The following is a 56,116-nucleotide window of genomic DNA, read 5'->3' as shown; positions in this document are numbered from 1 at the left end:
TATGCCGTTGAGTCGGGCGGGCAGGTCCCCTCGCCATTGAGGGAACCTGTCGACGACCATAGTTGGCTACTGATGAGTAATGCGTCACAGGTGGGTCACGGTTCACCCTCGTGTCCCGGGGGAGCGGCGACCTCTCGGGCGGCGACGCCTGCGTCTCGCGTCGGCCTCCCTTCTGCCGCGCACCGGCGCTCCATCCCGTCGGCCTCCGGGGCGCCGGATCCTGCGCCCGACGGATCGGAACCGGCGCGTCGTGGACAGAACGTTTCCCTCGTGGGAATACGCCCCTACGATGGACGGACCGCGCTGACGGGGTAGCCCTCGGCGCACCTTCCACATCACAGAGGATTGCAATGACACTGCGCATCGCCGTGTTCGGCGAGAACCGGCACGAGAAGGTCGACCCGAAGGTCCAGGAGATCTATCCCGAGGGCATGCACACCGTCATCGCCGGCGGCCTGCGCGACGTGCTCGCGGCCGACGGCGTCGACGCCGAGGTGCGGATCGCCCTGCTGGACGACATCGAGGAGACCCTCTCCGAGGAAGCCCTCGCCGAGACCGACGTGCTCACCTGGTGGGGCCACATGGCCCATGAGGACGTTCCCGACGAGGTCGTCGCCCGCGTGGTGCGCCGCGTCCACGAGGGCATGGGCCTGATCCCGCTGCACTCGGCCCACTACTCCAAGGTGTTCAAGGCCCTCATGGGCACCACCTGCTCGCTGCTGTGGCGCAACGAGGGCGAGGAGGAGCGGGTGTGGACCGTCAACGGCTCCCACCCCATCGCCCGCGGCGTCCCGCACCCGATCGTCATCCCCGCCCAGGAGATGTACGGCGAGATGTTCGACATCCCCGCGCCCGATGAGCTCGTGTTCGTCTCCTCCTTCGCCGGCGGCGAGGTGTTCCGCTCCGGCGCCGCCTTCCGTCGCGGCAAGGGCAAGGTCTTCTACTTCAGCCCCGGTGACCAGGAGTACCCCGTCTACCGCCAGAGCGAGATCCAGCGGGTGCTGGCCAACGCCGTGGTGTGGGCCCGCCCCGAGGATCGCCCGGCCGAGCCGGTGAAGATCGCCAACGCGCCGCGCGACTGGTTCCGCGAGGACGGACCGGAGGCGACCACGCGTGTCATCTGATCTCGACATCACCGCCGGGCTCGGCACCGACACCTCCGCCGCGCCGACCCTCGCGCCCCACCTGACCGGTTTCCCGCGGCTCCCCTCGGACCGCCCGGCCCGGGTGGTCGTGGTCGGCGCCGGCGGCATGGGCAGCTGGTGGGCCCGGGAGGTCGTCGCGAGCGGCGTCGCCGAGCTGGTGGGCGTCGCCGACCTCGTCGAGGGCGCCCCGCAGAAGGTCATCGAGCAGTCCGGCGCGACCGATCCGTCGGCCATCGCCGCGGGCACCGACGGCGTGGATCTCGCCCTGGAACTCGGCGCGGACCTGCTCATCGACCCCACCGTGCCGGTCGCCCATCACCCCGTCACTGTGAAGGCGCTGCACGCCGGGATCCCGGTGCTCGGCGAGAAGCCGGTCACCGAGAACCTGCACGAGGCGATCAGCCTGCTCGCGCACACCCAGCTGACCGGGGTGCCGTTCATGGTCTCCCAGTCCCGGCGGTTCTTCCGCCAGGTGCGCCAGCTGCGCAGCTTCGTCGCCGCGCACGGGCCGACGGTGCTCACCAGTGCGTTCTTCTCGCTGTTCACGGAGATGGAGGGATACCGGCGCACGCAGCAGCATCCGCTGCTGCGGGACATGGGCATCCACGCCTTCGACACCGCGCGGTACATCATGGACGCCGACCCGGTCGCGGTCACCGCACGCGGTGCCCAGCCCGAGTGGAGCGTCTACGAGCACGACGCCACCGTCACGGCGACCTTCGAGATGTCCGACGGCTCGCTGTTCGTCTACAACGGCACCTGGAACGCCCGCGGGCTGCCGACCTACTGGAACAGCGAGTGGCGGATCGGGGCCCAGCAGGGCTCGGCCACCTGGGACGGCAAGGGGGTGCCCGTGCTCGGCACCGAGGACGAGGCGGCCACCGAGCGTCTGCAGGCCGCCGTGGACGCCGAGACGGGGGAGGAGCCCGATCAGATCGCCGCTTCGCTCATCGAGTTCGTCAGCGCTCTGCGCGAAGGTCGGACGCCGATGTGCGAGGTGCACGAGAACCTGCTCAGCTTCGCCATGGTCGAGGCGGCCGTCGCCTCCGTGGAGCGCGGACAGCGCGTCGAGATCGACGAGCTGCTCGAGCAGGCCCGGCTCGAGGCGATCGCTGCGGAGACCCATCAGGGTGCCCGTGAGCTCATGCAGTCCTGGAGCTCGGTGCGTGAGGTGCTCGCCGCCGCGCAGTGACCATCCCGGCCTGCAGTGACCAGTCCTGTCCGCGGTGACTGACCCTGCACGACGACACCGGACCCGGTAGACCGATGATCGGCCTGCCGGGTCCGGTGTCGTCGGCGGGTCTGCTGTCGCCGGGAGGACGACAGGCGACATGGGTGGAGCATGGAGCATACGAAGAAGCCCCTCACTGCACTCTCGGTGCTGTGAGGGGCTTCGTTCTGCGGTGCGCCCGAAGGGATTCGAACCCCCAACCTTCTGATCCGTAGTCAGATGCTCTATCCGTTGAGCTACGGGCGCTTGTCAGTTGAACTGACCTGGTCAACAATAGTTGACCGCTCCGGTCCGCGCCAATCCTGGAGTCATGACGCTCCTCACACGACTCCAGGATCGGCGATCGGACCTGGGATCACCAGCCCGGATGCTGCGGGGGCTGGTTCCCGTCCTGCGGGTTCTGCGGGTCCGGGCGCTGCTGGTTCCACGGCTGGTCCTGGTCGCTCGGCGGAGCGGCCGGGGGAGACGCCTGGCCCCACTGTTGGCCGTCCTGGGGTGCGGCGGGGGGCGGTGATGCCTGGCCCCACTGCTGGCCGTCCTGGGGTGCGGCGGGGGGCGGTGATGCCTGGCCCCACTGCGGGCCGCTCTGGGGCGCTGCGGGAGGGTTGTTGCCCGAGGGCATCGACGCCGCGCCGGCAGCGGCGCTGCCGAAGGCTGCCGGGGCCACTGCACCTGCGGCGCCGTTCGAGGTCTTCTTGCGACGGGCACGGATCACGAAGAAGATGATCGCCGCGAGCACGAGCAGCAGCAGGAAGTCGAGCACCACCACGATGATGATCACGACGAGCCACGGGAAACCGCCGGATTCCGCAGTGATGTCCACGCCGCTGTAGAAGTCGACGATGTCCGTGTACGTGACGGTCTTGCCGTCGATCGTGCCGCCCTGGGACTCGAGGACCTTGCCCGGGAAGGTGAAGGTCATCTTGAAATCGAAATCTGAGACGTCCGCACCGTAGAGGGACGCGAACATGTCGAGGTCTTCCTGCGTGAGCGCCTCGGAACCCATGTCCATGGTCAGGTGGTATTCGCCGTCGGACTCCGCGAGCTCCAGGCCGTCACCGAAATCGGAGCGCTCCATCGGGCCGGAGAAGCGGCAGCCCCAGAGGCCGTCCTCCTCATAGGCCTCGATCGACACCGAGCCGATCGGCTCATCGGATTCCATGTCGTCGCACAACGCCTGCGCGTTGTCGTACTCGCTCTCGACGAAGGAGGGCTTGAACCCCATGTCGAAGGAGACCTGCATGTTGTCGACGTCTTTGACCTCGAAATCCGCGTGCAGCTTTCCGCAGCCCGCGAGGAGCAGCACGAACGGTAGGACGAGCAGGGCGTAGAGCCGTCGCCTGGCTGAGATGGTTTTCATGGTTCCCCCGTCGCGTCATGCCGGAATCGTCAGCACTGCGCACTGATAGCACGCTGTTTCAGATTCAGGATACCTGGACGGAATCCTCCGCGTGGTGGGGAGAACTCCCCACCACCCATCAGTTCGGACCCATCAGCCCGGAGAACGGCGGTTTCGGAGAACTACTTCCAGAACATGAGCATGCCGCCGCCGACCAGCATCACGCCGAAGCCGGCCGCGAGGTTCCAGTCGCCGATGGGCAGCGGCAGGGCGCCGCCCGAGAGGTAGAAGGTGACGAGGTACGCCAGCCCCAGGAGGAGGAACACGACCGCTGTCGGGGCCAGCCATGCAGGGTTCGGGGCCTCGGCGGCGACCCGGCGGCGGCCCGTGCGCGCGGTCTCCGCGGCGGCGGCCTTCTTCGGCGAGGTGGACCGGCTGGCGTCCTTCGCCTTCTCGCTGACCTCGCTGCCGCTGGTCCGTCCGGCGTCGGCGTCGGAGCCCTTCTCGGCGTTCTTGCCCGCGGACTTGCCGGACGCCTTGCGCGAGCCGTTCGCCGGAACCGGGTCCTTCGCGCCGCCATCCTTCGTGCGCGAGCGCTTCACGGGGTCCTTGCCGGCTGCGCTGTCCTTACCCGCTGCGTCATCCTGGCCGGCTGCGTCGTCCTTGCCGGGTGCGGGGGTGGGATCTGCGGCAGTCGTGAGCTCGTCGAGATCGTCCGTCGCGGGCTCGGCGGCTCGGGCCTTCGCTGCCGATGCCGCCCGTGCGGACGACTTCTTCTTGCTCCTGGCCATCACAACGTGCTCCCTCGGGACTGCCTGTCGCGCGGGCGTGCCGCACGGGTCCGCGGATGCAGACCTTGGCCTAGGGTAATGGGCGTGGACTGAGCGTGCGAAGCGAGGAGTGGCCATGAGCGCAGATACCGCTGCACCGTCGGGCCCTGAGCGTTCCTCGTCAGGCTCCCAGCGCTCGTCGTCGGGCCCCGAACACACGTCGTCGGGCCCTGAGCGTTCCCCGTCAGGACCGGAGCGCTCCTCCTCAGCCCCGGATCCACGGCGGGCACCCGGCCCGCGCCAGCGCGTCGGTCTGGCCCTGGTGATGATCCTGTGCGGCGTGCTGTTCGCGACCACGGCCCGGATCTCCGGCGGGAGCTCGATCCGTGACGAGAGCGGCGATGTCGTCGGGGTGCTGCGCGAACGGGGGCGCACCATCGAGCAGCTCACCGACGAGGCGGCGGACAAGCGCGCCGAGATCGAGGAGCTCTCCGCAGGGAGCGGGGACACGCTCACCCAGGAGCGCACCACCGTGGTCGCCGACGCCGTCGGGCTCAGCGAGGTCAGCGGTCCGGCCCTGCAGATCACCCTGACCGACGCCCCCACCAGCACGCTCGGCTCGATCCCCGATGTCGAGCCGGATGATCTGGTTGTCCACCAGCAGGACATGGAGTCCTACATCAACGCGCTCTGGGCCGGGGGCGCCGAGGCGATGATGCTCCAGGACCAGCGGGTCGTCAACGGCAGCGCCTTCCGCTGCGCGGGCAACACCCTCCTGCTCGAAGGGCGCGTCTACTCGCCGCCGTTCACGATCACCGTGATCGGGCCGACAGATCAGATGCTGGCCGAGCTCGAGTCGACGCCCGGAGTGCAGATATATCGTGAATGGGTGGACTACGTGGGCCTCGGGGAACGGATCGAGACCATGGATGACGCCACCCTCCCCGCCTTCGAAGGGTCCCTGACCCTCGACATCGCGAAAGCTGGATGATGGCCAGACGCTCCACCCCGACGCACCGGCATGGGCCGGGCCCCCTCGCCGGCGCCATCGGGATCCTCGGCGAGCTGCTGCTCACCCTCGGTGCTCTGCTCCTCCTCTTCCTGGTCTGGCAGCTGTGGTGGACCGACGTCGTCGCCGACAGGGAGCAGTCCGGCATCATCGCCGGCCTCCAGGACGACTGGGGGAGCGTCGACGAGGAGAAGATCGCCCCCGCCCAGGACGGCCCGCCGCCGGTCCCCGACACCCTCGGGGCGAACCGGGTCTGGGGCACCATGTACGTCCCCGCCTTCGACCGTGAGACCTTTCCGCTCGCCGAGGGCGTGGGCCTCGAGGAGGTCCTCAACGTCAAGGGCGCCGGCCATTACCCGCAGACGGCCCTGCCCGGCGAGGTCGGGAACTTCTCGGTCGCCGGGCACCGCAACACCTATGGCCGGGTCTTCGAGGACATCGCGGGCCTGCAGCCCGGCGACCCGATCGTCGTCGAGACGGCCGACGCCTTCTACGTGTATGAGGTGACCGAGTCGCTGATCGTGGATCCCTCCGCCGTGGAGGTCATCGCCCCGACCCCGGGGGACCTCGACGCCGAACCGACCCAGCAGATGATGACGCTGACCGCCTGCCACCCGATGTACTCGGCCCGGGAGCGGTACATCGTCCACGCGGAATTCGCCTACTGGACCGATCGAGCCGACGGCATCCCCGAGGCCCTCGCCACCACGGAGGAGACCTGATGTACGCCTGGATGTTCCGTCATCTGCCCGGCCCGCTGTGGGCGAGGATCCTGCTCGTAGTGGTGCTGCTGGCGCTGGTCGTCGTCGCGCTGTTCGGCTGGGTCTTCCCCGTGATCGCGCCCTATATGCCGTTCAACGACGGGCTGGTGGGAGCCGATCCGGCCGGTCCGGCCGGCTAGACGGGCGGCCGACGGCGCCTGCCAGCCTGCGCCTGCCGGCTTGCGCCTGCCAGTCGGCGCGCGTCGTCCGGTCAGCCGGCCGTCATGAGGGGCTGCAGCCCCGCGGAGCGCTCGACGGCATCGATCCCGTCGCACAGCTGCAGGAACCGCGCGAGCAGCAGATGGCCGTTCTCGGTGAGCACGGATTCGGGATGGAACTGCACGCCGTGCAATGGCAGCTCGCGGTGGACGAGCCCCATGATCATGCCGTCGGCGGTGCGGGCGGTGACCTCGAGCGAGTCGGGGATCGTCGCCGGATCGACCGTGAGCGAGTGGTAGCGGGTCGCGGTCATCGGGGACGGCGCACCCTCGAACACGCTGCGGCCCTCATGCGTGACGGGGCTCGTGCGACCGTGCATGAGCTGCGGTGCGTGGCCCACTGTGGCTCCGAAGTACTGCCCGAGGGCCTGGTGGCCCAGGCAGACGCCGAGCATCGGCACGGCGCCGTGCGCGCAGGCACCGATGACGTCGAGCGTCCGGCCGGCGGTGCTGGGGTTCCCGGGCCCGGGGGAGACCATCACCCCGTCGAAGCCGGTGAGGTCCACCGCGCCGGAATCGTCGGCGGGCACCTCGTCGTTGCGGACCACCTGGGTGCGGGCGCCCATCTGCTGCAGGTAGCCCACGATCGTGTAGACGAAGCTGTCGTAGTTGTCGATCACGAGGATGCGGGCGCCCTCGTTGCTCGACCCGTTCGCTGCGGGGGCCGCGGAATCACTCACCGTCGCCGGCCTCCTCGTCGTTCTTGTCAGCGTTCGCGTTCCTGTTCACGCTGCTGTTCCCGTTGCCCTTGCCGTTCCCCGCTGCCTCATCGGCCGGCGTCTTGCTGGGATCGTCCGTGGGCTCCGTCGTCGGGTCCGTGGTCGGCTTGTCGGTCGGCTCCGTCGTCGGATCCTTGGTCGGCTCGGTGGTGGGGTCCTTGGTCGGCTCCGTCGTCGGCTTCTCGGTCGGGGTCGGAGTCTCCTTGGGGCCGCTCGAGACGATGATGTTCACGGTGGAGCCGCGCTCGACAGGTTCATTGGCCGCGGGATCCGTGCGGATGACCTGTCCCTCCGGCACGCTGTCGGAGTTCTCGCTCTCCTGAGTGGACCCGAAGCCGGCTTCCTTGAGGGTCGCCTGGGCGTCCTCGAGGGTCTGGCCGGTCACGTTGGGGACCTTCACCGGCCCGGGGGCGGCGGCGATCACCAGGTCCACGCTGGAGCCGTACGGCTGGGTCCCGGCGTCCGCCTTGGGGGTCTGGGAGGTCACGGAGCCGGGCTTGGCCTCCGAGTCCTCCTTCTCCGAGGGCTCGGGCACCTCGAAGCCGCGGGCCTCGAGGACCTCGGTCGCCTTCTCGATCTGCGTGCCCATGACGTCCGGGACCTCGACCATTCCCGAGGCGAGGCGCACCGTGACCTCGGAACCGGCATCCACCGTGTTGCCGCTCTGCGGGCTGACGTGGGTGACGGTGCCCTGCTTCTGCGGGGCATCCTCCTCGTCCCCCTCGACCATCACCAGGCCAGCGTCCTCGATGGCCTTCTGGGCCTGGTCGCGTGTCATGCCCTCGAGATCGGCGGGGACCTTCACCGCCTCGGGTCCGGCGGAGACGCTCACGGCGACGGTGGACCCGACAGGGGCGTCCTCGCCCTCGCCCGGGTTCGTCTCGATGACCAGTCCCTTGTCGACGTCCTGGGACTGCACCTGGTCGAACTCCGGCGTGAGGTCGACCTCGGCGAGCTTCGCGCTCGCCTGGTCCTCGCTGAGCCCGGCCACGGCAGGGACGGACACCATCTCGGGGCCCTTGTCCTTCCAGGGCTGGATGACGGCGAGGGCCGCACCGACCACCGCCAGCACGGCGAGGATCACCAGGATGATCAGCCACCAGGGCCGCTTGTGCTCCGGCTCCTCCTCGACCTCCTGGGCCTGGTGAGCGGCGAGCCCGCCGGTCACGGCAGGCGTCCGGTCGGTGCTCCAGTTCGCCGCGGCTCCCGCCCCGGCGCCGACCGCTCCCACGCCGGCCATCGCCGGCAGAGCTTCGGTGGCGTCGTCGACGGGGCCCAGCACGGTCGTGGCGTCGGCATCGGTCCCGGAGGGGACGGCGCCGGCGACCAGCGCCGGGGCGCGCCCGCCGACCACGGTCGCGATGTCGCGCGAGAAGGCCACCGCGCTCGGGTAGCGCTCCTCGCGGTCCTTGGCCAGCCCGGTGAGGATCACGGCGTCCAGCGCCGGGGTGATCGCCGGGTTGTAGGCCGACGGCGGCTGCGGCTCCTCGCGCACGTGCTGGTAGGCGATCGAGACCGGGGTGTCGCCGGTGAACGGCGGGCGGCCCGTCATCATCTCGTACATGACGCAGGCGGCGGAGTAGATGTCGGAGCGGGCGTCGACCAGCTGGCCGCGGGCCTGCTCGGGGGAGAGGTACTGGGCGGTGCCCATCACGGCCTGGGTGGCGGTCATCGCACTGGTCGCGTCGGCGATGGCGCGCGCGATGCCGAAGTCCATGACCTTCACGGCGCCGGCGTCGTTGATCATGACGTTGCCCGGCTTGATGTCGCGGTGCACGATCCCGGCGCGGTGCGAGTACTCCAGGGCGCTCAGCAGCGCCGCCATGATCTCGCCGGCCTGATGGGCGTCCATCGGGTCCTGGGGGTCGATGTAGGCGCGCAGGGTGTCGCCGTGCACGTACTCCATGACGATGTACGGGATGGTGACGTCGGCACCGGTGATGGTGCGCTGGTGCTCCTCGCCGGTGTCGTACACGGCGACGATCGAGGGGTGGTTCAGGGAGGCCGCACTGTGCGCCTCACGGCGGAACCGCTCCTGGAAGTTGGCATCCCGGGCGAGGTCGGAGCGCAGCACCTTCACAGCGACGGTGCGATGCAGGCGGGAGTCCTCCGCGAGGAACACCTCGGCCATGCCGCCGGTCCCGAGGATCTTGCCCAGGGTGTACCGGCCCCCCAGGATCACCTTCTCTTCGCTCACTCCACACCCGTCCTCGTGCCGTGGCCGACACCGACCGATCCGATCATCGTACGTGCTGACGCCGTGTCCCCCGAGCCGACGTGATCAATGCCCATCGCCCCTGTCGGCAGCCATCCCAACCCGCCCGCGACCGCGACGGCGATCACCGCGACCAGCACGATCACCAGGATCAGGCCGGGCATCGAGAACGGTCCGATGCGGCGACCGGTCGAGGTCCCGCGCACCGTCCGCGACGAGGCCGCGGTGTCCACATCGCCCAGGGGCCGCGCCCCGAAGGAGCCCGGGGACGCTCCGGTGGCAGCGCCGTTCCCACCGGCCCTGCCAGTGTCGCCCGAGGTGGCGGCCCGGGTCTTCGGCGCGGGGCGCTTCGTCCGCGGCGCCGGGGCGGGGGAGGCGGCCGATCTGGCCGATGCCGCGGAGTACGCGGAGCTGGCCGATGCGGCGGAGGGACCGGACGTCGCGGATGCCGCGGATACCGCCGAGCCCGCGGACCCTCCTGAGCGGTGGCGGATGCCCCGCCGTCCCGAGAGCGGACGAGGCATCGCCGCCGTGCGGGTGCCCGTCGGCGAGGCGCTCGGGCCCCGCCGAGGGTGCTCCCCGGTCGAGCTCGGACGCACGGCGTTCTCACCCGTCCAGTCATGGTCCTCGACGCGGGTCACGGGGATCGCGCCGGTGGTGAAGTGCGGCTCCACCCCGCGCTGGATCGCCTCGAGGATCCGGGAGACGGCCGCCGCGGAGCGGGGACGGTTCGCCGGGGCCTTCGCGAGGGTCATCATGACCAGGTGCCGCAGATCGGCGTTGATCGCCTCCGGCAGCGCTGGTGGCTGCTGCTTGACCTGGGCCATCGCGATCTCGACCTGGCTGGATCCCGTGAAGGGGCGGTGCCCCGCGAGCATCTCGTAGGCCACGATCCCCAGGGCGTAGATGTCGGAGAGGGAGGTGGCCTGCTTGCCCATCGCCTGCTCGGGCGAGAGGTACTGGGCGGTGCCCATCACCAGGCCCGTCTTCGTCAGCCGTGCCTGGTCCTTGCTGCGGGCGATCCCGAAGTCGGTGATCTTCATGGACCAGTCGGCCTGCTCGTCGACCAGCACGTTCTCCGGCTTCACGTCGCGGTGCACGACGCCCTTGGAGTGGGCGGCGTCCAGGGCGCGCGCGAGCTCGATGAGCACCGAGACGACCCGCTTCTCCGGCAGGCCACCGGGGTTCTCCTCGATGATGTCCGACAGCGGACGCCCGGGGCAGAGCTCCATGACGATGTAGGCGCGCCCGTCGAGCTCGCCGTAGTCGTACAGCGCGGCGATCGCGTCGTGCGAGAGCGCAGCGGTGTGCCGTGCCTCGGCGCGGAACCGCTTGAGGAAGCCGTCGTCCCCCGCGTACTCCTCACGCAGCACCTTGATCGCCACATCGCGGTCCAGTTCCTGGTCCAGGCCCTTCCAGACCTGTCCCATGCCACCGGTGGCGATGAGCGACGTCAGTTCGTAACGTCCCTCGAGCACGAGCCCTGGCTCAGTCCTCATGGATTGATCACCGCCTCCATCACATCCCGAGCGATCGGTGCCGCCGTGCGCGACCCGTATCCGCCTTCCTCGACCACGACCGCGACCGCGATCTTCTGGTCGTCGACCTGTCCGTACCCGACGTACCAGGAGTGCGCGGCGCGATCCTCGCCCCACTCCGCGGTGCCGGTCTTGCCGCCGACCTCGACGCCGTCGATGGCGGCCGCCGTGCCGGTGCCGTTCTCGACCACGCCCACCATCATCTGGCGCATCTGCGCGGCGTTCGAGGCGCTCAGTGGCTGGCCGAGCTCCTTCGGGGTCAGCTCCGCCACCGTCGAGAGGTCGCTCGTGCGCACCGCCTTCACCAGCTGCGGCTCCATGACCACCCCGTCGTTGGCGAAGGTGCCCGCCACCATCGCCATCTGCAGCGGAGTCACCCGGTCCTCGAACTGGCCGATCGACGTCGTGGCCAGCTGGGCGTCGTCCAGATCGGTGCCGATGCTCGACGGGGTCACCGACAGCGGGATCTCCAGGCTCTGGCCGAAGCCGAACTCCTTCGCGGTGGAGGTCAGCTGGTCCTCGCCGACCGCGACCCCGAGCTTCGCGAAGGAGGTGTTGCACGACTGGCGCAGCGCCTCGGCGAGCGTCGACTCGTCGTCCGGACCGCAGGGCTCCTGGCGACCGCCGGAGAAGTTGTTCATGACCGACGAGGAGTTCGGCAGCGTGAACGAGCCCGGGCCCGGGATCACCGAGTCGGCGGTGTAATCACCGGACTCGAGGGCGGCCGAGGCCACGACCAGCTTGAACGCCGATCCGGGCGGGTAGAGGTCGCCGCCGATCGCGCGGTTGGTCAGCGGCCGCTCGGGATCGTCGTTCAGCTGCGACCAGGCCTCCTGGACGGCGGCCGTGTCGTGCGAGGCGAGCTTGTTGGGGTCGTAGCTGGGCGAGGAGACCATGGCCAGCACCGCGCCGGTCTCCGGATCCAGGGCGACCACCGAGCCGCGACGGCCGTCGAGCGCGTCCCAGGCGGCTTCCTGCGCCTTCGCGTCGAGCGTGAGCTCCACGGACGCGCCGCGGCCCTGCTTGCCCGAGAGGATGTCGGAGATGCGGTGGTAGAACAGCGCGTCGGCCTCGCCGGAGAGGGTGTCGTTGAGCGAGCGCTCGATCCCGGAGAACCCGTAGACCACCGAGTAGTAGCCGGTGACCGGGGCGTACATGGCGCCGGGGTCGTAGCTGCGCAGGTACCCGTAGGTGTCCCCGGAGGCGGACGAGTTCGCGATCGCCTCGCCGTCCACCACGATCGGGCCGCGATGGCGCCCGTATTCGTTGTAGGTGGTGCGGAGGTTCTGCCCGTTGGCGTTCAGCCTGCTCTGGGCGACGACCTGGAAATAGGTGGTCGAGGTGAACAGGAGCACGAAGAGCACGCCCACCACGAGCCAGATATGACGGAGGGGCTTGTTCATGAGACCACCTCCGGGGCCGGCCGCGCAGCGGCCGGTGCGTCGAGACCCTCGACCTGGCGGGCCGCGGGCCGACGGGCGGCATCGGAGAGCCGCACCAGGAGGCCGACGATGATCCAATTGCACACCAGGGAGCTGCCTCCCGCGGCGAGGAACGGCAGGGTGAGACCGGTCAGCGGGATCACGCGGGTGACCCCGCCGACGACCACGAACACCTGCAGGGCGAGCGAGAAGCCCAGCCCGCCGGCCAGCAGGGTGCCGAAGCCGTCGGAGATGCCGACGGCGGCGCGGATGGCCCGCTGGACGAGGAGCAGGTAGAGCAGCAGCAGGGCGAACGCGCCGACCATGCCGAGCTCCTCGGCGAAGGAGGTGAAGATGAAGTCGGACTCGGCGTGGGGGACCACGTCGGGGCGTCCCTCTCCGAGGCCCGCCCCGGTGACGCCGCCGTTGGCGAGCCCGAACAGCCCCTGGTTGATCTGCTCGCAGCTGCCGTAGTTGGCGCTCGAGAGCGGATCCAGCCAGCAGGTCAGGCGCGTGCGCACGTGGCTCATCTGGGTCGCGGCGAACACCGCCGGCGGCAGGAACATGACCGCTCCGATCACGAGCCAGCTCAGCCGGTCGGTGGCGACGTACAGCATCGCCACGAACAATCCGAAGAACATCAGCGAGGTGCCCAGGTCGGTCTCGAACACGAGCACCGCCATGGCGAAGCCCCAGGCCACCAGGATCGGCCCGAAGTCGGACCAGCGGGGCAGATGGATGCCGAGCACCTTGGGCCCGGCCAGGGCCAGGGTGTCGCGACGCGAGACCAGGTACCCGGCGAAGAAGATCGCGAAGGCGATCTTGGCGAGCTCGGCAGGCTGGAAGCTGTTCCCCGCGATGGAGATCCAGATCCGCGACCCGTTGCGGGAGGAGCCGATCACCGGCAGCAGCGGCAGCAGGAGCAGCACGCCGCCGACGACGGCACTGATCCAGGTGAAGCGACGCAGCCGCCGGTGGTCGCGCAGGAACACCAGCACGGCGAGGCACAGGACGACGCCGAGGATGCCCCACAGCATCTGCCGATCGGCGCTCGCGGAGGTGCGCAGACCGTAGATCTCGTTCGCGGCGTGCACGCTCTCGATCATGGCGATGCCCAGGAGGTTCAGCAGCATGACCAGCGGCAGGATCACCGGGTCCGCGTACGGGGTGCGCCACATGACGACGATCTGCAGCACGATCGCCAGCACGGCCGATCCGATGCCGACCTGCATCAGGTCCGCGGGGACCTCGTCGAAGCGCCCCAGCCCGACCAGGGCGTAGGCGCCGACCCCGGTCACCACCGCGAACGCCAGCAGCAGGGCCTGGGTCAGGCGGCGCGGGCGAGCGGTGTAGGACACGATCGTGGCCACTAGGACTCCTCGCCGTCATCCGGCGGGGAGGGGGTGCCCGCGGGACGGTCGGACGTGAGCCCGGTGCTCTGCTCGAGCGGCGTGCCGCCCCCGTCGGAGGCGTCGCCGCCTCCGTCCGACACCTCGCCGCCGCCGTCCGAGGGGGCCGGATCGGTGACCACGGGCGGGGGCCGGTTGGCCAGCGCGGACTGCTCGAGCCGGGCCATGATCTGCTCGGCGGACTCGCGGTCGCCGGCGGTGATCGTGTTCGTGACCTGCTGCTGGGTCACCTCGGGGAGCTCGTCCAGGGCGATGTCGGAGACCTCGACGGGCTCGGACAGCGAGATCGGTCCGAGATCCTGGGAGAGTCCCTGGTAGAGCACGACGTTGGTGCCGTCGGTGCCCACATAGAACTGGCGCTGCGACCAGGCGTATCCCGCCCAGAGCGCGCCGCCCAGGACGGCCACCAGCAGGAGCACAGCGACCAGCGCGGGCCACGGGCTGCGGCGGGGCGGCTCGTCCTCGGAGAAGTCGGAGTCCTCGTACGGCGCCGAGGGCTCCTCACGGGTGAGTGCGGCGGCCTTCGCGGCAGGGCCGGACGCGGTCGTCGGCCGATGCCGGTTGCGAGCCGCCGAGCCCACGATCTGCGGCGCCGTGGACGGGGCCTCTTCGCCGCGCGGCAGCTGGTCGAGGTCCACGACGTCGGCGATGATGCAGGTGATGTTGTCCGGCCCGCCGCCCTTGAGTGCCAGCTGGATGAGCTCCTCGGCGCACTGGCCGGGGTCTTCGAAGCTGCGCAGGGTCGCATCGATGGTGTCGAGCGAGACCAGACCCGAGAGGCCGTCCGAGCACAGCATCCAGCGATCGCCGGGGTGGGCGGGGCGCAGCGAGAGATCGAGCTCGGGATCGGCGTCGACGTCGCCGAGCACCCGCATCAGGACCGAGCGCTGGGGGTGCCGCTCGGCCTCCTCCTCGGTCAGGCGACCTTCGTCCAGCAGCCGCTGCACGAAGGTATGGTCCTTGGTGATCTGCGTGGTCTCGTCGTTGCGCAGCAGGTAGGCGCGGGAATCCCCGATGTGGGCGAGGGCGAACTTGCCCTCGGCGCGCAGCATCGCGGTGATCGTGGTGCCCAGGCCGCGCAGCTGCGGCTCGTCCCGCGCACGGCGCAGGATCTCCTGGTTGGCGTCGAGCACCGTCTCCTCGAGGGTGGCGACGATGTCGGAGGCAGGGGTCTCGGAGTCCAGCCGCGCCAGGCGCCCGATGGCCACCGAGGAGGCGACGTCGCCTCCGGCGTGACCGCCCATGCCGTCGGCGACCACCAGCAGGTGGCTGCCGGCATACCCGGAGTCCTGGTTGTTGGAGCGCACCAGGCCGACGTCGGACCGGGCGGCGTATCGCAGGGCGATGCTCATCGCGGACCTCGTCTCAGCTCGATCTCGGTGCGGCCGATCCGCACCTGGGCGCCGGGCCGGAACGGCACGGCGCCTTCGATGCGCCGCCCCGACAGCAGGGTGCCGTTGGTGGATCCCAGGTCCTCCACCATCCATTCGCCCTCACGCTCGAACACGCGTGCGTGGCGGTTGGAGGCGTAGTCGTCGTCCAGCACCAGGGTGCACTCCGGTGCCCGGCCGATGAGGATGGGCGTGGAGCCCAGGGTCAGCGAGGTGCCGCGCAACGGGCCGGCGGTGACGACCATCGCTGTCGCGGTGACCTCGGGGTCCGTGCGCAGGGAACCCGAATCGGCCCCGGCCTGGGCGGCCGCGCCGCTCGGGGGACCGGAGGCGGGGCGCTGGTCACGGCGCGGGTCGCGGCTGGAGCGGGTGACCACGGTGGTCCCGAAGAGGTCGTTGCGCAGCACCAGGACCACGACGATCACGAAGATCCACAGCGCCAGGACGAAGCCCAGGCGGAGGGCGACCAGGGTCAGTTCGCTCATGCGGCGCTCACCAGCTGACCGGACCGGCGGCAGGGAGCCGCACGGTCAGCCGGGTGCGGCCGATCTTGACCAGCGAGCGGTCCTGGAGGGCGACGGGCGTGCGGATGCGCTCGCCGTCGACGAAGGTGCCGTTGGTGGAGCCGAGGTCGGTGGCCACGAGCTCGCCGGAGCCGTCGGGCCCTCCCGTCGGGTCGGCCCGCAGCTCGAGGTGATGGCGGGAGACGCCCGTGTCCTCGAGGATGATGTCCGAGTCGCCGCCGCGACCGATCACGGTCACCGGGCCGGTCAGGAGGTACTGCTGGCCGTCGATCTCGACGATCGGGCTGCCGCCGGTCTCGGCCTGGGCGGCGCCGGTGGCGGGGGCCACGCTGCCGCGCTCGGTGCGCGACTCCGTCTCGAAGCGGCCCGCACGCACCTCCTCGTCCTCGGCCAGGTCCACGGTGACGCCGCCGACGAACATATAGCGCTGCTTCTCGGCATGCTCCATGAGCACGCGCTGGAGCTCGTCGATCAGGGTGTCCTGCCAGGAGCCGAAGCGCTCGAAGTCCTGCGGGTGCAGGTAGATCGTGTAGACGTTCGGGGCCAGGGTCCGGGTGCGGTCGAGCACCTGGATCTGGTCGTCGCACTCGCGCTTGAGCCCCTGCGCGAGGTCGAGTGGTTTCAGCTGGCCGCGGCCGGGCGAGAACATGCTCGTCACGCCGCGGTCGAGCCCGCGCTCGATCCGATCCAAGATCCCCACGGTGGTCCTTCGCTGTCGCTGTCCCTGCGCCCCGACGGAAGACGGGGCAGTACTCCTCGTCGATCGTAGCGCGTGGTCAGGCGCGTGACGGGCTGACGGGGCGGGGGGACGGCAAGGGATTCGTGCAGGTCTCGTAAAGGGCGGGGCGGCCCGGCCGGACCAGGAGGTCCCTGCCGAGCCGCCCCGCAGGGTGCTGGGTCGCCCGGAGGCGGGGTCAGTAGACGATCACTCGTCGCCCCTTTGTGAACCAGCTGCGGGTCCACAGCATGTCGGTCGCCGCGGTGGAGATGCGGGCGCAGCCATGGGAAGCCGGATAGCTCGGGATCGAGTTGGATCCGTGGATCGCCCAGCCGCGGTCGTAATAGCCGGGGCGGTACAGGGATCCCAGCGGGCCGTTCTGCCAGCCGCGGCTGTAGAGGCTGTACATCGTGAAGCTGCCCTTGGGTGTGGTCGCCGTCTTCCAGCGGCCGCCGGAGTAGTAGCGCTTCCCGCTGCCGGTGGACGTGTTGAGGATGTAGGAGAGCTTCCCGCCGGTGGTGGCGATGATGATCTGACGGCTCAGGTTCACCTCGAAGCCGACTCCGGAGGTGATCTTGCGCGAGGGCCGGGCCCCGTTGCGGATCGCCGCGTACGTCTTCGGGCCGACGACGCCGTCACGGCTGAGGCCGGCGACCTTCTGCAGGGCGTAGACGGCCTGCTGGGTGAGGTGCCCGAAGCTGCCGTCGGCCGTGCCGCTCCAGTACTTGAGTCGCCACAGATCCTTCTGGAGCTTCGTCACGGCGGAGCCGCGGGAGCCCTTGCGCAGCGTGGGCGCCGCGCTCGCAGGGCCGATGCCGACGGCCAGTCCGGTGCCCAGGGTCCCCACCCCGAGCAGCAGGGTGCGGCGCGAGGGCATCGCGATCGGCAGGAGCCGGTTCTCGGGCGGGGTCGGTCTCTCGGTGGTGCGGACTGAGGTCGGTGCGGACATGGTTCCCCCTTGTCGTTCGGCCCGGAGCAGTCGCTGCGGGCCCGTCCCCGACGCCACGACGACGTGACGCCACTAGCATCATGCCCCGGGCGCAATTGAGTAAACAAGAGGTTAAATGTGCAGGTTGTGGGGTGACTGATGCGTAGGTTGTCTTTCCGCTGGTCGGCGGGGCGTAGCGGGCTAATCGGACACCGGATCGGATGCGGACACCGGATCGGAATCGGACACGGAAGCGGAATCGGGCGCGGAGTCGGAGGTTCCCGTGTCGAGCTGGTGCGCGGGGCGGGCGCAGAGCCGTCACGGACAGGGGGTATGCCATATTTGACGGCGTGGAACCCGAGACCCAGCCCGAGATCCCTGTCGACGTCGACTTCGAGCACGCGCTCGGGGTGTCCGATGCCCGGCGCACCGTGCACACGCAGGGGGACCCCGAGAGGGTCTGGGACCTCGCCAGCGTCAGCAAGCCCCTCACGGCGCTCGGCGCTCTGATCGCCGTGGACCGCGGCCTCGTCGATCTCGAGGAACCGGCCGGTCCCGAGGGCGCCACGGTGCGTCATCTGCTCGCCCACACCGCCGGCTACGCCTTCGACGGTGGTGACGTCGTCGGCGCCGTGGGCGCCCGGCGCATCTACTCCAACACGGGGTTCGAGGTGCTCGCCGCCCATCTCGAGGAGGCCACCGGCCATGACCTCGACGACTGGATGGAGCAGACCGTGGTCCAGGGCCTCGGGTTGCGCGACGTCGAGCTCTCCGGTTCGCCGGCCGCCGGTTACCGCGGGAGCATCCGGGATCTGCTGGTACTCGGCCGCGAGCTGCTCGAGCCCACCCTGATCTCCCCGGAGCTGTGGCGCGAGGCGACGTCCGTGCAGTTCCCCGGACTCGCCGGCATCCTGCCCGGCTACGGCCGCCAGAAGCCCAACGACTGGGGCCTGGGCGTCGAGATCCGCGACGGCAAGTCCCCGCATTGGACGGGATCCGCCTCGGGCCCGGGGACCTTCGGGCATTTCGGCCAGTCCGGCTCCTTCCTCTGGGTGGATCCGGCGGCGGGGCTCACCGCGGCGTTCCTCGGGGCGGAGCGCTTCGGCCAGACCCACGTGCGGATCTGGCCGGGGCTCACCGACGAGATCCTCGCGCGCTTCGGGAGCGCTGCGGGCGGCCTGGAGGGTCCGAGCGGCTCGGGGTGAGTCGGGGGCGGGCGCTCCCCGAGCAGCTCACCGACGTCGCGTGCACGGTGGACCTGCAGCGGGGATGACGGCCGCCCCGCGAGGAGCAGAGGAGCAGAGGAGCATCCGCCCAGCGCGAGGGGCAGCCCGGCACGGCGCCCTCAGACGTTGTGGACGAGGGGACCGGCGGGGTCGCGCCAGCCGGAGAGCACCTCGAGCATCCGCACGAAGCGGACCGTGGCCTGCACGTCGTGGACGCGGAGGATCCGAGCACCCTGGCCCATCGCCCAGGCGGCGGCGGCCAGCGATCCTTCCAGGCGCTCCTCCTTGGGCAGCCCGAGCGACTCCCCGATGACGTCCTTGCGGGACAGGGCCGCGAGCACCGGCAGCCCGAGGGAGGTGTACTCGGACCAGTCGCGCAGCACCTCGAGAGTCTGCACGGTGCTCTTGTTGAGGTCGGGTCCGGGGTCCATCACGATCCGCTCGCGATCGATCCCCGCCTCCAGCGCGCGCTCGAGGCGGGCGGCGAGGAACTCCCGCACCTCCTCCGCGACGTCGTCGTACTGCGGTCGGGGGTAGGCCTGCCTCGGAGCGGCGACCGAATGGGTGATCACGAGGGACGCCCCGGTGCGTGCGACCGTCGTGGTCATCTCCGGGTCCGACAGTCCCGTGGTGTCGTTGATCAGGTCGGCGCCGGCCGCGATGCTCGCCTCGGCGACGGCGGCGTGGAAGGTGTCCACCGACAGCAGCACGTGCGCGGGCAGCTCACGGCGCAGCGCGGAGATCACCGGGACCACACGATCGATCTCCTCGGACGCCGGCAGCGGGTCCCCGGGCGCGAACTTCACGCCGCCGACGTCGACGAGGTCGGCCCCGGCCTCGGCGGCGGCGATTCCGGCCCGGACCGCGGCATCGAGTCCCCAGGTGCGGCCCTCGTCGAAGAAGGAGTCCTGGGTGCGGTTGACGATGCCCATCACGAGCACCCGGGTGCGGGTATCGGGAAGGGGCCGCGGGGTGAGCGGGGTGAGCGGGGCGAGCGGGGCGAGCGGGGCGAGCGGGGCGAGCGGGGCGAGCGGGGCGCCGGAGTCTGCCACCGGCGGGACGGTCATCGGCGCCACAGGGGTGCGGGATACAGTGGATTCCGCCGGGTCGGAACGCACTGCCGAACCCTCGACAGCCCCGTCGTACGCGTTCGTCATGGCACGTTCCTTCGCTGTTAAGGCGGGCTTTCCTCGTCTTTGAGCAGCCCGCGACCTGCACTACGTTAAGAGTAGTGGACACGCACTGTCACCATCCGGCCGTCGGCATCCTCGCACCGGCCGGGACCTGGACCTTTTGGGAGGACTCACGAGATGAAGATCGTCGTCGCCGGTGGAGATGGATTCTGTGGCTGGCCCACGGCCCTGTACCTCTCGCAGAAGGGCCACGACGTCACCATCGTGGACAACCTCGTGCGTCGGGACATCGATGTGGAGCTGGGGTCGAACTCGGTGACCCCGATCCTCGAGCTGGAGGAGCGCGTGGCGGTCTGGAAGGAGGTCTCCGGCAAGGACATCGCCGTGAAGATCGCGGACCTCACGGACTACGACGCGGTCGCCGCGATCTTCCAGGAGATCCAGCCGGAGTCGTTCGTGCACTTCGCCGAGCACCGCAGCGCCCCGTACTCGATGATCGACCGCGAGCACGCGATCGAGAACCATCGCAACAACGTCGAGGGCACCCTGAACGTGCTGTGGGCGATCAAGGACTTCGCGCCGGACTGCCACCTCGTCAAGCTCGGCACGATGGGCGAGTACGGCCAGCCGAACATCGACATCGAGGAGGGCTGGATCGAGGTCGAGCACAAGGGGCGCACGGACCGCCTGCCCTTCCCCAAGCAGCCCGGCTCGTTCTACCACCTCACCAAGGTGCACGACAGCGACAACATCATGTTCGCCTGCAAGATCTGGGGCGTCCGCGCCACCGATCTGAACCAGGGCGTCGTCTACGGCCTGGAGACCGCCGAGACCCGGCTGGATCCGCGCCTGGTCAACCGTTTCGACTACGACGCCGTGTTCGGCACGGCGCTGAACCGCTTCATCGTCCAGGCGGCCATCGGCCACGACCTCACCGTCTACGGCAACGGCTCCCAGACCCGCGGCTACCTGGACATCCAGGACACGGTGCGCTGCATTGAGATCGCCTGCGAGAACCCCGCCGATCGCGGCGAGTTCCGCGTGTACAACCAGTTCACCGAGCAGTTCTCGGTCAAGGAGCTGGCGGAGAAGGTGCAGAAGGTCGCCGCGGATCTCGGCAGCGAGGTGTCCCTGTCGACCACCGAGAACCCGCGCGTGGAGAAGTACGACCACTACTACAACGCGGTCAACACCACCCTGCTCTCGCTGGGCCTGGAGCCGCACCTGCTGACCGAGGAGCACCTCACCGAGGTCCTCAAGGTCGCGATGAACAACACCGACCGCGTCAAGCGCGAGCTGGTCATGCCCACCGTGACCTGGAAGTGAGCATCCTTCCGTGAAGATCGCGATCGTCACGGAGACGTTCCTGCCGTCCGTCGACGGCGTGGTGACACGTCTGCGCCACGCCGTCGAGCGGTTCACCGAGCTGGGACACGAGGTCATGGTGATCGCCCCGGAGCTGGGCGTCACCGAGCACCACGGGGCCCGGGTGGTGGGCATCAAGCCGGTGACGCTGCCGTTCTACAAGCATCGGCGCTTCACCCTCCCCAACCCCACGGTGGACGGCATCATCCGTGGTTTCCATCCGGACGTCGTCCACGCCGCTCAGCCGATCCTGCTCGCGTCCTCGGGGGCGTATGCCGCGCACCGCCAGCGGATCCCGCTGGTGGCGAGCTATCACACCCACATCCCGCGTTACCTGGATCTCTACCGGGCGTACCGCTGGGGCAAGCGTCCGGTGTGGTGGCAGATCAAGCGCAACCACGCCCTGGCCGACATCAACCTCGCGACCTCGGAGTCGATGAAGGCCGAGCTGGCGGAGAAGGGGATCGAGAACCTGCACGTGGTGCGCCGCGGCGTCGACACGCGGACCTTCGACCCTCGGTATGCGAGCGAGGAGATGCGCGATCGCCTCAGCCAGGGCCATCCGGAGAAGAAGCTGCTGGTCTTCGTCGGCCGGCTCGCGGCGGAGAAGGAGATCGGCCGGCTGCGCTCGATGATGGGCCGGCGGGACGACGTGGCGCTCGCGATCGTGGGCGACGGGCCGTACCGCCGCGAGCTCGAGACGCTGTTCGCCGGGACCGCGACCCTGTTCCCCGGCTTCATGGAGGGGGAGGAGCTCGCGAGCGCCTTCGCGAGCGCCGACGCCTTCGTGTTCCCCTCCGTCACCGAGACTCTCGGGCTGGTGATCCTCGAGGGGATGGCCTCCGGGCTCCCGGTGGTCGCCGCCCGCTCGGGGCCGACGATGGAGCAGGTCGTCGACGGGGAGAACGGGCTGCTCTTCGACTCCGGTGACGAGGCGACGCTGGATGCGGCGCTCGACCGCCTCGCCGATCCCGATCTGCGGGCACGGATCCGCACGGCCGCGCGCACCGAGGCGGAGCAGTTCTCCTGGGAGAACGCCTCCGACGACCTCCTGCGCTACTACGAGATGGCGATCGAGAAGCACCGATGAGCACAACCCCCTCCTCCCCGGCGCCCGCCGGCCACGCTGCCGCGCCCGCCGGCCACGCTGCCGCGCCCGCCGGCCACGGCGCCGCGTTCACGGCGACGGCGTCGGTCCCGACCGCCGCGATGGACCGACCGCAGCCCGTCGTCCTGGAGAACCGGCACGTGCGTCTCGAGCCCCTCGGTGCGCAGCACGTCGACGGGCTCCGGGCCGTGGTGGCCGACGGGGAGATCTGGCGGATCCCGTACGCGCCCCATGTGCCGGCGCCGGAACAGGTCGCTGATCGCGTCGCGGCGCAGTGCGCCTCCGACGAGGCGGGCAGCACGGTCTCGTGGGCCGTGCTCGAGCGGGACAGCGGTCAGGTCATCGGCCACACGACGTTCCTGAACATCTCGCTCCGGGATCGTCGCCTCGAGCTGGGCTCCACCTACATGGCGGGCTCGACCCACGGCACGGGACTGAACGCGGCGACGAAGCTCGCCCTGCTCACCCACGCCTTCGAGGATCTCGGCTGCCTCGGCGTCGAGTTCCGGGTGCACCACCTGAACATCACCTCGCGCCGAGCCGTCGAGCGCCTCGGTGCTCAGCAGGACGGGATCCTGCGTGCGCACCGGATCATGCCCGACGGCACGATCCGCCACACCGTCGTCTACTCGATCCTCGCCGAGGAGTGGACGGGCGTGAAGGCATCCCTGGAGCACCGGCTGCGCCGCTGAGCGCTCGGTCGGCAGGGAATGACCGAGGCCCGGTCCCGCATGCTGCGGGACCGGGCCTCGAGGTGTCGGCGCTGGGGCCGGGTGGATCAGCGGTAGGTGACGAACCCGGTGGGGTTGCCCCAGATTCCGCGCTCGACGACCTGCTGCTGGGAGCCTGAGGCATCGATGATCTGGCCGTCGCCCGCGTAGATCGCGACGTGACCGGGCCAGATCACGAGGTCGCCGGGCTGGGCCTCGGACTCGGAGATGCTGCGGCCCTGCGAGGCGAGCTCGCTGCTGGTGCGCGGCGCGTCGATGCCGGCCGCCTCGTAGGCGTAGGCGACGAGGCCGGAGCAGTCCATGCCGCTGAGCGACGTGCCGCCCCAGGAGTACGGGGAGCCGGTCGCGGAGCGGGCGGCGTCGATGATCGTGTTGCTGCTCGAGGAGCTCGCGCTCGCCGGGACTGCGGAGGCGCCGCCGCCGGGTGCGCTCGCGGGGGCGGACTCGGCAGGAGCGGACTCCGTGGAGCCGCCGCCGAGAGCGCTGTGGGTATCGGCACCCACCACGCCGTCGACCTGGAGGCCGTTCGCCGCCTGGAACTCGACGACCGCGTCCGCGGTCATGGAGCCGAAGTAGCCCGTCTCGGGAAGCTCGGCGCCCTGCGCGTTCAGCGCGTCCTGCAGCGCCTCGACGTCGGCGCCGGAGTCGCCCTGGCGCAGCGTCTCCGAGGAGGTCCCCGTGGAGGTCTCGGCGGAGGCGGGCTGTGCCGACGCGGACTGCTCGGGTGCGGTCTGGATGGTGGCGGGCTCGTCGGAGCCGACGAGCGCCTCGTCGTTGGCCATCGCCGAGGTGCCGCCGGCGAAGGCGGTGCCGACGAGGACCGTGCCGAGAACGGCGCTGCCGCCGAAGACATGGGCTGCGCGACGGGTGGCGGTGAGGGGCGTGACGGCTCGGCCGACGGCGCGGTGCGTGTTCTGGTGCGTCATGGGTACTGATCCTTCTCGCGTGCTGCTGGTGGTCTGTCGCATCCCGTGGTGCGGCGCTCGGTGGAGCGGAGGTGTCCTGACTGGACCGAGGTGCCCGGGGAGCCTGTGCCCGAATGGTCGGTGCCCACAGCCGGGGTGTCCGGGGGATGAGGCATCCACGCTAGGAGCGGACCCCCGTGCGTTTCGAGGGGTTTGAACGAGACGGGTCGCGGGATTTGTCGTCTATTTACCTGGCGGTCCGTGAGGTGATCGGATGATGGCGCGATGTGGCAATCGCGCATGGTCCGCGCCACATCCCTCGCCCTGTACGTCACACCGTCCCGCACTCGTTCCGCGCCGCCCCGCACCCGTTTCGCGGTGTCCCGCATCGTTCCGACAGGTGCGTCGCGTCGACCCCCTGCGACCCGTCCGGCCCGCCCTCAGAGGCACCACTCTCCCGATCCGCGACGCACCGTGGGCCGACCGGGCCGACGAATGTGTCCCAGATCTCGTGCATGAACCCGGGTGACGGTGCATAGCGGGGCTACCCGCCGCGAATGTTTCGTCTTATGACGCCGCGCTGGCATCGTCGGCGTGTCCGCCACCATGATGCGAGGCATGACCAGCACCGTGCATGTCGACTCCGCACCTGTCACGCGCTCCGGCCCCCCGGAACGTCACGGGGGTTCATCGACGCCCCGCAGCGGGGTGCGGTTCGAGGCGGTCGCCCGCTCGTTCCCTTCGTCGCAGGGGACCCGAGACGTGCTGCGGGGCCTGGACCTCGAACTCCCCAGCGGGGAGATCCTCGCCGTCGTGGGCCCCTCGGGCTGCGGGAAGTCGACCCTGCTGCGCCTGGTCGCCGGTCTGGATTCCCCCACCGAGGGCCTGATCCGCCTCGGCGGCACCGCGGTCCGCGGCACCGACCCCCGCACCGCGGTCGCCTTCCAGGAGCCGCGCCTGCTGCCCTGGCGCACTCTCGAGCAGAACGTCGCCCTCGGGCTGCCGCGCAGCACCGGACGGCGTGAAGGACGTGAGCGAGTCCGCGAGCTGCTGCAGCTCGTGGGCCTCGAGCACGCCGCCGCCCAGCGTCCGCGGGAGGTCTCCGGCGGCATGGCCCAGCGTGCCTCGTTGGCCCGCGCGCTCGCCCGCAGCCCGGAGGTGCTCCTGCTGGACGAGCCCTTCGGGGCGCTCGATGCCCTGACCCGTCTGCGCATGCAGGACCTGCTGCTCGAGATCCACGCCGCCGAGCCCACCACCGTCCTCGTCGTCACCCACGACGTCGAGGAGGCCCTCTACCTCGCCGACAGGGTGCTGCTGCTGCGCTCCCTGCTCGAGGAGCCCGGCGCCGACTCGATCGCCCGCACCCTCGAGGTGCCCGGGGCCCGCCCCCGCGACCGCGCCGACCGCTCCCTGGCCGAGCTCCGCGTCGAGCTGCTCGCCGGCCTCGGCGTGCACTCGCCCCAGCTCGACCACGCCAGCCTGCACACCACCGCCACTCGCACCCCCACTACTTCTCGCACCACCACGGAGATTCCCTCATGAGCCCTCGCATCAGCCGCCGCACCGCCACCGCCCTCGGCCTCTCGGCGATGGCCGGGATGGGTCTGGCCGCCTGCGTGCCCGGCGAAGGGTCCGAGAACACCGCGAGCGCGGGCGGCGAGGGGGAGTGGAGCACCGGCACCCTCACCATCGACTGGGCCACCTACAACCCGCTCAGCCTCGTGGTGCGTGACCAGAAGCTGATCGAGGACGCCCTCGGCAGCTCCGTGAGCGTGACGTGGGTGCAGTCGGCCGGCTCCAACAAGGCCAACGAGTTCCTGCGGTCCGGATCGGCCGACGTCGCCTCCACGGCCGGCTCGGCCGCGCTGCTGGCGCGCGCCAACGGCTCCCCGATCAAGGTCATCGACATCTACAGCCAGCCCGAGTGGTCCGCCCTCGTGGTCGGACCGGACAGTGACATCACCGGCCCTGCCGACCTCGCGGGCCGACCGGTCGCCGCCACCCCCGGCACCGACCCCTACTTCTTCCTGGTCCAGACGCTCGCCGAGGCCGGGCTCGGGGTCGACGACGTGGAGCTCCAGCCGCTGCAGCACGCCGACGGCCGCACGGCCCTCGAGGGCGGGAGCGTCGAGGCATGGTCCGGCCTGGACCCGATCATGGCGGCCGCCGAGAAGGAGTCCGGCGCGCAGCTGGTGTACCGCAACGTCGACTTCAACACCTATGGTTTCCTCAACGCCACCGAGGACTTCATCGACCACCACGCGGACGTCGCCCAGGTGGTCGTGGATGCCTACGAGCAGGCCCGCACCTGGGTGCTCGCGCACCTCGAGGAGACCGCGCAGCTTCTGGCCGATGCCGCGAGCATCGACCTCGCCGTCGCCACGACCGTGATCCAGGAGCGCTCGAACCTCGACGTCTCCGGAGTGCCCGGTGAGGACCAGCTCGCCGTGCTCGAGGCGATCTCCCTGATGCTCTCCGACTCCGGGGATGTCCAGGGCGGGGCCGAGGCCGTGGAGAAGGCCCGCGGCGAGATCCTCCACGCCGACTTCGCGACCGCCGCGGTGGAGAAGCAATGAGCGTGCCGGGATCCGGCGTCGCCCTCGTCGTCGACGCCGCGAGCGCCGCCGGGCGGACCGCCGAGGCCGAGGCGCTGGACGCCACCCGTCGCGCCGACGGGAGCACGGGCGGGGGCACCGGCCGGGCCGGAGCGGATGCTCCGTCCGCTCCCCGCACCGTCTGGGACCGCACCGGCGTGCGCCTCGCCGCCGGCGCCGTGCTGCCCCTGCTGATCCTGCTCGCCTGGCAGCTCACGACCGCCGCCGAGCTGGTCCCGGCCTACCGCCTGCCCGGTCCGTGGGCCGTCGTGCAGGCCGGCGTCGAGCTCCTCGAGCGCGGCGAGCTGGGACTGCACATCGCGATCTCCGTGCAGCGGGTGCTGATCGGCTTCGCGGCAGGCTCCGTCGTGGGCCTCGCCGTCGCCGCCGTCGTGGGCCTGTCCCGCGCGGGCGACGCGCTGCTGAATCCCACGCTCGCCGCCCTGCGCGCCGTGCCCTCGCTGGCCTGGGTGCCGCTGCTGATCCTGTGGCTGCAGATCGGGGAGGAATCGAAGATCACGCTGATCGCGATCGGTGCCTTCTTCCCGGTGTTCACCACCGTCGCCGCCGCGCTGCGCCACATCGACCCCCACCTGGTCGAGGCCGGGCGCTGCTTCGGCCTGCGCGGCTGGTCGCTGTTCCGCACGATCCAGCTGCCCGCCGTGGTGCCCTCGGTCGTCTCCGGGCTGCGCCTCGCGCTCGCCCAGGCCTGGCTGTTCCTGGTCGCCGCCGAGCTGATCGCCTCCTCGATGGGTCTGGGTTTCATCCTCAACGACTCCCAGCAGACCGGTCGGGTGGACAGGATCCTGCTGGCCATCGTGCTGCTCGCCCTGCTGGGCAGCCTCACCAACGCCCTGCTGGGGATCGCCGAGAAGAAGCTGCTGCGGAGGTGGACATGAGCACGACGGAGACCCGGCTGGCTGAGAACCGACGGACCGAGAACCGACGGACCGAGACCCGACTGGTCGAGACCCGCGCCTTCGCGCCGGACCCCGCGCTCGAGGGGACCTGGAACGTGGACGAGAGCATCTACGCCACGGCGTCGGTCGATCCCACCGCCTTCTGGGAGGCCGCCGCGCGCCGCCTGGAGTGGGCCGAGCCCTGGCACACCGCCCACGAGTGGGAGCCGCCGACGACGGATCCCGCGACCGGCGTGCTGAGCGTCCCCGCCGCCCGCTGGTTCGTCGGCGGACGGTTGAACGTCGCCGAGAACTGCGTGGACCGCCACGTGCGCGCCGGGAGGGGCACCAAGGTCGCCCTGCACTTCGAGGGAGAGCGGGGGGACCGCGAGACCGTCACCTACGAGGACCTCCAGCGCCGCGTGAGCCAGGCCGCCAATGCCCTGACGGACCTCGGTATCGTGCCCGGCGACCGCGTGGTCGTCTATCTCCCCGTGCTCGTGGAGACCATCGTCATCTCGCTCGCCTGCGCCCGGATCGGCGCCGTGCACTCCCTGGTCTTCGGCGGGTTCAGCGCCGAGGCGGTGCGCTTCCGCCTGCAGGACACCGGGGCGAAGCTCCTGGTCACCTCCGACGGCCAGTTCCGTCGCGGCGCGGCCGTCGAGGTGAAATCCCAGGCCGACGACGCCGCCCGCGATCTGCCCGACCTCGAGCACGTGCTCGTCGTGCGTCGCACGGGCCAGGACATCGCCTGGACCCCGGGCCGCGACGTGTGGTGGCACGAGAGCGTGGGTGCCGCGAGCGAGCATCACGAGGCCCGCAGCTTCGACGCCGAGCACCCGCTGTTCATCATCTACACCTCCGGCACCACCGGGAAGCCCAAGGGCCTCGTGCACACCTCCGGCGGCTATCTCACGCACACCTCGTGGTCGCACTGGGCGCACTTCGACGCGACGAGCGACGACGTGCACTGGTGCACCGCGGACCTCGCCTGGGTCACCGCCCACACCTACGAGATCTACGGTCCGCTCTCCAACGGACTCACGCAGGTCATCTACGAGGGCACCCCCGGCGAGCCCACCCGTGAGCGGCACCTGGAGATCATCGAGCGCTACGGCGTCACCGTCTACTACACGGCGCCCACCCTGATCCGCACCTTCATGAGCTGGTTCGGGGACGAGCTGCCCACCGGGCACGACCTGTCCTCCCTGCGCCTGCTGGGCACTGTCGGCGAGGCGATCAACCCCGAGGCCTGGGTGTGGTTCCACCGCACCTTCGGCCGCGGCGAGCTGCCGATCATCGACACGTGGTGGCAGTCCGAGACCGGCGCCTCGATGCTCGTGCCGCTGCCCGGCGTGACCACCCTCAAGCCCGGCTCCGCGACCGTGCCGCTGCCCGGCATCGACATGGCCGTCGTCGACGCGGAGGGCGCCGAGCAGCCTGTGGGCGTGGCCGGCACGCTCGTGGCCCGTCGGCCCTGGCCCGGGATGGCGCGCACCGTGTGGGGCGACCCCGAGCGCTACCGCGACTCCTACTGGGCGGACTACGCCGGGTGCGGTGAGCACGGCGGCTACTACGTCGCCGGGGACTCCGCCACGGTCGACGCCGACGGCTGCTTCTGGATCCTCGGCCGACTGGACGATGTCGTGAACGTCTCCGGGCACCGCCTGTCCACCATCGAGATCGAATCCGCGCTGGTCGCGGACCGGAGCGTGCAGGAGGTCGGCGCCGCCGGTGTCGAGGACCCGCTCACCGGGCAGGCCGTGGCGGTGTTCGTGATCCCGTCGTCCGTGATCCCCTCGGGCACTGCGGCTCTGGATCCGGGAGTACTCCGCGCCCGGGTCGCCGCGGAGATCGGGCCGATCGCCAAGCCCCGCTTCGTGATCGAGGTGCCGGACCTGCCCCGGACCCGCTCCGGGAAGATCATGCGCCGCCTGCTCGCCCAGCTGATCCATGCCGAGCGCGCTCGGCGTGCGGGGCGCACTCCGCCGCCGCTGGGGGACATCACATCCCTGCAGAACCCGGAGGCGGTCGACGCCGTGGCCGCGGCGCTCGCCGAGCTCCCCGCGGAGGACCCCGCCGTCGCCCCGCACCCCTGACCGGACTGCCGTAGCGCATACCGGACACCGCGCCACGCACCCCGACCCCGGCACAGACCCAGACCCCGACCTGACGTCGAATACCCACCCCGACCCTGGAGGACCCATGACCACCACCGTCCCCGCTTCGACCTTCGAGACGCCGCTGAAGTTCGCGTACTGGGTGCCGAACGTCTCCGGAGGCCTCGTCGTCTCCACCATCGAGCAGCGCACCGACTGGCAGCTGCCCTACAACTCGCGCCTCGCCCAGGTCGCGGAGAACTCCGGCTTCGAGTATGCGCTGACCCAGACCCGCTACGCCGCCAGCTACGGCGCGGACAAGCAGCACGAGGCCTCCGCCTTCAGCCTCGCCCTGCTCGGCGCGACCGAGCGCCTGAAGGTGATCGCCGCCTTCCACCCCGGGATGTGGCACCCCGGCGTGCTCGCCAAGTGGCTGATCACCGCGGACCACCTCTCCGGCGGGCGCGCCGCGGTGAACATCGTCTCCGGCTGGCTCAAGGACGAGTTCGTGAAGTTCGGGCTGCCCTGGCTCGAGCACGACGAGCGCTACGTGCGCACCGAGGAGTTCATCTCCGCGCTGCGCGGTCTGCTCACCGAGAACGGCTACTCCCAGGACGGGACGTACTACTCGATCGACGACTTCACCCTCTCGCCCAAGCCCGTCGACGTGCCCGGTCGTCCGCACCCGGAGATCTTCTTCGGCGGCAACTCCACCGCCGCGCAGGGCACGGCGGGCCGTGTCGCCGACTGGTACTTCTCCAACGGCCGCACCCTCGAGGGCTATGAGGAGAACGTCGCCGGTGTGCTGGCGTCCGCCCAGGAGGCCGGTCGTGCGCCGAAGTTCGGTCTGAACGGCTTCGTCATCGCGCGCGAGTCCCGGAAGGAGGCGGAGGAGACTCTGCGCGAGATCGTCGCCAAGGCGCATCGTCCCGCCGTCGAGGGCTTCAGGCAGTCCGTGCAGGAGGCCGGCGCCTCCACCAAGGACGGCAAGGGCATGTGGGCCGGCTCCTCCTTCGAGGATCTCGTGCAGTACAACGACGGCTTCAAGACGCAGCTCATCGGCACCTCCGAGGAGATCGCGGACCGCATCATCGAGTACAAGAAGGTGGGCGTGAACCTCCTGCTGACCTGCTACCTCCACTTCACGGAGGAGACCGCGGCCTTCGGACGGGACGTGCTGCCGATCGTGCGGGAGAAGGAGAAGGACCTCGCCCGCGCCCGCGGCACCGAGCTGAACACCGACCTGATCCCCGTCGTGCCCGGCGTGAGCGCCGAGGAGGCCGCCGCGGCGACCGCCGAGACGCTGCCCGAGGACCACCCGTCGAAGGTGGGGGTGTCTGCGTGAACGAGCCGACCGATCTGACCCAGCACGCGCAGGAGCAGCAGCCCCCGTCGGCCTCGGCGGAGTCCCCGGCGACCGCGGCGCAGTCCTCGTCGGCCCCGGCGGAGACCTCGTCGGTCGGACCGGCGCCGAGCCCCGAGCGCAGCTTCGGGTTCCGCACCCGGGCCCTCCACGCGGGCGGAACGCCCGATGCCCAGCACGGCGCGCGAGCGGTCCCGATCTACCAGACCACGTCGTTCGTCTTCGACGATGCGGCCGACGCGGCGAACCTCTTCGCCCTGCAGAAGTACGGCAACATCTACTCCCGGATCGGCAACCCCACCGTCGCGGCCTTCGAGGAGCGCATCGCCTCGCTCGAGGGTGGGATCGGTGCGGTCGCGACCGCCTCGGGGATGAGCGCGGAGTTCATCACCTTCGCGGCGCTCGTGGGCGTGGGCGACCACGTCGTGAGCTCCGCGCAGCTGTACGGCGGCACCGTCACCCAGCTCGACGTGACGCTGCGCCGTTTCGGGGTGGAGACCACCTTCGTGCCCTCGTCGGATCCGGAGGACTTCCGCGCTGCGTTCCGGCCCGAGACGAAGGTGCTCTACGTCGAGATGATCGGCAATCCCTCCGGCGAGATCGCCGACCTCGAGGGGCTCTCCGCGCTCGCCCATGAGCACGGGGTGCCGCTCGTGGTCGACGCGACGCTGTCGACCCCCTACCTGGTGCGTCCGCTCGAGCACGGGGCCGACATCGTCATCCACTCCGCCACGAAGTTCCTCGGCGGGCACGGCACGACCCTGGGCGGCGTGGTCGTGGAGTCCGGCCGCTTCGACTGGGGCAACGGCAACTTCCCGCAGATGACAGAGCCGGTCGCGTCGTACGGCGGCATCAGGTGGTGGGACAACTTCGGCGAGTACGGCTTCCTCACCAAGCTGCGCTCGGAGCAGCTGCGCGACATCGGTCCGTCGCTGCCCGCGCAGTCCGCCTTCCAGCTGCTGCAGGGCGTCGAGACGCTCCCGCAGCGCATCGACGCCCACCTCGCCGGGGCCGCGGCCGTCGCGCAGTGGCTCGAGGAGGATCCGCGTATCTCGTACGTGACCTGGGCGGGGCTGCCGTCCCACCCGCACCATGCGCGGGCGCGGAAGTACCTGCCGCTCGGCCCGGGATCCGTCTTCGCCTTCGGCGTGCGGCCGACGGGGGAGTTCACGAGCGACGAGGAGGAGTCCGCGGCAGCGCGGGCGACGGGCGAGGAGGTCATCGCGAACCTGCAGCTCGCCTCGCACCTGGCGAACATCGGTGACGCGCGCACTCTCGTGATCCACCCCGCCTCGACCACCCACCAGCAGCTCTCCCCGGAGCAGCTCGCCGCCGGTGGCGTCAAGGCGGATCTGATCCGGATCTCGGTGGGCCTGGAGGACATCGACGACATCCTGTGGGACCTGGACCAGGCGATCACCACGGCGACAGGAACCCCGCGGACCGAAACCCAGCGGACGGAAGCCCAGCGGACGGAGGAGGCACGATGACCGGCATCAGTGTGGAGGGTGCGGGCTCGGCCTGCGCCGTCCCGCCAGTTCCCTCAGCCCCGTCGGGCCCGTCAGGCCAGACCGGGGCGACCGAGGCAGGCGCCCCGTTGCGCACCTGGCAGGGTCCGTCGGCCCCGGATCGCTTGGCGATCCTGCGTCGGGCGAAGAGCATCGCGATCGTCGGCGCCTCGGCGAACCCCTCGCGGGCCAGCTATTTCGTGGCGACCTACCTGCGCTCGAGCTCGCCGTACGACGTGTACTTCGTCAACCCGCGGGCCGACACGATCCTCGGGCAGCCGGCCTATGCCTCGCTCGCCGACCTCCCGGTGGTGCCGGACCTGGTGGACGTGTTCCGCAAGGACGCCGACCTGCCGGGCGTGGCCCAGGAGGCGGTGGACGTCGGCGCGAAGGCGCTGTGGCTGCAGCTGGGCTCGTGGAACGAGGAGGCCGCGGCGATCGCCGAGGCCGCCGGGCTCGACGTGGTGATGGACCGCTGCGTGAAGATCGAGCACGCCCGCTTCCACGGCGGACTGCACCTGGCCGGGTTCAACACGGGCGAGATCACCTCGCGGAAACAGCGCCTCAGCGGGCGCGGCTGAGCGTACGCTCGCAAGTCAGGCGCGGGTCGGGGATCACCTCGGCCCGCGTTCTGCTGCCCGGGGTGGGCATCAACCCAGCGGGCGCGAGAAGTCGATCGTGACGCCGGGGGCGGCGGGGATCTGCACGCAGGCGGAGCGCTCGCCGAAGTCCATGTCGACCGGCTCCCGCACCGCGAGCGCGCCGCGCTCGATCGCCTGCTGGAACGCCTCGTCGACGTCGTCGCAGTGCATGTGGATCACGACGCCGCGGGACGTCTCGTCGCCCGGGGCCGGGGCGTTGATCCAGAGCGGGATGCTGCCCGGCGCAGTCAGCGAGGCGAAACTGCCGACATCGGATTCGATGGTCCAGCCGAGCGCGTCGCGCAGGGCGCTCGCGATCGAGGACGGTTCGTCGAGGACGAGGGTGAGAGCGCGGATTCCGGTCATCGGGATGCTCCTTCGGCGGGGTGCCTGCGGCGGGGTGCCTGCAGTTCTCGCACCGTAGTGCACGCGGAGCGTCTGCGTCCGGGACTCCGTCTCCGGCACTCCGTGTGCGCGTCGTGCGGGGCTCTGGAGAGGGGAGAGACGGGAGTCAGCCCTCGATGCGGATCCCCAGGTGGCTCGCGAACGCCGGCGCCAGCTCTGTGACCTGCTGGGCGTCGAGCGTCGCACCGGACATGCCCTCGAGGTTGCTGATCGAGCCCATCTCGAGGCCCCGCAGGTCCACGTCCTTCAACCGGGCATGGGCGAGGGCGATGCTGCTGGCGCGGCAGTTCACGAAGGCGACTCGCGTGGCGGTGACGCCGGCGAGGTCCAGCTCGTCGATCGTGCAGTCCTCGAAGAGCACGTCCTCGAGCGTCGAGGCGCGCAGATTGATCCAGTCGAACTTGCTCCCCACGATGCGGGTGGAGCGGACTTCCGCGTCGTAGATGTCCAGCGCGCCGAGCCGCGATCCGCTCAGCTCGACGTCGCGCCAGGTGCTGCGGGTCGCGTCCAGGACCGGGGCGTTCAGCCGTTCCAGGCGCGTCTCGATCAGCCGTGCGTGCGTCAGCGTGGTCGTGTGCGCCGTGACGCCCACCAGCTCGCACTCCGTGAAGGTGGCGCCGGTGAGGTCGCGACCCGAGAGGTCCGCCCCCTCGAGCCGGAGCCCCTCGTGGCTGTCGTGGGCCTCGAGCTGATCGGCGTCCGCCGGCTCGAGGCCGGGCAGGACGAGACGGCTCAGCACGGGCTTCTTGATGGTGGCATTCCGGCGTGCGATGGGGGACACCTCGAGGATCGGGGGCGGGGCCTCCTGCGGCGGCGGGAGACAGATCCGAGACTACGCGGCGGGGCCGACGGGCGGTTGCGCCGGGACGGAGCGAACGACCAGAGATGGAGCGGACCAGCAGGTGTGCCCTACGCTGAAGCGCAGCTCGTGGCGTCGAGAGGCAGGGTGGGGGTCATGACCGGAGGATCCGTGCAGCCATATGTCCAGAGCCATCCTGTCGATGTCCGCGTCGCCACCGCCGCCGACCTCGGAACCCTGCAGCGGGCGATCTATGCGGCATGGAAATGGCGTGAGGAGTGGGATGAGCGGGCGTACGCGGCTCATGCCGCGCAGAGCCTCCCGGACTCCTACGTCGACGACTTCGGGAATGTCGCGGGTGACGCAGGTGTTATCGCGGCGGCGGCGGATCGTGGAGGTGAGCAGGTGCTCGGTGCCGCTTGGTATCGGTTCTTCTCCCACGAAGCGCATCGGTCCGGATTCGTTGCGGAGGATGTTCCGGAGATGGTCATCTCGGTCGAGGGGCCGGCGAGGGGGCGCGGAGTCGGGCGATTGCTGATGGAGGGCCTGACCGGGCTCGCGTCCTCTCGTGGGATCACCCGACTGAGTCTCCACGTGAGCCGCGAGAACACCAGAGCCCGCAGGATGTACTCGTCGTTCGGGTTCGAGGAGACGGAACTCGGCGATCGGCGCGGAGCTGTGATGGTGCTGCGGCTGGCCGGTGAGTGAGAAGCCTGCCGACGCGCGACCCGGCGACGACGCTCCGGCAGGATTCGAACCTGCGACCGCCTCCTTATGGGGGAGCTGCTCTACCGGGCTGAGCTACGGAGCGTGACGCCCGGTGCGGAGGGAATGCACCCGGCGACGAAGCCCCATCCTGACGGCTCGTGAGCGGCGGTGTCGAGGATCCTGTCACGAACCGTCTCCCGCTGACTCGGGGCGTCGTCGGAGTTTTTCGGAGGATTCGACGGGAAGCATCTTTCCTCCCCACAGGGTGGTTTTCCACAATGTGCTGGTGGATGGCTGAGGACTATTTCCTGGAGGAGCCGCTACGGGTCTTTCCTCCCCAGTGGTGGGTTATCCACAATGCGGAGACGCGAGGGGTCGGGGGGCGTTCCTCCGCGAGGCGGTCCTCGGTGCGACGTGCCGTTGCATATGGCGTTGACCTGGTGCTACGGTATCGATGTCGATGTGCCGCATTGCCGTTGCTCGGCAGGGATGGCCGGTTACCTCCGGGGGAGGGCGTCGGGTGGCGGGCAGTGATATCTGCCGAGCGAGACACAGTGTCGAGGGAGTTCGTGGAAGTTATCCACATTCCGTGACCCGCCCTTTCGTTTGTCTGTGCCCAGCGGAATAATAGGGGCATGAACACGAACTCGCAGGATGTCGAAGCAGGCTACGGGGACCCCACCCGCCGGCAGCTCGAAGCTCTGCGGGTCGACGGCCCGATGGCTCTCGCCGAGCTGCTCGGAGATCAGTCCTATCTCCTCGCCGAGCTCGCTCTCGAACCGGGCGCCCTGTTCGCCCTCGACGGCCCGGAACGTCCGTCGAAGCACTACTCCGCTGTTGTCGGGCGGCTCCATGAACAGCGGTCCGCCCTGGAAGCGCTCGAGGCCCGTGCCCTCGTGAGCCTCGCGGAGTCGATCCGTCACGAGACCCATGCGCAGGAGGCGGCGAACGCCGCTCAGGAGATCACGGCCATCGCCCCAGAGGCGATTCTCGACAAACGGGCCGAGCGCGCCGCGACTCGAGAGATCTCGATGATCACCCATCGTTCCCCATCCGGCGCCGGGCGCACCCTGGGGTCGTGTCGGCGCATGGTCGAGTCGATGCCGGAGATGCTCGAGGCCATCGTGACCGGACAGGTGACCTTCGAGAAGGTCCATAGCGCGGCCGCATCTGTCGCGCCCCTGTCCCCTGAACAGCGCGAACAGGTGGATCGCGGTCTTGCGAAGCGGCTCCCTGCCCTTGACGGCGCGGGGACCAAGAGGTGGAAGCGTGAGGTCACACGGCAGATCGAGGCAGCGGATCCGCAGGGGGAGTCCCGGCGGCATCACTATGCGCGAACTCGTCGGCATGTCACCGTGCGGCCCGGCGAGCACGGCATGGCGACCGTATCGGCGCGCCTCTCCTCCCTCGACGCCGCGACGATCCGCAAGCGCCTCTCCCTCGAGGCGGAGCGGCTGCGGGCTCAGGGAGACCGCCGTGGTCATCAAGCCATCCAGGCGGACACCTTCGTGGACACTCTCCTGGGCCGGGAGAACGGCATGGCGCCGAGGACCGTGGACATCGGCGTGGTCGTCACCGACCGCGCCCTGTTCACCCCCAGCCGCGGGGACATCGCCCATATCGAAGGCTACGGGCCGGTGTCCTCGGAATCCCTCCGGGAGGATCTGCACACCGCGCTCAGCAGCAAGAAGGCGGAGATGGACGAGGCGCTGGGCGCCGACGGCCCGGCAGCCAGAGCCGAGCTCAGGCGGCTGTACACGCATCCCACCACCGGTGAGCTGGTCGCCACGGACTCTGTTGCCCGAGACTTTCCGCCGGCACTCGCCCGGTTCATCCTCTGGCGCGACGTGACCTGTCGTGGCCCCTTCTGTGACGCGCCCATTCGCCAGACGGACCACATCAAGCCCTTCTCGGAAGGCGGTCACACCTGCCTGGACAACGGAGATGGTGCCTGCGTCTACTGCAACGACAAGGAAGAGCAGACGCGCAGCGTCGAGCGGGACGATGATGCGAACTCCACGGGACACAGCGTCACGTGGACCAGCGTCAACGGCGTCACCCGCACCACCACACCCGATCCGTTCGGGCCCTCCTCGGAGTCGGGCGACTCCGAGAGGTCCGCGGATCCGGGGGAGCACGCTGAATCCGGCACTGACGCCGACGCTGTCGGCGACACGCAGGGCCGCAGTCCTGGCGATGGCGCTGGGGGTGTCGGCTTCCGACCCAAGGGCGCACGCCGCTACTTCCGCGCCCGTCAGATCCGTTCTTCTCGCCGCCGACGAGGCGCGAGGCGAAGGACCCGGGTGAGCACGCGGCGTCGCGTTCCATGGCACCGATCCCGTGGACCCATACCGGGCAGAGGTCGAGGACCCACGCACGACGACGGACGGGAACCTGCGTGATCAGCGGGAGCGATCTGCGCTCGGCCGGGACTTCTGCCACGTGCTCGGCCACATCGGAGTGACGCCCAGGACGCCCCCGAGATCTTCACAGCTTCTCCCTCGCCGTGAGCGTTCTCAGTGTCAGGATCACGCCATGACCACGTATTTCTCTGCCTCCGCGATCACATCGAGCGTTCGAGCGGGGTCGGCCCCGGCATCCCGATGGATCGGGGTCGGCGGGACGGTACTGGTCTTCGCATATGCGGTCTTCGCTGCCCTTCAGATCCAGGTGCTGAACCCGCTCGCGGCGGTGCCCGGCAGCTCGCTGCGGGAGATCAGCGCGACCGTGGGGAACACAGCCGACACCATGGGGTGGGGCCTGATGATCGTCGTCCTGGCGCTCGGCCCCCTGCTCGCCGGGACCATCACGAGCATCGGGTGGCGTGGCAGGATCCCCGCCGCGTTCATGCTCGCGGCGATGCTCGGGCTCCTCATGCTCGGCACGCCGGCGTACTTCGTAGCCTCGTTCCCTGCCGGGATGACCTTGGCCGACACGTTCGGGATCGCTGGAGCCGACCACTCGCCGTGGGCCTGGGTCCTCCACCTCGTCAGCCTGCTCGCCCTGGTCGCTCTCATCGCGATGGCGCTCAGCGCCGTGATCCGAGCGACGGTCCGAAGCAGCGCACCACGTCGGGCCTGACGAGCCTCGGCCCGTGAGCCCGTGAGCCCGTGAGCCCGTGAGCCCGTGAGCCCGTGAGCCCGTGAGCCCGTGAGCCCGTGAGCCCGTGAGCCCGTGAGCCCGTGAGCCCGTGAGCCCGTGAGCCCGTGAGCCCGTGAGCCCGGCGCCGAGTGCCAGGCGCTCGGCCCCAGGCGACCGGCTCCCGCGGGGGAGGGGCAGCCGGGGGCCTGTCGGGTCACGCCGAGGCGGCAGCCTCCGCCGCACCCGGCAGCGCAGCGGCGATCCGATCGAGGATCTCGGGCGTGTGCGCGGTGGAGACGAACCAGGCCTCGAAGGCCGAGGGCGGCAGGTAGATCCCCGCGTCGAGCATCGCGTGGAAGAAGCGGGTGAAAGCCTCAGTGTCCTGCGCCTTCGCGTCGGCGTAGCCCGTCACCGGCTCCTCGCGGAAGAACACCGAGAACAGCGTCCCGGCGGTCTGGATCACGTGAGGGACACCGGCGGTGGTGAAGGCGTCAGCCACCAGCTGCTGCAGGGTGCTCGATGCCGCGCCGAGGGTCTCGTAGGCCGCATCGTCCAGACCAGCGAAGGTCGCCAGGCCCGCCGCCGTCGCCAGCGGGTTCCCGGACAGCGTGCCCGCCTGGTACACCGGACCTGCCGGAGCCAGCAGAGCCATCAGGTCCTGCCGGCCACCGAAGGCGCCGACGGGCAGCCCGCCGCCGATGACCTTGCCGAAGGTCATGAGATCCGGCGCCCAGGTATCCTCCTCCCCGGCATCCGACGCCACGGTGGGGCCGTCGATCCCGTAGTAGCCCTCACGGCTCGCCCGGAACCCGGTGAGCACCTCGTCGCTGATCAGAAGTGCACCGTTCGCGTGCGCGGTCTGCGACAGGAAGCGGTTGAAGCCGATGCCGTCGGCCTCAGGCGGCGTGACCACGCCCATGTTCGCGGGCGCCGCCTCGGTGATGATCGCGGCGATCTCGGAGCCGCGCTCGGCGAACAGCGCCGTGACGGCCTCCCGATCGCCGTAGGGCAGCACCACGGTGTCCCGGGCGGTCGACGCCGTCACGCCGGCGGAGCCCGGCATCGCGAAGGTCGCGACCCCGCTGCCCGCCTCGGCGAGCAGGGCGTCGACGTGGCCGTGGTAGCAGCCGGCGAACTTCACGATCACGTCGCGGCTCGTCGCCGCCCGGGCCACGCGCAGCGCGCTCATCGTCGCCTCGGTCCCGGAGTTGACCAGGCGCAGCTGCTCGACGGGGGCGATGCGGGAGATGACCTCCTCGGCGAGCGTCACCTCGCCGGGCTGCGGCGCCCCGAAGGAGAGTCCGCGACCGGCGGCCTCGCGCACCGCCTCGACGACGCCCTCATGGGCATGGCCCAGGATCATCGGCCCCCAGGACCCCACCAGGTCCACGTACTCGCGGCCGTCCGCGTCCTGCAGCAGGGCGCCCTTCGCGGAGGTCAGGAACGGCGGGGTGCCGCCCACGGACCCGAAGGCGCGCACGGGGGAGTTGACGCCGGAAGGGATCACCTTCTGGGCGCGGGCGAAGAGGTCGGCAGAGGAAGCGCTGGTCATGATGGGTCTCCTGGAAAGGTCGCGGGAGGTAGATGGACTGGGTGGGCCGGCTGGGGAGCAGGAGCGGCAGGGAAGAAAAGCTGGAGCGGGAGCTGGAGCTGGAGTTGGAGAGGAGCGGGAGCTGCTGGGCCCCGGGCGCGGGGCCGGGTCTCAGCGGAACTCGCGCAGGTGGGCGGGCAGCCCCTCGCGGTACCAGAGGGCGACCTCGCTCGCGTAATAGGTCAGCACGGTCGAGGCTCCGGCGCGGCGGAACGCCAGCAGCGACTCGAGGATCATCCGGTCCCGATCGATCCAGCCGTTCGCCGCCGCCGCCTCGATCATCGCGTACTCGCCGGAGACCTGGTAGGCGCCGACGGGAACCGGCGAGATCTGGGCGACCTCGCGCAGCACGTCGAGGTAGGGCAGACCGGGCTTGACCATCACCAGGTCGGCGCCCTCGGCGAGGTCGAGCTCCAGCTCGCGCAGCGCCTCGCGACCGTTCGCCGGATCCTGCTGGTAGGTGCGCCGATCACCCTGCAGGGAGGAGTCGACGGCCTCGCGGAACGGTCCGTAGAAGGCCGACGCGTACTTCGCCGTGTAGGCGTAGATCGCGGTCTCCAGATGCCCCGCCGCATCGAGCTCCTCACGGATCGCCGCGATCTGGCCGTCCATCATCCCCGAGGGGCCCAGCAGGTGGGCGCCGGCCTCGGCCTGGGCGAGGGCCATCTCGCGGTAGCGCAGCAGGGTGGCGTCGTTGTCCACGCGGCCGTCGGCGTCGAGCACACCGCAATGGCCGTGGTCGGTGAACTCGTCCAGGCACAGGTCAGCCATGATCACGGTCTCGTCGCCCAGCTCGGAGCGCAGGCGCGCCAGAGCCTGGTTGAGGATCCCGTCGGGGTCGGTCGCCCCGGAGCCCACGGCGTCCTTGTGCTCGGGCACGCCGAACAGCATCACGCCGCCGACGCCGCGCTCGGCGGCCTCGGTCGACGCGCGCACCAGGGAATCCATCGTGTGCTGGACGACGCCGGGCATGGAGCTCACGGGCTTGTTCTCGTTCGCCCCCTCGCGCACGAACATCGGCAGCACGAGATCCGCCGGGCGCAGGGTGTTCTCCCGCACCAGGGAGCGCATGGCGGCGCTCGAGCGCAGGCGGCGGGGTCGGTCGACGGGGAGGGTCATGGGGTGGCTCCTTGCGGATGGAGGGGACGGGTGGAAGAGCGGGCGGGGGATCCGGGAAGAGGAGCGGCGGTCAGGGGCCGAGGTCGAGCGCTCGCACGACGACGGCGGCGAGGGCTGCGTCGGTCGGCTCCTCGGCCTGGAGGGTGACCCTCAGGCCGGCCTCACGCACCGCCTCGCTGGTCGGGTCGCCGATCGTGAGGATCGCGGTGGAGGGGTGGATCCCGATCGCCGCCGCACGGCGCGCAATCATGGGACTGGTCAGCACCATCGCGCTGTAGCCGCCGGTGCGCAGCGCCTGCGCGGAGGCCTCCGGGAGATCGACGGGCTCGGGCCGGTACACGGTCACCTGGTCGACGCGATAGCCCTTCGACCGCAGCCCCTCGGGCACGGTGGGCGAGGCGGCGCCGGAGGCAGGGAACAGCACCCGGGAGGCCTGAGCCGTGCTCGTGGTCGGCATCTCCTCCACGAGGGCCGCGCCGGAGCCGGAGGCGACCACGTCGGCCCGGATCCCGACCGCGGCCAGCGCCGCCGCGGTGCCCTCGCCCACGGCGACGACCTGCGTGCACGGAGGAACGCCGACGGGGGTCTCCGCCGTGGCCTCGGCAGCGAAGAGGGCCTCCACCGCTGTGCGGGAGGTGACGACCAGATGCGTGTACTCCCCGGCCGCGAGGCGCTCGCGGGCCAGATCGACCTCCGGCCCGCTCACGAGGACCAGACGGGTCAGGGGCCGATTCTCGACGGCGGCTCCCCGCTGCTCGAGCAGGGAGACCAGAGAGTCCCCGCGCCCGGCCGGTCGCGTGACCAGCACCGGCCGGGAGGGGCCGGCGGGGGTTCGGCCGGCGGCGCCCCGACCAGCGGGAGCTCGACCGGCGGAGGCTTGCACGGCGGGGGCTGGGCCCTCGCTCCTGTCGCACTCGCTTCTGCCACCTGCGCTCATAGAGCGCCTCCCTCCGGGCCCCCGTGCATCAGGCCTTCGCCGCCGCGAGGATCTCCCCGGCACCGCGCTCGATCAGATCCGCGGCGAGCTCCGAGCCCAGCAGGAAGGGGATCGAGGCGGTGCCCGAGGCGTCGTCCTCGGCGAGGTCGAAGCCGACTCGCGCCGTGCCCTCGACGACATGGCTGCCATCGGGCCGGATCGCCAGGGCGCGCAGCGACAGCTCGCCGTCCGCGATCTCCGCGTAGGCGGCGACCGGTGCGGAGCAGCCCGCCTCGAGCGTGCGCAGCAGCGCCCGCTCCGCCGTGACCGCCGCGCGGGTGGCGGGATCATCGACGGCCGCCAGACGCTCGGCGAACCAGGCCGGCGCGGTCTGCACCGTCCCACCGTGCAGAGCCGCCGTGGTGACCTCCACCGCCAGCGCGCCCTGGGCGGGCGCCGGCAGCATGACATCCACGCTCAGCAGCTCGCTGATCACGTCGCCGCGGCCCACCCGCAGCAGGCCCGAGGCGGCGAGGACGACGGCATCGAGATCGGCCTCCTCCCCGAGCGCCCGGGCCAGGCGGGTCTCGATGTTGCCGCGGATCCCCACGACGTCCAGATCGGGGCGGGCGCGCAGCAGCTGGGCGGCACGGCGCGGGGAGCCGGTGCCCACGCGAGCCCCCTCGGGCAGCTGCTCGAGGGTCATCCCGTCGCGTGCGCACAGCGCGTCACGGGGATCCTCGCGGGCCGGGATGCACGCCAGGATGATGTCCTCGAGCGGCTGCGTGGGCAGGTCCTTGCACGAGTGGACGATCGCGTCGACCGTCCCGTCCAGCAGGGCCTGGCGCACGGCGGTGACGAACACGCCGGTGCCGCCGATCTGCGCGAGGGGACTGGTGCGGTCCACGTCGCCGTGCGTGCTCACGTGCACCAGCTCGACGGCATGGTCGGTGCCCGCCACGAGCGCCTCGCCGACCTGCCCGGACTGGGTCAGCGCGAGCTGCGAGGCGCGGGTGCCCAGGCGCAGGGCGGAGAGCGCCGCCGTCATGAGGAGACCCCCGCTGCAGTCGTCTCCGCGGACGCCTTCTCCTCGTGGGCGCGCGCCTCCTGGGCGCGGGCCACGTCGTCGGCCGAATCCACGGCGCTCGTGGTGGGGCGGCACACCCGGCCCACGCAGCAGTTCGCGCCGCACACGTCCGGCGTGCCCCCGAAGTCGGTGACCACGCGGCGCGGGAACTGCGCGTCCAGCCGCTCCTGGACCAGATCCGCCAGGGCGGCGATGAAGCGGGGGTCCTCACCGGAGGTCGCGACCCGGCGGAAGGCGAGCCCCTTCTCCTCGGCGGTCTCCTTCGCCTCGGTGTCCAGGTCCCACACGACCTCGACGTGGTCGGTGACGAAACCGATCGGGACGACCACGACGGCGTCGGCCGCATCCTCCTCGGCGAGCTGCGCGATCACGTCGTTGACATCCGGCTCGAGCCACGGGATGTGCGGGGCGCCGGAGCGGGACTGGTAGACCAGCTGCCAGTCGGGGAGCTCCGGCGAATCGTCGTGCAGCTGGTCCATGACCCAGCGGCAGGCCGCGAGATGCTGCTCGACGTACCAGCCGCCGGACCCCTCGACGCGGGTCTCCTCCGGGCCCGACGCGTCGGCCATCGAGGTCGGCACCGAGTGGGTCGAGAACAGCACGGCGACGCGCTCGGCGTCGTGCCCGGCGGTGGCGAGGCTCGCCAGCGCGCGGCCGAGCCCGTCGACCACGGGCTCGAGGAAGCCCGGATGGTTGAAGTAGACCCGGACCTTGTCGATGCTCACCTCGTCGGCCAGGCCGGTCTCCTCGAGCACCATCCCGAAGTCCTCGCGGTACTGCCGGCACGAGGAGTACGAGGAGTAGGCGCTGGTCACCAGGCCGAGGGCGTGGCGGTGGCCGTCGGCGTGCAGCGCGCGCACCGCGTCGGCGTTGTAGGGCGCCCAGTTGCGGTTGCCGAAGTAGATCGGGAGGTCGACGCCGCGGCCCGCGAGCTCCTGCTCGAGAGCGGCGATCAGCGCCTCGTTCTGCTCGGTGATCGGGCTGCGGCCGCCGAGGGCGCGGTAGTGGCCCGCGACCTCCTCGAGGCGCTCGTCCGGGATGCCGCGCCCGCGGGTGACGTTGCGCAGGAAGGGGATCACGTCCTCCTGGCCGTCGGGCCCGCCGAACGACGAGAACAGGATCGCGTCGAAGGGCTTGGGCTCCCCGCGACGGGTGTGGGTCGCGGACGCAGGATCGACGGCGCGGGGGCGGAGCGTCGACGTGGTGGAGTCAGTCACGGAAGGTTCCTTCGCAAGAAGAGGTGGGTCAGGCGAGCAGAGCGGCGACGTCCGCGAGGGAGTCGAGACGTCGGCCGGTGTGGAAGGGGAGCTCGTCGCGCACGTGCAGGCGCGCATCGGAGTAGCGCAGGTGGCGCATCATGTCGACGAGGTCGTGGAGGTCGTCCGCCTCGAAGGAGAGCAGCCACTCGTAGTCACCGAGCGCGAAGGCGGCCACGGTGTTGGCATTGACCTGCGGGTACTCGCGGCCCAGCATCCCGTGCTCGCGCAGCATGCGGTTGCGTTCGTCGTCGGGCAGCAGGTACCAGTCGTAGCTGCGCACGAACGGGTACACGGTGATCCACTGCTTGCGCGTGAACTCGGGGACCATGAACGACGGCACGTGGCCGCGGGCGAACTCCGCCATGCGGTGCACGCCGACGGAGGCCCACTCGCGGTTCAGCCAGGTGCCGGGCAGGGAGTTCTCGAACTCGCGCAGCGCGGCCTGCAGCGACTCGGGCCTGTCGGCCGCGAGCCACAGCATGAGGTCGTCCTCGGCGCGGAAGCCGGAGACGTCGTAGAAGCCCAGGATCTCGACGTCGCCGTCGGAGGCCGTCTCGATGAGCGACGTGACCTCGCCGAGCGCAGCGGTGATCTGCTCGGTGGTGACCTCGCCGTCCTCGGTGAGGCCGGAGATCCGGCGGAACACGGTGTAGCTCGTGTAGCGCGTGGTCTGCGCGATCTGCTCGGGATCGCTCGCCGCGCCGCTGGTCGCGTCCGTCGACGGGTTCTTCGCCTCGTTCATCAGGGGGTGTCCTTCCACTGCAGGGGAGTTGCTGGATCGTAGGTGGGTCACGTCAGTCACGTCAGTCGGGTCAGTCGGGCGGGGTCGCGTCGGGATCGGGGGCCGACGCGGCGTCGGCGCGGACGATCGCGTCGATGCCGGTGCCGGCTCTCCAGGAGCCGACGAGCTGAAGGGACGGCTCCTCGCGCAGAACGGCGGTGAGCGCGTCGAGGGCGGCGCGGTGCCCGGGGCGGGGCTGCCGCATGGCACGGTCCCAGTCGATCACACGTGCGGCGAGCAGCTGCTCGCGCGGCAGCGCGACCCCGAGGATCCGGGAGGCATCAGTCAGGGCGAGGCCGACGATCCCCGCGGGATCCGGGAGCTCCTCGCCGGGACGTCCGAAGGACAGTCGTACCACGTGCGGGCTCTCGGCCGACGGGAAGGCCTCGCGGGCGGCGTGCTGCACATGCGCCCACTTGGCGCTCGCGTGGGTGAGCGCCTTGGCCCGGACGCCCGCCGTTCCGGGGGCGACCAGGGCGCCGGTGCCGGAGGGGAAAGAATCCAGGGCCGGGGCGTCGAGCACGAGGACCACCAGGCGCACGGGGGCCGACGGGGTCTGCGGGATGGCCGAGGCGATCCGTGCGACGGTGCCGGTCGTGTCCCTCGGCTGGCCGGTCGGGCCCTCCGGCTGCTGGCCGGTCGGGTCTCCCGACTGCTCTCCGAGCCCGGCCGTCAGCAGGTCATGGGCCGTGTCGGGCGGGCAGGCGAGGACCAGATGATCCGCCTCGAGGGTCTCACCGGAGGCGGTGCTGACCCGCCATCCAGGGGCGTCATGGTGCACCACGGTGGCCTCCACCGACGTGCGCACGATGCCCCCGGCGGCGAGGAACTGCTCCTGCAGAGTCGCCGGCAGGGCGGCCAGCGACGGAGCCAGGGTGTGGACGCGGGTCCCGGCGGTCCCCGTGCTGCGGCCGCGCAGCTGCCGGACGGAGGCCACGAGGGAGCCGTGCTCGGCGAGGCCCGCGCTCAGCTGCGGGGACGCGGCGGCGAACTCGAGGGTCGCAGGATCCGCCGAGTGCACCCCGCCGACCACCGGCGCCACGAGGCGCTCGAGCACCGCGGCACCGAGCCGGGTGCGCACCACCTCGGCGACGGTCGCACCGGGGCGGGCCCCGACGGACGCGGGCAGGACGCGCTCGAGGCTCGCCCGCAGGGCGCCGCGCAGGCCCAGCACCGCCCGGACGTCGGCCGCGAGGGGACGCCCCGGGATGCCGAGCAGCGAACCGCCCGGCGCCCGATGCGCTCCGGCAGCGGAGACCACGCGGCTGCCCAGACCCTCGCGCGGGCTGACGACCTGATCGGCCAGGCCCAGCTCGGCGACCAGGGCGTCCACCGCTCCGGAACCGGTCGCGTACGCCTCGGCGCCCGCGTTCAGCACGAGCTGCGCGACAGGATCCGTGCCCGTGCCCGTGCCGGTGCTTGTGCTTCTGCTGTCCTCCGGGTCCTGCGTGACCAGGACGTCGGCGATCGCGCCGCCGACTGGATCGGCGGCCTCCAGGAGCACCACCCGGTGCCCTGCCCGCTGGTGGCGGCGGGCCGCGAGCAGTCCCGCGAGTCCGCCGCCGACGACGAGGGTGCGCTCGCTCATGCCCGGCGCGTGCCCAGCTGGTGGGCGTCCTGCTCGTGCAGGAAGCTCACCAGATCGGTGAGCACCTGCGGATCGGTGTCAGGGGCGACTCCATGGCCGAGGTTCACGACGTGGCCGCTCGCGCGGGACCCGGCCTCGAGCACCGCGCGGGCCTCGGCGAAGCGCGCCTCCTCGGAGGTGAACAGCACGGCGGGGTCGATGTTGCCCTGCACCGGCGTGCCCTCGGGGAGGATGTCGAGCGCCTGGTCCAGGCGCAGCCGGTGGTCCACGCCCATCGCGGTCGCGCCCGCCTCGAGCATCGGGGTGAGCAGGTGCGCGGCGCCCACGCCGAAGTGGATGCGCGGCACGGGGAGGTCGGCCACGCGGGCGAGGGCCGCGGCGGAGTGGGACTGCACGCCGGAGCGGTACATGTCCTCCGACAGCGCGCCGACCCAGGAGTCGAACAGCTGCACGGCGGACGCGCCGGCGAGCACCTGGGCCCGCAGGAAACGGCCCGAGAGCTCGGCGACCCAGCTCGCCAGGCGCGCCCACACCTCTGGCTGGGAGCGCATCAGAGCGCGGGTGCGCAGGTGGTCACGGCTGGGGCCGCCCTCGACCATGTAGCTGGCCACGGTGAAGGGTGCACCGGCGAAACCGATCAGCGGAGTGGTGCCGAGCTCGGCCACCGTGAGGCGCACGGCCTCGCGGATCGGGTCGAGCGCGGCCTCGTAGTCATCGCCCAGCGGGGGCAGGGCATCGACGTCGGCCTCGGTGCGGATCGGGTGGTCGAAGACCGGCCCGACACCGGGCTTGATCTCGACGCCGAGGCCGGCCTGGCGGGCGGGGACCACGATGTCGGAGAAGAAGATGCCGGCGTCGACGTGGTGGCGGCGCACGGGCTGCACGGTGATCTCGGCGGCCATCTCGGGGCGCACGCAGGAGTCGAGCATCGTGGTGCCCTCGCGCAGGGCGCGGTACTCGGGCAGGGAGCGTCCGGCCTGTCGCATGAACCACACGCTGGGAGTGTCTGCTCGGTCACCTCGCAGCTCGCGCAGGACGGACGAATCGGACACTCCACCCTCGGCGACGGGTCGCCGGGCGGGGTGCTCGGAGGGGAGGGCGGACCCCGCTGCGGTGGGATCCGCGGGGGTCTCGAAGGGCGCCGCGGTGGGGGCGTCAGGGGTGGTGCCGTTGCTCGGGCCTGCGGTGATCCCGTTATCTGACACGCGTCGCGAAGAATCTGACGCGATGTCGGCAAAAGATGGCTCTGACGTGGGGTTCTGTGTCATGACACACCTATTGTGCACATCGGATCCGAGAGCGCCATCCAGCCCAGCGGGCAGGCCTACACTGGCGGCCATGCTCGCTGCCCTCCGTGCCTCCCACGAGCACCTCGATCTCGATGTGCTCGACGCCCTCACCCGGGATGCACCCACCCTGCCCGCGGCGATCGAGGCCCTCCAGGCCGAGCGCACCGGCGCCAGCGGGGCAGCCCCGATCATCGCCGGCCACGTCGTGGTGAGCACCTGCAACCGCCTCGAGGTCTACCTCGACACCGACCGCTTCCATGAGGGCGTGGACCTCGTGATCGATGCCGTGGCCCGCACCAGCGGTCTCGAGCGCGACGTGGTCTCCCTGTGCTTCGACGCCGCGATGGACACCCCAGTGCCCCAGCACCTCTACGAGGTCACGTCCGGGCTGCGCTCCCTCGTGCTCGGCGAGGCCGAGATCGCCGGCCAGGTGCGCCAGGCCTACGAGGCCGCCCGCCTCGCGGGCCGCACCACCTCGATGCTCCACGACCTCTTCCAGCACGGCTTCCGCTGCGCGAAGCGGGTCGCCACCCAGGCCCCCGTCGGCGCGTCCGGCCGCTCCGGAGCGGCCGTCGCCGTGGACCGTGCGGGCGTCGAGCTGGGCGGCTTCGCGGGCCGCACCGCGCTCATCGTCGGCACCGGCGCCTATGCGCGGCTCGGGCTCGCCGAGCTCACCCGCCGCGGCGTCACCGACCTGCGGGTGTACTCGCCGTCCGGCCGCGCCGCCGGTTTCGCGGAACGCCACGGAGCCCACGTGGTCAGCCCCGAGGGGCTCGACGTCGCCCTGCGGGAGGCCGACCTGGTGCTGTCCTGCTCCGGGCGCGGCACCTCGCTGTTCCCCGAGCAGTTCCTCGCGGCCGGCCGCACCATCGTGCTCGACCTCGCCCTGCGCTCCGACCTGCACCCGCTCGTGCGCCACCTCAAGGGGGTGACCGTGCTCGGGCTCGCCGACCTCAAGGTCGGCGTCGATGCGAGCGACGATCCGGCGCTGCGGACCGCCCGCGCCATCGTCGAGGAGAACGTCGAGGCGTTCCGTGTGCAGCAGGAGGTGCGTCGCATCGATCCCGCGATGGCCGCCCTGCGCCGCGAGGTCGCCGACACCGCGGATGACGAGGTGGACCGCCTGCGCCGCGAGGTCTCCGGAGAGACGGCCGACGTGCTCGAGCGCAGCGTGCGCAGGATCCTGGCGAAGGTCATGCACCAGCCCGCCGAGCGTGCCCGCCACCTCGCCGAGACCGGCTTCGCGGACGACTACGTCGAGGCGTTCCACACGATCTTCGGGATCGACATCTCCTCCGGGCGCGGCGCCGCCGACGTCGAGGCCGATCCGGCGGACGCCGCGCCGGCCGGCTGGATGCGCGTGGACCGCACCGTCCCGCCCGTGTTCGGGGCCTCCTTCGCCGGTGCCGGTGCCGGTGCCGGTGCCGGGGCTGGTGCGGGCGTGGGCGTCGGGACAGCGGTCGGGGATGCCCTCGGCCAGGACGGGCGCGGCGCCCTCGCAGAGTCGGAGGGCGTCTCCGTGTCGGCCCTCGCCCGGGCCGCCCTGCGCGAGGGGCAGTGCCCGGTCGACCACGCCCCGGCGGATCTCGGTGCCGCCCTGGCGGGCCGGAGCGGGCGCGACGCCTGAGTCGGAACTCGGGATGGCAGTGCCGTGACCTGGGTCGGCGCGATCCGGCTCCGTGCGATCCGGCTCCGTGCGATCGGACTCCGCGGGATCTGGCTCAGCGCCGTCTGAACAGGCTCCAGCGCGAAGCGCGTCGTCGGCCGCGTTCCCCGGGTGCCGGAATCTTCTTCACATCGCCGTGCTCGACGCCGCCCTCGTCGTCCGTGCCGTCCTCGTGGTTCTCGCGGCCCTCGTCGTCCTCGCGGTCCGTCGGCTCGGAGAGCGTGTCCGGGTCGTCGAGTCCCGCTCGGCGCACTGGGGTGTCAGGGAGTTCCGGGAGGTCGGGGGCCGCCGGGGAACCGGAGAGATCTGAGGACACAGGGAGCTCCGGGGAACCGGGCTGCTCGACCCGCAGACCCTCCTCGTCCACCCAGTCGTCGGTCCAGCCGACGTCGGACTCATCGCGCGGGGCGTAGGCCGCCCGCGGCCCCAGCACGTCCTCGACATCGGCGAACTCGATGTCGACGGGAGCCTTGACCTCTTCGCCGCGATGCGGGACCGGGCAGGTCCAGAAGTACGGGCAGCCCGGACACCCGGCGGTCTCCTCGTCGGGAGAGGCCTCGCGCTGCATCTGCACCCCGTCGATCTGCTGCAGCATGCGCAGACGCGACTCGTAGGGATTGATCTCCATGGCCTGCTCAGACTACTGCGCACCGGGACGGAAGGCGTCATCGCCCCCGTAGGATCGTTCCTGCCCCTGCACGCCGTCCCCACTTCGGAGGAGCCCCCGATGAGCACACCGCAGCAGCGTGTCCACGACACCACCCGCCGCCTGCTCGAGCTGCTCGCCAGCGACGACTCCCACACCCCCGCAGTCATCCCCGAGGCGATCGCCCTGCGCACCGAGCTGGCCGTCGCCACCGCCGAGGCGGGACATCTCGAGGACGCCTTCGTCCAGGTCGACGAGCTGCTCAAGGACACCCAGCGCGAGCACGGACGCGAGCACGAGCTGGTCGGCCCGGTCCGGGCCGCGGTGTCGAGAGTCGAGACTCTCGCCCAGCGCGCCCTCGACGAGGCCTGACCCGGGCCTCACCAGCGGAAGCCGGCGTCCTCGAGCTGCCGTTCGACCTCCGGGCCGGCGGACTCCATGTAGGTCGCCGTGAGGTGGTCCTCGTCGAACATGACGTGGATGTTCCCGATGATCGGCGGGCAGGCGTCCCGCGGGCAGGTGATCGGCAGCAGGTCGACCGGGAGCACCTCGCCCCCGCCGTCCTCCTCGGTGCGGGCGGCCAGGTCCTCGAGCACTGCGGCGTCCGGGCGCCCCTCGGGCATCGTGCCCCGGTCCAGCGGCTGCGTGCAGTCCTCCGCCGTGCCTCCCGCCTCCAGACAGACGACGGGGTTCTCGGCGATGCGCGGGGCGTCGCGCAGCGCGATCACGTCGACCCCGTCCCCGAGCAGCGCGGGGACGGTCTCCTCCGTGACCCGGTCCACCCTCTCGGGCCCCTCATGGAGAACCATCGTGGTGGAGACGGCGACGGCCTCCGGGCCGACCTGGTCGATGTACTCCAGCGCCGCGTCGTTGTGGGCGTCGCACTCGGCCCCCAGGTAGGAGTCGATGCCCGGGGTGAACACGCAGCTCGGTGCCCGCAGGATGATCAGTCGCCACCGGTTCTCCTGGGCGGGGGCGCTCAGCGAGACCGCTGTCTGCGCGAGACGGGAATTGCCCGCGGCGATGATCACGGGCGCGCCGTCGGGGGCATCGGTCATGCGGCAGGACCCCTCGAGCATCCCCTCGGCGGGGGCGAACTCCCCGGAGCACTCCTCGGGCAGGTTCTCCCAGTCCTGGCTGAGCGTGGCGGCGGACGGCAGGGGAGCCGCATCCGGATCCGCGTCCGGGTGGGGCGCGAAGCCCGGCATGAGGGCCCGCGCCCCGGGATTGTCCGCGGTCGCCCGGCGCTCGGCGTCCTGCGCAGCGTCCTCGAGGAGCTGCTTGGCGCCGATGCTCGGGGCCAGACCGATCGCCAGCACCGCCACCACCACGGCGCCGGCCCGCGGCGCCGAGCTGTTCGCCCAGCTCCACCGCCGTATCGGGGTGTCCAGGAAACGGGTGAGCAGGTAGGCGAGGACCACGCTGAGCGCGATGATCGCCGGGCCCAGGAGCGGTCCGGCGGTCGCCCGCTCGGCGGCGACCAGGGTGATGGCGAGGATCGGCCAGTGGATCAGGTACAGCCCGTAGCTGATGTCGCCGAGGAAGGAGAAGGGCCGCGAGCGCAGCAGACGGTCCGCGCCGAGGCGGGAGCCGCTCACCCCGGACAGGAACACCAGCGTCGCGCCCAGCAGAGGGATCGCGGCGATCCAGCCCGGGAACATCGAGCGGCCGTCGATCAGCGCGCCGGTCGCGATGAGCACTGCCAGGCCTGCCCAGCCCAGCCCCACCCGCAGCCGACGGGAGGGCGCGGACCGGGCGGTGCCGGCCGGTGCGGCCGCCGGGAGCAGAGCCAGCAGCGAGCCGGCCGCGAACTCCCAGATGCGCGCCGTGGTGTCGAAGTAGGCGGTCTGCTGCTGGGTCGCGGTGGAGACCACCGACCAGACGAACGAGGCGAGCGCGATCACCGTGAAGACGATCAGCACCACGCGGCGCGGGGCGATGCGGGAGCGCCGGGCGATCACCGCACAGAGCGCGAACAGCAGCGGCCACAGCAGGAACACCTGCCCCTGGATCGACAGCGACCAGAAATGCTGCAGCGGCGAGGTCGCGGTGGTCGCGGCGGCCTCGTAGTCGGTGCCGCGATGGATCAGCAGCCAGTTCTCGACCTGGAGCATCGAGGCGATCGCGTCGTGGATCGCGGGCATCCAGGTGCTCGGCGGCAGGAACAGCCGCACCGCGGCGAGGGTGGCCAGCACGATCACCGCCGCCGGGGCGAGCAGCCGCTTGAACGTGCGCGCCCAGTAGGCGACCGGGGCCATCGGCTTCCCGGCCTCCATCCGGCGCACGAAGCTGCCGGTGAGGAAGAAGGCCGAGATGAACAGGAACACGTCGACACCGCCGGAGACCCGGTCCATGAACACGTGATAGAGCACGACGAGCGCGATCGCGAGTCCGCGCAGCCCGTGCAGCTCCGGGCGGTAGGCAGGGGGCGGGGGAGCGCCCGCGGTGACGGGGGACCGGGCGGCGCTCACCAGCGGAACCCCCCGTCGCGCAGCCGGGCGCCCACCGCGTCCTGCATCGAGGCGGCGTAGGTGCCGGTGAGATGGTCGTCGTCGAGGGAGACGACCACATTGCCGATCACCGGTGTGCAGACGTCGTCGGGGCACACCAGGTCGTTCACCTCGAGCGGGACGACGGCGCCGTCGGCGGCGGCGGCGAGCAGCTCGGCATCGGGGCGCTCCTGCTGGAGCGGCTCGGCCAGCGGCGGGGCGCAGTCCGGATCGTCCGCGCCCTTCTCCGCGGTGCACGCCGGCGGGTCGAACGGCATCCGGGGGAGGTCGCGCATCGCCACGACCTGGGTGCCGGTCGCGGCGAGCTGCGGCAGGGTCGTCTCCATCCCCGGCATGATCGTCTCGGTGCCGTCACGGTTCATGAAGGTGGTGTTCAGCGCGACGGCATCCGCGTCGATCCGTTCCAGATAGGACTTCGCGTCGGCGCTGAACCCGTTGCAGTCGGGCTCCTCGAGGGTCGCATCGGGCGTGTAGGCGCACCCGCCCTTCCACAGGGTGACCAGCGTCCAGCCCTCCTTCTTCGCGAGCTCGATGAGGGAGGCGCTGAACTGCTCGAGGCGGGAGTTGCCCACGCTCACCACGACCGGTGCGCCCTCGGGTCCCGGCACCGTCCGGCAGATCGGGTCGAGCCGCTCCTTCTCCTGGCCCTGGGGCGCGAGATCGCCGGTGCACTCCTCCTCACCGGAGACCCAGTCCGAGCCCATCAGCGCCGCTGTAGGCAACGGCTCGGCCGACGGGTCCGCGTCGGGGTGCACCGTGAAGTCCGGGTCGAGCACCCGGGCGCCGGGGTTGTCGGCGACCACGCGGGCCTCGGCCTCACGCTGCTGCGCGATCAGGTGCTGCTGGGCGGCGAGAGCGGGGGCGAGTCCGAGCACCAGGCAGGTCAGCGCGACGGCCCCGGACCGCCAGGCCTTCGCCGACGCCCAGGGCCAGCGCCGGATCGGGGTGTCCACGAGTCGCGTCAGCAGCCAGGCGGCGGCGAGGGAGACCAGGATCAGGAGGAGGCCGTCGAGCACTCCGGCGCGCTGCTTGCCGGTGTGGGCGAGGTAGAGGGTCAGCAGCGGCCAGTGCACCAGGTAGAGGCCGTAGGAGATGTCACCGAGCACCTTCGCCGGGCCGGTGGCCAGCAGCTGGTCCACGCCGAGCCGGTGCCCGGTGGTGCCCACGACGAGGACCAGGCCGGCCGCGGCGAGCGGCCAGGCCGCGATCCAGCCCGGGAAGGCCCCCTGCACGTCGATCAGGAGACCGCACGAGACGAGGCCGACGATCCCCGCCCAGCCGGCGAGCACCCGCCAGGGGGAGACGGCCGACGCCGGACCGCGGTGCCGGCCGCGACTCCGGTCCTGACCTCGATCCCGGTCCTGACCTCGATCCTGGCCCTGATCTCGACTGTGCCGCCGCTCCGCGGCCCGCTCCTCCCAGGCCGGCAGCAGCAGCCCCAGCAGGCTCCCCGCCGCGAACTCCCAGAGCCGGGCGAAGGTGTCGAAGTACGCGATGTCCTGCTGGGTCGTCGTGGAGTGCACGGACCAGGCGAAGGAGAGCACGAGGACGAGGGCGAAGAGCACCGCGAGCACGGAGCGCACGGAGCGTCGCAGCACGCGGGCCAGGAGCACGCCCAGCGCGATCAGCAGCGGCCAGGCCAGGAACACCTGCCCTTGGATGGACAGCGACCAGAAATGCTGGAAGGCGGAGGGACCGGTCTCCGCGGCCGCGTAGTAGTCCACGCCCCGCTGGATCAGCACCCAGTTCTCGACGTGCAGCAGCGAGCCGATCGCGTCATCGAGCGCCGGCATCCACCGCTCCGGCGGGAGGATCAGGTACACCCCGGCGAGCGTCGCCAGGGAGACCACGGCCGTGGGCGGCAGCAGGCGCTTGAACGTGCGCCCCCAGTACGCCGCCGGGCGGGTCCGCTCGCCCCGGTCGATCCGGCGCAGGAACGTCCCCACCAGCAGGAACGAGGAGAGGAAGAGGAACACGTCGACCCCGCCGGAGACCCGGTCGAACCACACGTGGTAGAGCACCACCAGGCCGATGGCGAGTCCGCGCAGCCCGTGCAGCTCGGGGCGGAAGCGTCCCGCCTGCGTGGAGGTCGGCGGTGCGGCCGGCAGCGGCGAGGGCGGCGTCCGGGGAGGCGCCGTGGCGGAACGGGACATCAGAGGAGCGGGAGCCTCTCAGCCACGCAGGAACGCGGCACAGGCCTGCTGCAGCAGGAGGGGATCCGCGCTCGCGCACATCTCCCGGGCGGAATGCATGGACAGCAGGGTGATGCCCACGTCGATCGTGGTCATCCCCAGACGGGTCGCCGTGATCGGGCCGATGGTGGACCCGCAGGGCAAGGCGTTGTTCGAGACGAACTGCTGGTACGGCACCTCGGCCGCGTCGCACGCGGCGGCGAAGGCGGCGATCCCGACGGCGTCGGTCGCATAGCGCTGCTGGGCGTTGATCTTCAGCATCGGGCCCTCGCCGAGGCGGGGGCGGGTGACGGGGTCGTGGCGCTCGGGATAGTTCGGGTGGGCGGCGTGGCCGGCATCGGCCGAGAGCACCATCGAGGAGGCGAGGAGCCGGCGGCGGGAGGCCTCGTCGCCGCCGAGGGCGGCGTGCATCCGCACCAGCACGTCCTCGAGGAAGGGGCCGGCGGCGCCGGAACGGGTCGCGGAGCCCACCTCCTCATGGTCGTTGGCGACCATCATCGCGATCGGGTCCGAGCCCGCGCTGCGGGCGCTGCCGGCCACCGTGATCAGGGCCAGCGCCTCGGCATGGACGGAGGTGAGGTTGTCCAGGCGTCCGGAGGCGAGGAACTCCTCGTGGGCACCGAACAGGGCGGGCGCCTGGGCGTCGACGGTCACCACGTCGAAACCGACGATGTCGCTCGCCGCGACGCCCGCCTCGGCCGCGAGCACCTCCCGCACGTCCAGCGGGCCGAACCCGAGGATCGGCTGCATATGGCGCTGGGGGTCCAGCTGCAGGCCGTCCTTGTTCACCGCGCGGTCCAGGTGCACCGCGAGCTGGGGGACCCGCAGGATGCCGTCGGTCGCCACCAGCGCGGTGGTGCCGTCGGCCAGGGCGAGACGTCCGGCCAGGCGCAGCTCGCGGTCCAGCCAGGAGTTCAGCAGCGGGCCGCCGTAGATCTCGACGCCCACCTGCGCGAGCCCCTCGGCGCCCAGTCGCGGGTTCGGCTTGAGCTTCAGCCCGGGCGAGTCGGTGTGGGAGCCGACGATGCGCCACGGGGTGCCGGTGTCGACGCCGTCGGGCGTGGACCAGGCGATGAGCGAGCCGTCGCGGATCACGAAGCGGTCGCCGGTGACCTCCGCCGCGCCCCACGGGGCGGTCTCGGTCAGCTCGGTGAAGCCGGCGTCCTGGAGCCGGCGCGCCGTCTCGCGCACCGCATGGAAGCTCGAGGGGGAGGCGGTGACGAAATCACCGAGGTCCAGGGCGGTGGCGCGGGCACGGGGCGAGGGGGCGGCGGCGGAGAACGTAGTCACGACGTCATTGAACCATCGACGCCGCGGCAGGGGAGCATGCGCAGCAGCTTCGCGTCGCCCACCTGGAGCACCACCTCGGCCGCTCCGGACTCGGAGATCTCGTTGAGCCCGGTGTAGGTCGCGCTGCGGCCATGGAGCTCCTGCGCACCGAAGTCCAGGGCGTAGTCGACGTGCAGCTGCTCGGCGGCGTCGCACACCTCGGGGTTGGTCTGCGCCTCGTCGAGCCGCCCGTTGAGCAGGTGCACCTCGGGTTCGGCGGAGAAGCCCATATAGGTGTTCAG

49 protein-coding genes and 2 tRNA genes (1 of these 51 running past the window's edge) are annotated in these 56,116 nt (G+C 71.2%); 21 read left to right on the top strand and 30 right to left on the bottom strand.

The genetic code is table 11. The features are described 5' to 3' along the window. The first annotated feature begins 350 nt into the window (after nucleotides 1–350). The gene (locus ACT3T5_RS06300; RefSeq protein ID WP_444579250.1) at nucleotides 351–1,124 is read left to right on the top strand and encodes a ThuA domain-containing protein; all 774 of its coding nucleotides are present in this window, start codon (nucleotides 351–353) and stop codon (nucleotides 1,122–1,124) included. Continuing rightward, on the top strand, nucleotides 1,114–2,337 hold the full coding sequence (locus ACT3T5_RS06295) for a Gfo/Idh/MocA family protein (protein WP_444579252.1): 1,224 nt from the start codon (nucleotides 1,114–1,116) through the stop codon (nucleotides 2,335–2,337). The genes ACT3T5_RS06300 and ACT3T5_RS06295 overlap by 11 nt, the downstream gene beginning before the upstream one ends. A gap of 212 nt (nucleotides 2,338–2,549) precedes the next feature. On the opposite strand, the gene ACT3T5_RS06290 is transcribed toward ACT3T5_RS06295, so the two are convergent. The 3 genes from ACT3T5_RS06290 to ACT3T5_RS06280 form a co-directional block, all read right to left on the bottom strand. Beyond that, a tRNA-Arg gene (locus tag ACT3T5_RS06290) sits at nucleotides 2,550–2,622 on the bottom strand. A gap of 109 nt (nucleotides 2,623–2,731) precedes the next feature. Beyond that, entirely contained in the window at nucleotides 2,732–3,736 is a 1,005-nt protein-coding gene (locus ACT3T5_RS06285; protein ID WP_444593895.1) for an LppM family (lipo)protein, read from the bottom strand. 161 nt (nucleotides 3,737–3,897) lie between these two features. Beyond that, nucleotides 3,898–4,506, bottom strand: a complete 609-nt coding sequence (locus tag ACT3T5_RS06280; protein WP_444593894.1) for a cell division protein CrgA — start codon at nucleotides 4,504–4,506, stop codon at nucleotides 3,898–3,900. Nucleotides 4,507–4,621: 115 nt separating this feature from the next. Between ACT3T5_RS06280 and ACT3T5_RS06275 the strand changes: the two genes are divergently transcribed. From ACT3T5_RS06275 to ACT3T5_RS06265, 3 genes are read left to right on the top strand one after another with little or no spacing between them, the layout of a single operon-like run. Beyond that, nucleotides 4,622–5,476, top strand: a complete 855-nt coding sequence (locus ACT3T5_RS06275; RefSeq protein WP_444593893.1) for a DUF881 domain-containing protein — start codon at nucleotides 4,622–4,624, stop codon at nucleotides 5,474–5,476. Then, the gene (locus ACT3T5_RS06270) at nucleotides 5,473–6,216 is read left to right on the top strand and encodes a class E sortase (protein ID WP_444593892.1); all 744 of its coding nucleotides are present in this window, start codon (nucleotides 5,473–5,475) and stop codon (nucleotides 6,214–6,216) included. The genes ACT3T5_RS06275 and ACT3T5_RS06270 overlap by 4 nt, the downstream gene beginning before the upstream one ends. Next, complete coding sequence (locus ACT3T5_RS06265; protein WP_444593891.1) at nucleotides 6,216–6,395, top strand: hypothetical protein; 180 nt, start codon at nucleotides 6,216–6,218, stop codon at nucleotides 6,393–6,395. Before ACT3T5_RS06270 ends, ACT3T5_RS06265 begins: the two co-directional genes overlap by 1 nt. Before the next feature lie 71 nt (nucleotides 6,396–6,466). Here ACT3T5_RS06265 and ACT3T5_RS06260 read toward each other — a convergent pair whose 3' ends face one another. From ACT3T5_RS06260 to ACT3T5_RS06220, 9 genes are all read right to left on the bottom strand, one after another. Then, a complete protein-coding gene (locus tag ACT3T5_RS06260) occupies nucleotides 6,467–7,153 on the bottom strand; it encodes an anthranilate synthase component II (protein ID WP_444579260.1) in 687 nt (228 codons plus the stop codon). Then, nucleotides 7,146–9,389 (bottom strand): Stk1 family PASTA domain-containing Ser/Thr kinase, encoded by a 2,244-nt coding sequence (pknB, locus tag ACT3T5_RS06255; RefSeq protein WP_444593890.1) that lies wholly within the window; start codon nucleotides 9,387–9,389, stop codon nucleotides 7,146–7,148. The genes ACT3T5_RS06260 and pknB overlap by 8 nt, the downstream gene beginning before the upstream one ends. After that, complete coding sequence (locus tag ACT3T5_RS06250; RefSeq protein WP_444593889.1) at nucleotides 9,386–10,906, bottom strand: serine/threonine-protein kinase; 1,521 nt, start codon at nucleotides 10,904–10,906, stop codon at nucleotides 9,386–9,388. The genes pknB and ACT3T5_RS06250 overlap by 4 nt, the downstream gene beginning before the upstream one ends. Beyond that, the gene (locus ACT3T5_RS06245; RefSeq protein ID WP_444593888.1) at nucleotides 10,903–12,348 is read right to left on the bottom strand and encodes a peptidoglycan D,D-transpeptidase FtsI family protein; all 1,446 of its coding nucleotides are present in this window, start codon (nucleotides 12,346–12,348) and stop codon (nucleotides 10,903–10,905) included. Before ACT3T5_RS06245 ends, ACT3T5_RS06250 begins: the two co-directional genes overlap by 4 nt. Beyond that, nucleotides 12,345–13,736 (bottom strand): FtsW/RodA/SpoVE family cell cycle protein, encoded by a 1,392-nt coding sequence (locus ACT3T5_RS06240; RefSeq protein WP_444579268.1) that lies wholly within the window; start codon nucleotides 13,734–13,736, stop codon nucleotides 12,345–12,347. The genes ACT3T5_RS06245 and ACT3T5_RS06240 overlap by 4 nt, the downstream gene beginning before the upstream one ends. Further along, a complete protein-coding gene (locus ACT3T5_RS06235) occupies nucleotides 13,736–15,127 on the bottom strand; it encodes a Stp1/IreP family PP2C-type Ser/Thr phosphatase (protein WP_444579270.1) in 1,392 nt (463 codons plus the stop codon). Before ACT3T5_RS06235 ends, ACT3T5_RS06240 begins: the two co-directional genes overlap by 1 nt. Continuing rightward, nucleotides 15,124–15,651 (bottom strand): FHA domain-containing protein FhaB/FipA, encoded by a 528-nt coding sequence (locus ACT3T5_RS06230; protein ID WP_444579272.1) that lies wholly within the window; start codon nucleotides 15,649–15,651, stop codon nucleotides 15,124–15,126. The genes ACT3T5_RS06235 and ACT3T5_RS06230 overlap by 4 nt, the downstream gene beginning before the upstream one ends. A gap of 7 nt (nucleotides 15,652–15,658) precedes the next feature. Then, nucleotides 15,659–16,390: an FhaA domain-containing protein gene (locus ACT3T5_RS06225; protein ID WP_444579274.1), complete on the bottom strand. Its 732-nt coding sequence runs from the start codon at nucleotides 16,388–16,390 to the stop codon at nucleotides 15,659–15,661. Between the two features lie 214 nt (nucleotides 16,391–16,604). Continuing rightward, complete coding sequence (locus ACT3T5_RS06220) at nucleotides 16,605–17,357, bottom strand: L,D-transpeptidase family protein (protein ID WP_444579276.1); 753 nt, start codon at nucleotides 17,355–17,357, stop codon at nucleotides 16,605–16,607. A gap of 329 nt (nucleotides 17,358–17,686) precedes the next feature. Here ACT3T5_RS06220 and ACT3T5_RS06215 point away from each other — a divergent pair, with 329 nt between their 5' ends. Further along, nucleotides 17,687–18,541, top strand: a complete 855-nt coding sequence (locus ACT3T5_RS06215; RefSeq protein WP_444593887.1) for a serine hydrolase domain-containing protein — start codon at nucleotides 17,687–17,689, stop codon at nucleotides 18,539–18,541. Between the two features lie 140 nt (nucleotides 18,542–18,681). Here the strand turns inward: ACT3T5_RS06215 and folP are convergent, their stop codons facing one another. Then, nucleotides 18,682–19,719: a dihydropteroate synthase gene (gene folP / locus ACT3T5_RS06210; protein WP_444593886.1), complete on the bottom strand. Its 1,038-nt coding sequence runs from the start codon at nucleotides 19,717–19,719 to the stop codon at nucleotides 18,682–18,684. A gap of 153 nt (nucleotides 19,720–19,872) precedes the next feature. Between folP and ACT3T5_RS06205 the strand changes: the two genes are divergently transcribed. Genes ACT3T5_RS06205 through ACT3T5_RS06195 form a run of 3 tightly spaced genes read left to right on the top strand, consistent with a single transcriptional unit; the run spans nucleotide 19,873 to nucleotide 22,860 of the window. After that, a complete protein-coding gene (locus ACT3T5_RS06205) occupies nucleotides 19,873–21,021 on the top strand; it encodes an NAD-dependent epimerase/dehydratase family protein (RefSeq protein ID WP_444579280.1) in 1,149 nt (382 codons plus the stop codon). Between the two features lie 10 nt (nucleotides 21,022–21,031). Further along, a complete protein-coding gene (locus tag ACT3T5_RS06200) occupies nucleotides 21,032–22,150 on the top strand; it encodes a glycosyltransferase family 4 protein (RefSeq protein ID WP_444593885.1) in 1,119 nt (372 codons plus the stop codon). Beyond that, nucleotides 22,147–22,860, top strand: coding sequence for a GNAT family N-acetyltransferase (locus ACT3T5_RS06195; protein ID WP_444593884.1), 714 nt, complete (start codon nucleotides 22,147–22,149; stop codon nucleotides 22,858–22,860). Before ACT3T5_RS06200 ends, ACT3T5_RS06195 begins: the two co-directional genes overlap by 4 nt. Before the next feature lie 86 nt (nucleotides 22,861–22,946). On the opposite strand, the gene ACT3T5_RS06190 is transcribed toward ACT3T5_RS06195, so the two are convergent. Next, nucleotides 22,947–23,825 carry a C40 family peptidase gene (locus tag ACT3T5_RS06190; protein ID WP_444593883.1) on the bottom strand — a complete coding sequence of 293 codons (879 nt, stop codon included), beginning with the start codon at nucleotides 23,823–23,825 and terminating at the stop codon, nucleotides 22,947–22,949. Between the two features lie 588 nt (nucleotides 23,826–24,413). Here ACT3T5_RS06190 and ACT3T5_RS06185 point away from each other — a divergent pair. The 7 genes from ACT3T5_RS06185 to ACT3T5_RS06155 all read left to right on the top strand — a co-directional run bounded on the left by ACT3T5_RS06185 (nucleotide 24,414) and on the right by ACT3T5_RS06155 (nucleotide 32,848). Beyond that, a complete protein-coding gene (locus tag ACT3T5_RS06185; protein ID WP_444594015.1) occupies nucleotides 24,414–25,346 on the top strand; it encodes an ABC transporter ATP-binding protein in 933 nt (310 codons plus the stop codon). Continuing rightward, nucleotides 25,343–26,380, top strand: coding sequence for an aliphatic sulfonate ABC transporter substrate-binding protein (locus tag ACT3T5_RS06180; protein WP_444593882.1), 1,038 nt, complete (start codon nucleotides 25,343–25,345; stop codon nucleotides 26,378–26,380). The genes ACT3T5_RS06185 and ACT3T5_RS06180 overlap by 4 nt, the downstream gene beginning before the upstream one ends. Further along, the gene (locus ACT3T5_RS06175) at nucleotides 26,377–27,297 is read left to right on the top strand and encodes an ABC transporter permease (RefSeq protein ID WP_444593881.1); all 921 of its coding nucleotides are present in this window, start codon (nucleotides 26,377–26,379) and stop codon (nucleotides 27,295–27,297) included. Before ACT3T5_RS06180 ends, ACT3T5_RS06175 begins: the two co-directional genes overlap by 4 nt. Next, a complete protein-coding gene (acs, locus tag ACT3T5_RS06170; protein WP_444593880.1) occupies nucleotides 27,294–29,396 on the top strand; it encodes an acetate--CoA ligase in 2,103 nt (700 codons plus the stop codon). Before ACT3T5_RS06175 ends, acs begins: the two co-directional genes overlap by 4 nt. A 106-nt stretch (nucleotides 29,397–29,502) precedes the next feature. Next, on the top strand, nucleotides 29,503–30,741 hold the full coding sequence (gene sfnG / locus ACT3T5_RS06165) for a dimethylsulfone monooxygenase SfnG (RefSeq protein ID WP_444593879.1): 1,239 nt from the start codon (nucleotides 29,503–29,505) through the stop codon (nucleotides 30,739–30,741). After that, nucleotides 30,738–32,249 (top strand): O-acetylhomoserine aminocarboxypropyltransferase/cysteine synthase family protein, encoded by a 1,512-nt coding sequence (locus ACT3T5_RS06160; protein ID WP_444593878.1) that lies wholly within the window; start codon nucleotides 30,738–30,740, stop codon nucleotides 32,247–32,249. The genes sfnG and ACT3T5_RS06160 overlap by 4 nt, the downstream gene beginning before the upstream one ends. Next, nucleotides 32,246–32,848, top strand: a complete 603-nt coding sequence (locus tag ACT3T5_RS06155) for a CoA-binding protein (RefSeq protein ID WP_193118407.1) — start codon at nucleotides 32,246–32,248, stop codon at nucleotides 32,846–32,848. The genes ACT3T5_RS06160 and ACT3T5_RS06155 overlap by 4 nt, the downstream gene beginning before the upstream one ends. Before the next feature lie 69 nt (nucleotides 32,849–32,917). On the opposite strand, the gene ACT3T5_RS06150 is transcribed toward ACT3T5_RS06155, so the two are convergent. Beyond that, nucleotides 32,918–33,274, bottom strand: coding sequence for a VOC family protein (locus tag ACT3T5_RS06150; protein WP_193118406.1), 357 nt, complete (start codon nucleotides 33,272–33,274; stop codon nucleotides 32,918–32,920). Between the two features lie 145 nt (nucleotides 33,275–33,419). Then, nucleotides 33,420–34,094, bottom strand: coding sequence for a pentapeptide repeat-containing protein (locus ACT3T5_RS06145; RefSeq protein ID WP_444593877.1), 675 nt, complete (start codon nucleotides 34,092–34,094; stop codon nucleotides 33,420–33,422). A gap of 174 nt (nucleotides 34,095–34,268) precedes the next feature. Between ACT3T5_RS06145 and ACT3T5_RS06140 the strand changes: the two genes are divergently transcribed. Continuing rightward, nucleotides 34,269–34,820, top strand: a complete 552-nt coding sequence (locus tag ACT3T5_RS06140; RefSeq protein ID WP_444593876.1) for a GNAT family N-acetyltransferase — start codon at nucleotides 34,269–34,271, stop codon at nucleotides 34,818–34,820. Nucleotides 34,821–34,849: 29 nt separating this feature from the next. On the opposite strand, the gene ACT3T5_RS06135 is transcribed toward ACT3T5_RS06140, so the two are convergent. Further along, nucleotides 34,850–34,923 (bottom strand) — tRNA-Met (locus ACT3T5_RS06135). Nucleotides 34,924–35,455: 532 nt separating this feature from the next. On the opposite strand from ACT3T5_RS06135, the gene ACT3T5_RS06130 reads away from it, so the two are divergent. Further along, nucleotides 35,456–37,222 (top strand): DUF222 domain-containing protein, encoded by a 1,767-nt coding sequence (locus tag ACT3T5_RS06130; protein ID WP_444593875.1) that lies wholly within the window; start codon nucleotides 35,456–35,458, stop codon nucleotides 37,220–37,222. A 133-nt stretch (nucleotides 37,223–37,355) separates the two neighbouring features. Continuing rightward, nucleotides 37,356–37,901: a hypothetical protein gene (locus tag ACT3T5_RS06125; RefSeq protein ID WP_444593874.1), complete on the top strand. Its 546-nt coding sequence runs from the start codon at nucleotides 37,356–37,358 to the stop codon at nucleotides 37,899–37,901. 214 nt (nucleotides 37,902–38,115) lie between these two features. On the opposite strand, the gene hemL is transcribed toward ACT3T5_RS06125, so the two are convergent. The 8 genes from hemL to hemE all read right to left on the bottom strand — a co-directional run bounded on the left by hemL (nucleotide 38,116) and on the right by hemE (nucleotide 47,294). Then, nucleotides 38,116–39,453, bottom strand: a complete 1,338-nt coding sequence (gene hemL / locus ACT3T5_RS06120) for a glutamate-1-semialdehyde 2,1-aminomutase (RefSeq protein ID WP_444593873.1) — start codon at nucleotides 39,451–39,453, stop codon at nucleotides 38,116–38,118. 150 nt (nucleotides 39,454–39,603) lie between these two features. Further along, nucleotides 39,604–40,611, bottom strand: a complete 1,008-nt coding sequence (gene hemB, locus ACT3T5_RS06115; RefSeq protein WP_444593872.1) for a porphobilinogen synthase — start codon at nucleotides 40,609–40,611, stop codon at nucleotides 39,604–39,606. Between the two features lie 70 nt (nucleotides 40,612–40,681). Then, entirely contained in the window at nucleotides 40,682–41,419 is a 738-nt protein-coding gene (locus tag ACT3T5_RS06110; protein WP_444579530.1) for a uroporphyrinogen-III synthase, read from the bottom strand. 157 nt (nucleotides 41,420–41,576) lie between these two features. Further along, on the bottom strand, nucleotides 41,577–42,575 hold the full coding sequence (hemC, locus tag ACT3T5_RS06105) for a hydroxymethylbilane synthase (RefSeq protein WP_444579529.1): 999 nt from the start codon (nucleotides 42,573–42,575) through the stop codon (nucleotides 41,577–41,579). Next, the gene (locus ACT3T5_RS06100; protein WP_444593871.1) at nucleotides 42,572–43,831 is read right to left on the bottom strand and encodes a ferrochelatase; all 1,260 of its coding nucleotides are present in this window, start codon (nucleotides 43,829–43,831) and stop codon (nucleotides 42,572–42,574) included. Before ACT3T5_RS06100 ends, hemC begins: the two co-directional genes overlap by 4 nt. 28 nt (nucleotides 43,832–43,859) lie before the next feature. After that, nucleotides 43,860–44,615: a hydrogen peroxide-dependent heme synthase gene (hemQ, locus tag ACT3T5_RS06095; RefSeq protein WP_444593870.1), complete on the bottom strand. Its 756-nt coding sequence runs from the start codon at nucleotides 44,613–44,615 to the stop codon at nucleotides 43,860–43,862. 70 nt (nucleotides 44,616–44,685) lie between these two features. Further along, nucleotides 44,686–46,242, bottom strand: coding sequence for a protoporphyrinogen/coproporphyrinogen oxidase (locus tag ACT3T5_RS06090; protein ID WP_444593869.1), 1,557 nt, complete (start codon nucleotides 46,240–46,242; stop codon nucleotides 44,686–44,688). Then, nucleotides 46,239–47,294 carry a uroporphyrinogen decarboxylase gene (hemE, locus tag ACT3T5_RS06085; protein ID WP_193118287.1) on the bottom strand — a complete coding sequence of 352 codons (1,056 nt, stop codon included), beginning with the start codon at nucleotides 47,292–47,294 and terminating at the stop codon, nucleotides 46,239–46,241. Before hemE ends, ACT3T5_RS06090 begins: the two co-directional genes overlap by 4 nt. Before the next feature lie 286 nt (nucleotides 47,295–47,580). Between hemE and ACT3T5_RS06080 the strand changes: the two genes are divergently transcribed. Next, on the top strand, nucleotides 47,581–49,158 hold the full coding sequence (locus ACT3T5_RS06080; protein ID WP_444593868.1) for a glutamyl-tRNA reductase: 1,578 nt from the start codon (nucleotides 47,581–47,583) through the stop codon (nucleotides 49,156–49,158). A gap of 94 nt (nucleotides 49,159–49,252) precedes the next feature. On the opposite strand, the gene ACT3T5_RS06075 is transcribed toward ACT3T5_RS06080, so the two are convergent. After that, nucleotides 49,253–49,825 (bottom strand): hypothetical protein, encoded by a 573-nt coding sequence (locus ACT3T5_RS06075; protein ID WP_444593867.1) that lies wholly within the window; start codon nucleotides 49,823–49,825, stop codon nucleotides 49,253–49,255. A gap of 99 nt (nucleotides 49,826–49,924) precedes the next feature. On the opposite strand from ACT3T5_RS06075, the gene ACT3T5_RS06070 reads away from it, so the two are divergent. Further along, nucleotides 49,925–50,215, top strand: coding sequence for a hypothetical protein (locus ACT3T5_RS06070; RefSeq protein ID WP_444593866.1), 291 nt, complete (start codon nucleotides 49,925–49,927; stop codon nucleotides 50,213–50,215). 8 nt (nucleotides 50,216–50,223) lie between these two features. Here the strand turns inward: ACT3T5_RS06070 and ACT3T5_RS06065 are convergent, their stop codons facing one another. The 4 genes in view from ACT3T5_RS06065 to ACT3T5_RS06050 are tightly spaced (at most 18 nt apart) and all read right to left on the bottom strand, a layout consistent with a single transcriptional unit that may run on beyond the window. Further along, complete coding sequence (locus ACT3T5_RS06065; RefSeq protein ID WP_444593865.1) at nucleotides 50,224–52,314, bottom strand: acyltransferase family protein; 2,091 nt, start codon at nucleotides 52,312–52,314, stop codon at nucleotides 50,224–50,226. Beyond that, nucleotides 52,311–54,506, bottom strand: coding sequence for an acyltransferase family protein (locus tag ACT3T5_RS06060; RefSeq protein ID WP_444593864.1), 2,196 nt, complete (start codon nucleotides 54,504–54,506; stop codon nucleotides 52,311–52,313). Before ACT3T5_RS06060 ends, ACT3T5_RS06065 begins: the two co-directional genes overlap by 4 nt. An 18-nt stretch (nucleotides 54,507–54,524) precedes the next feature. Beyond that, a complete protein-coding gene (locus ACT3T5_RS06055) occupies nucleotides 54,525–55,835 on the bottom strand; it encodes a M18 family aminopeptidase (protein ID WP_444593863.1) in 1,311 nt (436 codons plus the stop codon). Further along, on the bottom strand, nucleotides 55,832–56,116 hold the end of the coding sequence (locus ACT3T5_RS06050) for a DUF6541 family protein (protein ID WP_444593862.1). It continues 1,827 nt past the right edge of the window; only the last 285 of its 2,112 coding nucleotides appear in the window; its start codon lies off the right edge, out of view; the stop codon is at nucleotides 55,832–55,834. The genes ACT3T5_RS06055 and ACT3T5_RS06050 overlap by 4 nt, the downstream gene beginning before the upstream one ends.

The sequence above is a fragment of the Brachybacterium sp. AOP3-A1-3 genome, assembly GCF_052378285.1.
Classification (GTDB): Bacteria; Actinomycetota; Actinomycetes; order Actinomycetales; family Dermabacteraceae; genus Brachybacterium.
Note: the sequence above shows the minus strand (reverse complement) of the source record. Positions and strands in the feature narration are given on the sequence as shown.

Excerpts from the sequence above, each read along its gene's own strand:
- ACT3T5_RS06300 (WP_444579250.1), top strand. The coding sequence starts at position 351 with ATGACACTGCGCATCGCCGTGTTCGGCGAGAACCGGCACGAGAAGGTC.
- ACT3T5_RS06285 (WP_444593895.1), bottom strand. The coding sequence starts at position 3,736 with ATGAAAACCATCTCAGCCAGGCGACGGCTCTACGCCCTGCTCGTCCTA.
- ACT3T5_RS06280 (WP_444593894.1), bottom strand. The coding sequence starts at position 4,506 with ATGGCCAGGAGCAAGAAGAAGTCGTCCGCACGGGCGGCATCGGCAGCG.
- ACT3T5_RS06275 (WP_444593893.1), top strand. The coding sequence starts at position 4,622 with ATGAGCGCAGATACCGCTGCACCGTCGGGCCCTGAGCGTTCCTCGTCA.
- ACT3T5_RS06270 (WP_444593892.1), top strand. The coding sequence starts at position 5,473 with ATGATGGCCAGACGCTCCACCCCGACGCACCGGCATGGGCCGGGCCCC.
- ACT3T5_RS06265 (WP_444593891.1), top strand. The coding sequence starts at position 6,216 with ATGTACGCCTGGATGTTCCGTCATCTGCCCGGCCCGCTGTGGGCGAGG.
- ACT3T5_RS06250 (WP_444593889.1), bottom strand. The coding sequence starts at position 10,906 with ATGAGGACTGAGCCAGGGCTCGTGCTCGAGGGACGTTACGAACTGACG.
- ACT3T5_RS06245 (WP_444593888.1), bottom strand. The coding sequence starts at position 12,348 with ATGAACAAGCCCCTCCGTCATATCTGGCTCGTGGTGGGCGTGCTCTTC.
- ACT3T5_RS06235 (WP_444579270.1), bottom strand. The coding sequence starts at position 15,127 with ATGAGCATCGCCCTGCGATACGCCGCCCGGTCCGACGTCGGCCTGGTG.
- ACT3T5_RS06230 (WP_444579272.1), bottom strand. The coding sequence starts at position 15,651 with ATGAGCGAACTGACCCTGGTCGCCCTCCGCCTGGGCTTCGTCCTGGCG.
- ACT3T5_RS06220 (WP_444579276.1), bottom strand. The coding sequence starts at position 17,357 with ATGTCCGCACCGACCTCAGTCCGCACCACCGAGAGACCGACCCCGCCC.
- folP (WP_444593886.1), bottom strand. The coding sequence starts at position 19,719 with ATGACGAACGCGTACGACGGGGCTGTCGAGGGTTCGGCAGTGCGTTCC.
- ACT3T5_RS06205 (WP_444579280.1), top strand. The coding sequence starts at position 19,873 with ATGAAGATCGTCGTCGCCGGTGGAGATGGATTCTGTGGCTGGCCCACG.
- ACT3T5_RS06195 (WP_444593884.1), top strand. The coding sequence starts at position 22,147 with ATGAGCACAACCCCCTCCTCCCCGGCGCCCGCCGGCCACGCTGCCGCG.
- ACT3T5_RS06190 (WP_444593883.1), bottom strand. The coding sequence starts at position 23,825 with ATGACGCACCAGAACACGCACCGCGCCGTCGGCCGAGCCGTCACGCCC.
- ACT3T5_RS06185 (WP_444594015.1), top strand. The coding sequence starts at position 24,414 with ATGCGAGGCATGACCAGCACCGTGCATGTCGACTCCGCACCTGTCACG.
- ACT3T5_RS06180 (WP_444593882.1), top strand. The coding sequence starts at position 25,343 with ATGAGCCCTCGCATCAGCCGCCGCACCGCCACCGCCCTCGGCCTCTCG.
- ACT3T5_RS06175 (WP_444593881.1), top strand. The coding sequence starts at position 26,377 with ATGAGCGTGCCGGGATCCGGCGTCGCCCTCGTCGTCGACGCCGCGAGC.
- acs (WP_444593880.1), top strand. The coding sequence starts at position 27,294 with ATGAGCACGACGGAGACCCGGCTGGCTGAGAACCGACGGACCGAGAAC.
- sfnG (WP_444593879.1), top strand. The coding sequence starts at position 29,503 with ATGACCACCACCGTCCCCGCTTCGACCTTCGAGACGCCGCTGAAGTTC.
- ACT3T5_RS06155 (WP_193118407.1), top strand. The coding sequence starts at position 32,246 with ATGACCGGCATCAGTGTGGAGGGTGCGGGCTCGGCCTGCGCCGTCCCG.
- ACT3T5_RS06150 (WP_193118406.1), bottom strand. The coding sequence starts at position 33,274 with ATGACCGGAATCCGCGCTCTCACCCTCGTCCTCGACGAACCGTCCTCG.
- ACT3T5_RS06140 (WP_444593876.1), top strand. The coding sequence starts at position 34,269 with ATGACCGGAGGATCCGTGCAGCCATATGTCCAGAGCCATCCTGTCGAT.
- ACT3T5_RS06130 (WP_444593875.1), top strand. The coding sequence starts at position 35,456 with ATGAACACGAACTCGCAGGATGTCGAAGCAGGCTACGGGGACCCCACC.
- ACT3T5_RS06125 (WP_444593874.1), top strand. The coding sequence starts at position 37,356 with ATGACCACGTATTTCTCTGCCTCCGCGATCACATCGAGCGTTCGAGCG.
- hemL (WP_444593873.1), bottom strand. The coding sequence starts at position 39,453 with ATGACCAGCGCTTCCTCTGCCGACCTCTTCGCCCGCGCCCAGAAGGTG.
- hemB (WP_444593872.1), bottom strand. The coding sequence starts at position 40,611 with ATGACCCTCCCCGTCGACCGACCCCGCCGCCTGCGCTCGAGCGCCGCC.
- hemC (WP_444579529.1), bottom strand. The coding sequence starts at position 42,575 with ATGACGGCGGCGCTCTCCGCCCTGCGCCTGGGCACCCGCGCCTCGCAG.
- hemQ (WP_444593870.1), bottom strand. The coding sequence starts at position 44,615 with ATGAACGAGGCGAAGAACCCGTCGACGGACGCGACCAGCGGCGCGGCG.
- ACT3T5_RS06090 (WP_444593869.1), bottom strand. The coding sequence starts at position 46,242 with ATGAGCGAGCGCACCCTCGTCGTCGGCGGCGGACTCGCGGGACTGCTC.
- ACT3T5_RS06080 (WP_444593868.1), top strand. The coding sequence starts at position 47,581 with ATGCTCGCTGCCCTCCGTGCCTCCCACGAGCACCTCGATCTCGATGTG.
- ACT3T5_RS06075 (WP_444593867.1), bottom strand. The coding sequence starts at position 49,825 with ATGGAGATCAATCCCTACGAGTCGCGTCTGCGCATGCTGCAGCAGATC.
- ACT3T5_RS06070 (WP_444593866.1), top strand. The coding sequence starts at position 49,925 with ATGAGCACACCGCAGCAGCGTGTCCACGACACCACCCGCCGCCTGCTC.
- ACT3T5_RS06060 (WP_444593864.1), bottom strand. The coding sequence starts at position 54,506 with ATGTCCCGTTCCGCCACGGCGCCTCCCCGGACGCCGCCCTCGCCGCTG.